The sequence below is a fragment of the Marinitoga okinawensis genome (genome assembly GCF_055387075.1).
In genome coordinates, this window is record NZ_AP042422.1 from 749,730 (window position 1) to 807,400 (window position 57,671).

Below are 57,671 nucleotides of genomic sequence, written 5' to 3' on the forward strand. Positions count from 1 at the left end.
ATGTTATTTACAAAAAATGGAACAGTAAAAAGAACCTCTTTAACAGAGTTTTCTAATATTAGAAAAAATGGATTAAAAGCCATTACTATAAAAGAAGACGATATGGTAGTTGACGCTTTAATTGTTGAAGAAAATGATGAGGTAATAGTAATAAGTAAAAAAGGAATGAGTCTAAAATTCAAGGTTCCAGACGTAAGAGTTATGGGTCGGGCAGCAGCAGGTGTAAGATCAATAAAACTAAGAGAAAATGATAATGTTGTAAATGCAGTAAAAGTTGATAAAGATAAAAGTTTATTATTGATAACGGAATATGGATATGCTAAAAGAGTAAGTTTTAATGATTTTAGATTACAAAATCGTGGTGGTGTAGGTTTAAAATGTGTTAAAGAAACCACTAGGATAGGAGATATTGTAAAAGCTTTAACAGTTGACGAAGATAGTCATATTATAGTTTTTACTAAATTAGGTAAAGCAATTCGTGAAGAAGTTTCTACTATTTCTACATTAAGTAGGTATGCTATAGGGGTAAGAGCAATTAGAGTTGATAAAGACGATACTGTTGCAGATGCTGCGGTGATAATTGATGAGTAAAGAATTAAATCATGTTGCAGATATAATGTTTGAGTTACATGGGAAAGGATTAGATGAAATAATAGAAGATTTATTTGATGCCTTTAATAAGATATTTATTCCAATAGTTGGAGGATTAGAAAAAGAATATGTGTATAATATTAATAAAAAAAATATAGATGATATAATATTTGATATAGGGAATTATTCTTTAAATAAGATATATGAAGGTTTTTTTCCATCAAAAGTTGAAACAAATGAAAACAGTATAAAAATTTCTTTTTCAAAAATTATGAATTTAAAAGGTGAAGAAGATATAAAAGCGGTCGCATATCCGAAAATAATTAATGAAGATAACGAGGTAAAAGTAAGAGTTATATTTGATATCTAGGTGAATATATGAAAAGAATTACAGAAAAACAAAAAAAAATATTAGAGTATATAGAATTTTATGTTAGAATAAAGGGATATCCACCTTCTATGCGTGAGATGAAGGATTATTTTAATTTAAAAAGTACCTCAACTATTTATTCTCATTTAAAATCTCTAGAAAAAAAAGGATATGTAGAATTATCTGGAAAATCAAGAGGTATAAAAGTTTTAAATTCTAATGATTTTGGAATAATTAAAATCGATGGTGAATATACTAATGGTAAAATAAATTTATATGATAATCCATTATACTTAAAGACCATATCAGGAATTAAAATATCCTTAAATAATAAAATCTATAAAAACATAATTTTAAAAGAAGATTTTGATAATTATTCAAAAGGAATGATGTTGATTTTTAACGAGAAATTTAAAGTAATTGGAATAATAAATATAAAAGAGGTGATTCTTAATGAAAATATCGATTGGATCTGATCATGCAGCATATAAGATGAAAGAACATTTAAAAAAATATTTGGAAAATAAGGGTTTTGAAGTAATTGATGAAGGACCATTTTCAGAAGATAGAGTTGATTATCCAGTGTATGCTAAAAAAGTTGGAGAAAGAGTGGCTAATAAAGAAGCAGGCTATGGGATATTAATGTGTGGAACTGGTTTGGGGATGTCAATAGCTGTTAATAAGATTAAAGGTATTAGAGCGGCTTTAGCTTATTATCCTAAGATGGCAGAATTAGCTAGACAACATAATAATGCGAATGTATTAGTATTGGGCGGTAGGACAATGGGATTTGAGCTTGCTGAATGGACAGTTGATACATTTTTGAATACAGAATTTGAAGGAGGTAGACACGAAAGAAGGATAAATCTTATATCCGAAATGGAGGAAAATTTATGAAAGTTGTTTATGATCCTCGACATGTTTTTTATTCGCCAAAAACCGAATTTGATGGATTTAAAATAAAAGAAAACCCAGATAAACCTGGAAGAATTGAGACTATAAAAGAAATATTGCAATTGAAATATGGTGATGTAATAACTGGATCTAAAGATTTTCCAAGATCATATCTATATTTTGTTCATTCATCTGATTATATAAAATGGTTAAAGGAAAAACAATATGAATTAGAAGATAATCAAGAATATTATCCAAAGGTATTTGGATACGATATGTGTTTAGATACACAAACACCAATTAGTAAAAACACATTTGAAATGGCATGGATAAGTGCAAAATGTGCATTAACAGGCGCATCTTTGTTGTTAGAAGGAGAAGAATTAGTTTATTCGTGTTCAAGACCATTAGGACATCATGCAGGAATTTCAAATTGTGGTGGGAAATCGTATTTTAATAATGCAGCTTTAGCTGCAAGATATTTACAGAAAAATGGTGATATTTATATTGCTATTTTAGATTTAGATTTTTATGCTGGGAATGGTACTCAGGAAATTTTTTATGAGGATAATACAGTTTTGACGATTAGTATTCATGGAAATCCTTCTCTTCATTATCCATATATCTCAGGTTATGAATGGGAAATTGGAGAAAATGATGGGAAAGGATATAATATTAATTTTCCATTAAAAGATAACATTAATGGAAGGGTTTATTTGAGAGTTTTAGAAAAAGCTTTATTGGAAATTGAAGACTTTGATCCTGATTTCTTTATAATATCTTTTGGATCCAATACTCATGAAAAAGATTTATCAACAACATTTAATTTAAAAGATGAAGATTATAAGGATATTGGGAATATGTTATCATATTTAAATATACCAAAATTAATAGTTCAAGAAAGTGGATTTAATTCACACGTTAATGAAAAGGTTATTGATAATTTGTTTAATGGTTTAATTATCTGAGGTGAAATTTTGAAACAATTTATTTATGAAGCAAAACAAGGTCAAACTGTAGAAATTAACATAGGTTATGATTATTTTAGAAAAGTTTTTGATATAAAAAAATATAACAATTTTTATTTGTATGATAAAAAAATAAGTTTTTTTAATAAAATAAAATTAAATAATGAAATTCCATTAATAGGAAATGAAAATCTCAAGAGTTTTGATAAATATTTAACTCTTGTTTTAAGATTATCTAATTTTGATATAAATTATGTGAATATTTTTGGTGGATATAGTGTTTTAGAATTATCAGGATATACTTTGGAAAATATTAATATTTCAAATTATTCCTTTTATCCATCTACATTAAATTCAGCCATTATGTTACCCTTAAAAGGTAAATATTATTTAAATTTTAACTGGAAGAAAGATTTTTTGGTTCAAAAAGGATACCCAAAAAAAGTAAATATTGATACAAAGCTTTTTGAAACAATACCTCAAAAAGAAATGAAAAATATGTTTATTATACCTTATCTATTAGGAAAAATATTAGATTCTAAAATATCAGATTTATCGTTAAATTATTCTAAATTGATCTTTTCAGAAATTGATTTACAAGAGTATATATATTTTTCTGTTAAACAATGGATATATTATTTAAAAAGCAAATATAGAAAATTTCCAGGTGAAAATATTATTACATTATTTTATAATAAAAAGAGTGGTTTTAATAAATCATTTCCGCAGGTTTTTGCGATGAGTTTTTTAATAGAATTATATATTTCATGGTATTATGGTTTTTTAGATTTTGAAATGTTTGAGAAAATTGAAAAAGAATTAAAAGAAAATTTTGATATTCCATATAAATTAATAGAAAGTATAGATTTTAATGATTTTTACTGTAAAAAAGAATTTTCTCTGTTTACATCTTCTGGGAAAATTATATCATATAAAATACCGTATGATGAAATTAAAAATATAGTTAAAGAAGTTAAAGAATACTTTAGAGGTGGATTTTTGTGATTAGAAATAAAAAAAATTGGGGATTATTTTTTATAACTCTTTTATTAATAATAGTTCCAGTAATATTAGCGATAACAACATCTTATACTTTATATTTAAAATATAAAATCCGAAATCTTGAAATAAAAATTAATGAGTTAAAAAACGATAAAACACCACCTATAAATTCTAAAATTAATTTACCAGAAGAAATAAAAATTAATTTTGATCAAATAAACAAATTTTTAAACATAAAATCAAAAGGAATAATTGAAAAAGAAAAAGTAGATTTATTTTATTTAATAAAAAAATCAAAAAGTAGTTTTCAAAATGGTGAAAAAGGTGGCTTAATAATATTAAATAAGAAGGATGCATTTTTCCAAAGTGTAAATTTATTAGAGCACAATGAAGAATACTTTATAACTCAAATTGCAACTGATTTATTTTCTTTATATTCAAAAGAAATAAATAATGGAGAACAGAAAGTTTATACAGTTCAATTACGACTTTATTTAACGGAAGAAGATGCATTTTTTACTACATTAACTTTAAGAAATGCGGGGATACCTGTTTTTGTTTATAAAGGAAGATTTCAAAATAGTGGAAAAAATTATTTTGCGATATGTGAAGGCCTTTTTGGAGATATAACTGAAGCAAAAAATTATATGGGAAAAATTGATGAGAAAAAAATATTGCAACTTACAGGTTTAAGTGTAGCAGATAGATTTTTAAAAAGTTTTATTATATTTGGTGATACAGGTGAATAAAAGAAATATTATTATATTTGTAATAATATTATTTAGTATTTTTATTTTTTTCTCTTTTGATTTTATAAAAAATTCAAAAGAAGAAAATACGAAAAATAAATATGATAAAATAGATTTATCAAATTTTACAATAGAAGAGATTATGAAAGTTCCTGGTATCGGTATAAAAAAAGCAACAGATATTAAAAATTATGCACAAAATGTAGGCTTTACATCAATTGAGGATTTAATGAAAATAAAAGGAATAGGAGAAAAAACTTATTTAAAAATTAAAAAATATTTTTATTTATCTAAAAGTATATATACACTCAAAAAAGATGAAAAAATCAATCTTAATACAGCGAAATATGAAACTTTAATTAAATTACCGGGCATAGGTCCAGAAAGTGCAAAGAAGATAATTAATTATAGAAAAATAAAAAAAATAGAAAATTTAGATGAGTTAAAAAGAGTTGGATTAAATATTTTTCAAATAAATAAAATTAAGGGAGTTGTTGAATTTTGAAAGTATTTTTGCATGTTTGTTGTGCTGCTGACTTAATACTGGCTCATAAAAAATTAAAAGAGAAAAATATAGAGTATGTAGCTTATTTCTATAATCCTAACATATATCCAAAAATTGAATATGAAAAAAGATATAATGCATTTTTGAAACTGAAAAAAATGTGGAATTTTGAAGAAATAAAAGAAAAGTATAATCATAACGAGTTTACGGAGATTATGAAAAATATAAATATAAAAGATGAACATATAAGATGCTATAAGTGTATGTATTTTAGAATGGAAAGATCTGTAATTGAAGCTAAAAAAAGGGGATATAATGTATTTACTACAACATTATTGTCCAGCCCAAGAAAGAAACATGAAGATATAAAAAAAATAGCTGAAGAGTTAAGCAATAAATATAATATCACATTTTATTATGATAATTTTAGAGCGAATAATGCAATATCAGAAGGTGCAAAATTTTGTAAAGTAAATAATATATATAGGCAAAATTACTGTGGTTGTGAATATTCACTGATTGAAGCAGAAGAATTAAGGATACGTTCTTTTGAAAAAAGGAAAAAATTTTTATCTAAAATATTGGATTTTGATTTTACCCATTTAATGAATAAAGAATTGTTGAAAATACCAGAAGATTTGTATCCAAGATATTTATATAAATATGGTTTAGAAATAATAAAAAATTTAAAACCTAAAATAATAATAATAAAAAAAGAAATAGCGGATGATTTAAATATTAAAAATGGTAGAAATAAGATTGGAAATTGGAAATCAAAATTTATAGTTGTTTAGGGGGATATTATGGAGACTTTAGAAATTAAAATACTTAGTAAGACTAAGTATATAAAAATTTTAAGAGAAGCTATGAAATATTTCTTGAGATTAAATGATTATAATGATGAAGAACAAATATTTTTTATGGAATTAGCTTTAAATGAAGCTGTTGCAAATGTTATTGAACATACATACAAATTTAACGAAGAAAATGAAATTTTTGTTAAGTTTGAAATTAAAAATAATATTTTTTATTTAAGCATTAGAGATTATGGCGAAAAAGTTGATAAAAATCAAGTTAAATCAAGGGATTTAGATGAAATTAAAGATCATGGTTTAGGAGTTCATATAATAACTCAGGTTTTTGACGATATGATGTGGAAAGATATAAATGAAGAAGGCAATCTCTTAATATTAAAGAAAGATTTGGGGGATTAAAACATGGCAATAACCAAAGTTAAAATCAGTGAAGACAAATTAAAAGCTTATATAACTTTAATATATGATGGTAGAATACCTACAGATGGAGAGTTATTAAGAACCCTTCAAGATGCTGGTATAAGACATGGTATTAAATATGAAGTGTTAAGGCAAATGGCTCTAAATCCAGTTTATAATGAATCTGTAGTTATAGCAGAAGCAACAATGCCTCAAAAAGGGAATCCTGGATATGTGGAATTATATAAAGTTGATGAAGTAAAAAAAGAAATTTCTAATCACGAAAAAATAGATTTTCGTGAATTTGCTAAAAATATAATTACTGTTAATATAGGAGAAAAGATAGGGTTTATTCATCCTCCAACTATAGGTAAGCCTGGTAAAGATGTAATGGGAAATGAAATTCCTGGGTTATCGGGCAATCCTGCAAAAGTATTTTTGGAAAATAATGTTGAAAAAGATGATGAAGGCAATATAGTTGCAATGGCTTCCGGTGAATTAATTATAAAAAAAGATATTGATGAAGTATTGCATATCTCTATAGAAGAAATTTATGAAGTTAGAGGAGATGTTGATTTTAATACAGGAAATATAAGATTTCCAGGAAAGGTTATAATAAGGGGATCAGTAAGACCGGATTTTATAGTAGAAGCTGATGGTGACATCGAGATATATGGCGAAATTGAACAAGCAAAAGTATATTCCAAGAAAAACGTAAAAAGTAATGGTATTAAAGGAGGAAATAAAGGTTTTGTAAAGGCTAAAAATATTTATGCAAAATTTGCGGAAAATGCTACTTTAGAAGCTGAAGAATCTATAATTATTGATAAATCAATAATTAATTGTAAAATAAATTCTGCTCAGGAAGTAATACTTGATGGTTATAACAGTAGAATAGTTGGTGGTTCAATTAAAGCTCTAAGAAAGGTTGAAGCTTATTATATAGGTAGTCCTATGGGAGTGACGACAGAAATTGAAGTAGGGGTGGATCCTAAATTATTTGAAGAATATAAAAATTTGATTGAAATAATAAAAAAAGATACTGTAGAATTAAAAGCTATGACTCCACAAATTAATTCATTACTTAAAAAAGTAAAGCAAATGAAAGTAAAAAATGAATCTATTATATATTTAAAAAAATTAATCAATAGAGCGAATGAAATAAAGAGCAGATTGGAAGAAAATAAAAAGAGAGCAATTGAAATTAAAAGAAAAATAGAAGAGTCAAAATCTTCAGGAGTGGTTGTTGCTCGTAAAATGTTATATCCAGGGGTTAATATAAGAGTTAATAATAAGTATTTTAGTACAGATAAAGGAATAAGTAAAGTTCAATTAATGAATGTAGAAGATGAGATAAAATTATATGCATATAATGAAGGAAAGTAGGGTTACAATGAAGAAAATAGTATTAATTTTTATTTTAACAATAGTTGCTGTGATTATTTTTTCTGATTCAGAAAATGTATATTCTTTTTATGTAAAAACATTTAATAATGATAGTATGATAGAGTCGAATGAGATAGATATTAAAATTTTTGGGTATTTAAAAAAATACTTTGAAACTGGGTATAGTGGCTATTTAAAAGCAGCAAATGAGTTAAGAATAAAATTTGATGATGATTTATCCATAGAAGAAAAGCAAATATTTGATTTGATGGCTTTGCTCAATCCGCAAACAACTATAGAACCTATAAAAAAATTCCAGGAATTAAAAAATAAGTATCCAAATTCGAATTTGATAAAAGTATTATTAATAGAATTTCAATATAAACAATGGTTAATAACTGGAGATCCTAAATTAGTAAAAGAAATATTAGATAAAATTGAAAATAGTATAAATATAATGGGAAATACCCCATTTTTTTTGTATTATAAATCTAATATTTTATTTAGATCTAAAATTTATGGAAATAAAAAAGAATCATATAATCTTATAAAAAAGGCCGCAATAGAGTTTCCTGAAAATAAAAAAATAATAGAAACATATTTATTAATATCTACACAATTAAACAAGGATAAGGAAGATAAAGATTTATTTGAAAAAGTCTCAAAATATTATATTAGAGAGCCTGAAACTAAAGATAATATACTTTTGCTAATAGCAAAACATTTTTTTGAAAATAATAATGAAGATTTAGCGAAGGATATAGTTTTAAATAAAATTATTTCTCAAACCCAAAATACGAAAATATTATTTTTGAGTTATGAATTATTGGGAGATTATGCAGATACCAATATCCAAAGAATGGAATATTATAAGAAATCTTTGAGTTATAATTCTGAAAATGCAAGAGTACTTTCAAAATGGGCTTTAGTTATGTTGAAAGTAGATAAAAATAAATATAAAACACTTGCTAGAATTGCTTTGAATAAAGCCATAACAATAAATCCAAATATATCCGAAGAAGCTAAAAATGCTTTGAAAAAACTAAGAAATGAAATAAAAATAGAAGTTATGATAAATTATTTGCTCCCTATAATTTTATTGGTGGTTGGATCAATTTCTTTTTTAATATATTATGAAAAAAGAAAAGAAAAAAAAGAAAAGATAAAAATGTTTGAAGAAAATGATAATGAAGGTGAAAAAAATGATTGAAAAAAAAGTATTGGATAAGGGATTTGTAAAATTAATAGATATGCTTGGTGATGATAGGGCTGCGGTAAGAGCAGCAAGGGTTTCATATGGAAAAGAATTATCTACAGCAAAAAGGGATAAAAAGCTTATTGATTATTTGATGGAACATAAACATCATAGTCCTTTTGAACATCAAGTATTTACATTTCACATAAAAACACCTATATTTGTTGCCAGACAATGGATGAGGCATAGAATTGGTAGTTATAATGAAATTTCAAGAAGATATACCACAAAATATGCAGAGGAATTTTATATTCCAAATCATATAAGGACTCAAGACACAAAAAATAAACAGGGTTCTGTACCAACTGAAGATAAACATATGGAAAATAAAGCCATTAACGTTATTAAATATACTTATGATTATTTATATGAAACATATAACAAGTTATTAGAAATGGGTGTAGCCAGAGAAATGGCAAGAATGATTTTACCTGTAGGACAATATACACAATTCTACTGGACTGTAAATACCAGATCATTAATGAACTTCTTAAATCTTAGAGGTGATTCACATGCTCAATGGGAAATTCAACAATATGCTTTAGTATTAGCAGAAATCTTTAAAGAAAAATTGCCATGGGCATTTGAAGCGTTTATGAAATTTGAATATAGAGGAGATTTATTATAATGAGATTGTATAAAATTTCTAATAAATTAAATGCCAGAGTGATTCATAAAACTTCTGATTTTAATGAAATAGAAGTTTTATATGCAGGCGCTTCAGATTTAATGAGTGATTTTTTGGCTTTTTCAAAACCAAATATGTTAATAATTACAGGATTAGCAACACCACAAACGCTTACAACAGCTTCTGTTATAGAAGCAAATGCTATTTTATTTGTGAGAGGTAAAACTATTCCGAAAAATTTTTTTAATTTAATTGAAGATTGTGAAATTCCTATTTTGACTACAGATTACTCTATGTATTATACTTGTGCAAAATTGTATAATCTTGGTATAAAGGATGCAATGGAAACAGATAAGGTGTATAAAGATGATAAATAATAATAATTTATTAGAAATTTTATCTCAATTTTTTTCTGAAACAAAAATAGGAGAAATAATGACTTCACCAGCTATAGTTGTGACTCCAAAAACTTCTATAAAACAGGTAAAAAATATAATGAAAGTGAAAAAAATATCAGGATTACCTGTTGTAAAAAAGGGATTAATGTTAGAAGGTATTATAAGTATAGAAGACATTATAAAAGTATTAGAAAACGGGAGTTTAAATGATCCTGTTGAAAAGTGGATGACAGTTAATGTTAAATCATTTTATGAGGATAATACATTGTCGGATTTTATGAATGTATCTCAAGAGTACAAATTTGGGAGATATCCAGTTATAAATAATGAAAATAAAGTAATCGGTATTATTACAAAATACGATGTTATATCATGGTTATTTGAGAAGTTAGGGACAATATATATTCATGATGATAGAAGGAAAAAAATTTTAGATTATGAAGAATATACATCTAAACTTACGGGAGAAATTTTAGATAATAAAAAAATATCTTTTGAATTTAATATAGATTATACAGATATATCAAAAATAGGAATAGGTGCAACAAAATTAAAAAGTTTTCTAAAAAAAATAAGAATTAATGAAAAGTTAGTTAGAAAAATATCTATTGCAACTTATGAAGCTGAAGCAAATGTAATTATCCATTCAGAATCATACGGAAAAATTTTTTGTTGGGATTTTGAAGATAGTATAAGACTATTAATTAAAGATTATGGAAAAGGAATTGAAAATGTTGAAATGGCTATGCAAGAAGGTTTTTCTACAGCAACTGAGGAAGTTAGATCTCAAGGTTTTGGTGCTGGAATGGGATTGCCTAATATGAAGCGTTTTTCTGATAAAATGACTATTATTTCAGAAGTAGGGAAAGGAGTCATAATTGAAATGATTTTTTATAAATAATTTATTTTAGGGGTGAGATTGTGAAATTATCTTCATTAATAAAAGATGATTTTTTGGAGAAGATTTTAGTTTTTGATGATTTCATAGAAATAAAAAATGGATATATTGGAGATCTTCTTAGTGAAATTATGAGAAATGCACAAACAGATTCAATATGGATAACTCATCAAACACATCCTAATATTATTGCTGTAGCTAGTATAGTTGAAATAAATACAATTGTTATTCCAAAAGGATTTGAATTTGAAATAGAAACAATTAAGAAAGCAAAAGAAAATAAAATAAATTTACTAAAGAGCAAATATGATATTTTTAAAACATCGGGATTAATATACATTAAGTTAAGTGAGGAACATAATGGCGGAATTTTACGGTAATTTTCATATTCATACTGTACTGTCACCTTGTGCGGATATCACTATGAGTCCAGATGTTTTTTTGGAACGTATTAATAAATTGGATTGGATAGCAATAACGGACCATAATTCAACATCTAATATCAAAGTTTATTCTAAAATCTTAAAAAATGTTGATATTAATGTTATACCTGGAATAGAAGTGACATCAAAAGAAGAAGTTCATATATTAATATATTTTGAAACGGTAGAAAAAGCTGAAGAATTTGGTGATATCATAGAAAAAAGTCTTATAATTAAAGAATATAATCCAGATAAATTGGGGTATCAAATTATATGTAATATAGATGGTAATTTTGGAAAAATAAAAGAAACACCATATTTAGGAAGTGCATCTTCTTTTTCCATAAATGAAATTTATAATCTTTCAAAAAAATATAATGCTCTTTTTGTTCCTGCACATATTTTTAGATTTAATGGTTTAATTACAAATTTAGGATTTTTACCTGAAAATATATGTATAGATGCTGTTGAAGTGAAAAATAAAAATGAAATAAAAAAATCTCAAGAAATGGGATTCAATAATTTCCTTTTTGGAACAGATGCGCATTTTCCAGAACAATTAGTACCTTCGTGTAAAATAAATGCAAAAACAAAAAGTTTTAAAGAGTTTAAAAGAGCTATTTTTGAAAGAAAGGTGATTCCTATTTGGCAACATTAAGAACTATTAGTGATCATATAATTGATATATGTGAAAATGCTATAAAATCTGGTGGTAATAAAGGTTATTTGGTAATAATAGAAACAATAAATAATTTTAAATTTATAGTTTCTGATAATGGAAGAGGTATGAATAAAGAAAAATTAGAAAAAGCACTAGATCCTTTTTTTACCAGTAAAAAAGAAAGGAGAAAAAAGTTTGGACTTGGACTACCTTTTTTAAAATATTCTGTTGAAAAAACTGGTGGAAAGTTCAAGATTTATTCTTATGAAAATATAGGAACAACAGTTATAGCAGAATTTAATATAAAGAATATTGATTGCCAACCAATAGGTAATATTCCAGAAATGTTATTAAATGTTTTAAATATAAGTGGCGATTTTTTTTGGAAAATCACACGATTTTTTGAAAAGGAAGGATATACCATAGAAACAAATTTTTTAAAGAAAAATTTTGATTTAACAAATGCATTAGATTTAATGTTACTAAAAAAATATATAATAGAATTAGAAAAACAAATTAAGGAGGTTTCAAAATGAAGAAAAAATTTATAGTAATTATTTTGTTGCTTATGTTCATTAATATATTTGCATTAATGAATGTTGAAAAAATATCTTTTGATGGAAATATTTCTTTCATTGAAAACAATTTAAGAGAAATATTATCAAAATACGATATAAAAGATGATTCTATTGTAGGAGAAATAGATATAAAGTTGGCTATAGAAAGTATACAAAAAAAATATCCATATTTTTCTTCAATTTCTTATAAATATTCTGAAGACAAAAAGGAATTAACCTTTATTTTTAAAACAAATCCTGTTATTAAAGATGTAAAAATTAAGGTTATAGGTGATAAGTTATTAGATTTAACACCTATATCTACTGATTTATATACAGAAATTAATAAACCGTTGAATATAAATGAATATAAAGACGGTTTAGAAAAAATAAAAAAATATTTTAATGAAAATGGATATATGTATATAGAAGTTTTAAGTAATATAAAAATGGAATCAGATAAATTATCTCTTGAAGCCACTACGGTTAACAATAAATTATACGATAAAAATACTTTAGTGTATATTGTGAAAGAATATGATTTGTGGGATGTCGAGCTGAAAGATGAATTGAAGAATTTAGATAAAGATGAGATAAAGAAAGTATTTGGATTCAATTTTAGAAAAGATTGGGAGAATAAATTTTTTCTTTTCAGATCAGATGTTAAGGATACATATCCTAAAGTTAAGGATATTCAAAAAATTTTCCAATCGTTACAGCAGCTTCCATATTTTTCAAAAGATACGCAAATTTCTATAAAGCCAATCAATATTGATAAAACTCCTGGAGGAGATCTGGTAATTGTTTTAAGTGGAAAATTGAGGAAAATAATAAATAATCCATCTGTTATAAAAAAGATAGTTATTGAAGGTAATGAAAGTTTAAAGAATTATGAAATAGTAGATAAATTAAAACAATCAAATATTTCTGAAAATTCAACGATAACCAATATTGGAATATTAAATAGTATAAAATTATTAAAAGACTATTATAATAATCTTGGATATCCGTTTGTAGAGATTAATGCTAATTATAATGCAGGTATTTTAACATATAATATTGTAGAGTATAAAGTTGGAGATGTTTCTATTGAAATAAAACCCGAACAAAAAACTAAAGATTATTTAATAAAACCTGGAATAAAGCTTATAGAAGGAAATGTAATAAGAACGAAAGATATTCAGGATACTTATTATGCTTTATCAGGAACAGGCTTTTTTGAAAATGTAAATGTTTATCCCTATAGTCAAAAAGATAATAAATTAGATTTTAAAATTGATATTACAGAAAAAAATAAACCAGGAAAATTTATTGGGGGAATAACTTATACTATACCAGAAAATGCTCCCTGGTATATGGGATTTCTTGGACAACTTGAATTTCAATGGGCAAATCCGTGGGGATACGGGCAGTCTTTTAATTTATTAACTAATATTAACCCGTTATCTAAAACATATATATTTAATGGTGGTTATGGTATAAAAAATATATTAGGGACAAGATTTTCATTAAATACAAAATTTAGTTATGGTTCATATGATAAAAATGTTGGAGTTGCACAGGAAAATATAACTGGAGAAGCAACTGTATCAAATAAAATGTCATTTTCATTATCGCCAAATTATAGTATAAATGATTTTAATAATATAAATATGAATTTTAGCTATTCTGAAACAAAATATAATCCAAATACATATGATGTAAAAAAACAAATAAGTGGCGGTTTAGGATATACTTATTCCAGATTAGATTATCCGTTTAGACCATACAATGGATTTTATAGTACAATTCAGGGATTTGGAGGATTAAATACATTAAAAACTAGTGAATATTATTATGGAGGATATTTGGAAAGTAAAGCATTTTATACATATTATAAATTCACATTTGCAAATAGATTTAAAACAGGTTATGTAATTGATAAAAATGAATTATATGATTTTTATTTAGGGGGAATGTATACTATTAGAGGGTATGATTTTTCTTCTTTAAATGGGAATATGATGATATTAAATAATACAGAAATCCAATATCAAATAAATAAAGAAAATGTTCCTGTAGATCTTTATGCTTTTTTTGATATAGGAAATGCAAATAATACAGATTTGTTGAATGGGTATTTATGGTCATATGGTTTAGGTGTAAAATTAACAGTACCAATGCTTGGACCTATAAGATTTGAAGGGGTTTTTGATCACCAAAACAAATTTAAATGGACATTTGGATTTGGTCCTGTATTTTAAGCTAAGAGGCATGTAATATGCCTCTTTTTTTATTATTTGCATAAAATACTTAAAAAAAATGAAAAAATTTGATATACTATAAATTGACATTGTTAAAAGGAGTGTGAGTTATGGCTAAAAAAGAAAAAAATGAAAAAAGTAGAATAAAAAGATTATTATCTTTATTTTTCTGGTCGATATTTATAACTTTAATAGCATTAGCTTTATTATATGTTAATTTTGAATTTAATAGAATAAAAACTATTAATCTCAGTATTACAGAAGATTGGAAAAGTTTTATTGCCTATATGTTACAAAAAGTGCCTGTTTTAAAAGACAGAGTAAAATATGAATATTTAGATGTAGGAAATGCATATGTTATACAAGAAAAATTAATTGAAGATAGATTAAAGGAATTAGAAGAAAAATCAAAACAAATTCAAAGTCAAATTGAGGAATTAAATAAACTTTCTTCACAATTAAAGACAGAATCAAATAATCTAGAAGCTGAAAAAGCTAAATTAGAAAATGAAAAAAAATCATTTGAAGAGGAAAAGAAAGTATTTGAAGATTACAAATATAGAATAAATAAACTTGCAGAATGGTTTGCCTCCTCAACACCAGCACAAATAGCATTAGCCTTGTCAAGAGATGAAGTAAGTATTGATTTAATTGTGAATGCATTATTAATACTGCCTTCAGATACTGCAGCTGAAATAATTCAAGCAATAGCTCAAATTAATCCAACTAAAGCAGCTAATGTTATATCAAAGATTGGGGAGGTGAAAACTAAATAGGAGGGAAAAAATGCCATCCAATCTTTTGGTATCTAATTTGTTAAAATTACGCAGTGTTAATAAAATTGAAGATAAAAAAAATAATATATATAAAGGTGAAAATTTTTTTGATAAATATTTAAATATATCAACAAAAAAAGGTGATAATCTTTGTGTTGAAAAAAATGTTAAATTTAGGATAAAGAAACTTTCTTTAAAAATTTCCAGTGTAAATATTAAAAAAACTTCTGAAAAAACTTTAAGAGGATCTTCCCTTGGGAAAAATTTAAAACTTTCCAAAATTTTTATTATCAAAGAAAATATTGATTCAAAATTAATAAAAAATAATAATATAGTATCAGTTAAAAATTCTGGAGAAAATTCTCCAGGAGATTTATTTATTGCAAAAAAAGCTAGAAAAATAGTGATTAATGAGAAAATAAATGAAAAGATAAATGAAATAATAAAAGAAGTAATGAATAAAGAAGAATTACCAAAAGAAATAGGAAAAAAAGTAAAAGAATTAAAAGAGATAATGAAAAGTAAAGAAGCAATAAAAGAAGTGGGAAATGTAAAAACAGAAAGCAAAAAAGTAATAAATAAAAAAGAGATAAACAAAGGAATAAATCAAAGATTAGCAAAAGAAGAAATGAGTAATAAGATAAATGAAATAATAAAAGAAGTAATGAATAAAGAAGAATTACCAAAAGAAATAGGAAATAAAGTAAAAGAATTAAAAGAGATAATGAAAGGCAAAGAAGCAATAAAAGGAAGTAAGAAAGAGATAAACAAAGGAATAAGTCAAAAATTAGCAAAAGAAGAAATGAGTAATAAGATAAATGAAATAATAAAAGAAATAATAAATAAAGAAGTGAAATTACCAAAAGAGATAGGAAATAAAGTAAAAGAATTAAAAGAGATAGTGAAAAGAAAAGGAGAAATAAAGGAAGGAAAAAAAGAAGCAGGAAATGAAAAAGTAGAAAGTAAAAAAGTAATAAACAAAGGAATAAAACAAAAATTAGCAAAAGAAGAAATGAGTAATAAGATGAATGAAATAATAAAAGAAGTAATAAATAAAGAAGTAGAATTACCAAAAGAGATAGGAAATAAAGTAAAAGAATTAAAAGAGATAATGAAAGGCAAAGAAGCAATAAAAGAAGTGAAAAAAGAGGCAGGAAATGAAAAAGTAGAAAGCAAAAAATTAATAAATAAAGGAATAAAACAAAAATTAGCAAAAGAAGAAATGAGTAATAAGATAAATGAAATAATAAAAGAAATAATAAATAAAGAAGTGAAATTACCAAAAGAGATAGGAAATAAAGTAAAAGAATTAAAAGAGATAATGAAAAGTAAAGAAGCAATAAAAGAAGTAGGAAATGTAAAAACAGAAAGCAAAAAAGTAATAAATAAAAAAGGGATAAACAAAGGAATAAATCAAAGATTAGCAAAAGAAGAAATAAGCTTGGGAAATAAAAAAGGGAAGACAAACAAAGAAATAAGCAAGAAGATAAATGAAATAATAAAAGAAGTAATAAATAAAGAAGTGGAATTACCAAAAGAGATAGGAAATAAAGTAAAAGAATTAAAAGAGATAATGAAAGGCAAAGAAGCAATAAAAGAAGTGAAAAAAGAAGCAGGAAATGAAAAAGTAAAAAGCAAAAAATTAATAAACAAAGGAATAAATCAAAAATTAGCAAAAGAAGAAATGAGTAATAAGATAAATGAAATAATAAAAGAAGTAATAAATAAAGAAGTGGAATTACCAAAAGAAATAGGAAATAAAGTAAAAGAATTAAAAGAGATAATGAAAGGCAAAGAAGCAATAAAAGGAAGTAAGAAAGAGATAAACAAAGGAATAAAACAAAAATTAGCAAAAGAAGAAATGAGTAATAAGATAAATGAAATAATAAAAGAAGTAATGAATAAAGAAGAAGAATTACCAAAAGAAATAGGAAATAAAGTAAAAGAATTAAAAGAGATAATGAAAGGCAAAGAAGCAATAAAAGAAGTGAAAAAAGAAGCAGGAAATGAAAAAGTAGAAAGCAAAAAATTAATAAATAAAGGAATAAAACAAAAATTAGCAAAAGAAGAAATGAGTAATAAGATAAATGAAATAATAAAAGAAATAATGAATAAAGAAGTGGAATTACCAAAAGAGATAGGAAATAAAGTAAAAGAATTAAAAGAGATAGTGAAAAGCAAAGAAATAAAAAATGAAGGTGAAAAAGAAGTAATAAGCATAGGAAATAAAAAAGGAAAGATAAACAAAGAAATAAGCGAGAAGATAAATGAGATAATAAAAGAAATAATAAAAGAAATAATAAAAGAAATAATGAATAAAGAAGAAGAATTACCAAAAGAGATAGGAAATAAAGTAAAAGAATTAAAAGAGATAATGAAAAGTAAAGAAGCAATAAAAGAAGTAGGAAATGTGAAAACAGAAAGCAAAAAAGTAATAAATAATAAAAAAAGCTTAAATATAAAAGAAGATGGAGATAGGAAAAATATTCTATTAGAGAATATTTTAGCTTCAGGGAAATTAGAAAATAATTCAATTATTTTTATCTTTCCAACAAAAGAAATAATGAATGTTAGAAAAGATGAATTTATAAAATTAAAACTACCTTCAGGAGTAAAAATATATGTCCATGAAAAATTAAAAACTATAAAAATAGCAAAAATAGATTTAGAAATCAAAAAAAGTTTAAAAGATATAAATAATAGTATTTTTATGTCTAAAGAGTTAAATAAAATTATTGAAAAAAAGATAAGTGACTTTGGTAATAATAAAGAACTTGAAAAAACACTATTTTCAAACGAAAAAATACATGTAATAATAACCAGAAAAAATATTAAGAAACTTATGAAGGAAAAAGTAGATGTGTTGTCGAAAAATAAAATTGAAAGTGATTTCAAATTTCAAAATAAAATTATAAGAAAGATAGATGATAACAAAAATATAGTCTTTATTAAAAGAAATAATAAAGTAATAATATCAAATATTATAAAAAAAATAGATGCAATAATGTACAAACTTGAAAAACATGAATATTCTGAGAAAAAGATATATTATCCAAATAAAAATGTTATATCAAAAACAGAAAAATTGAGGCCAGTTAAATTAAATAATATAGAATATTTGCATCCTTTGTATGAAAATAAAACCATGAATTATATAAATAGTTTTGTTGATAGCCCTCAAAACACTCCCAAAACAATCTCTTTAAACGAATTAGTTGGTAACATTAAGAGTTCTATAGATAAAATAAATAATATACCAAAGTATTTTGAAAGAACAGTAGTAAAAATAAATCCGCCAGATTTAGGTAATCTAGAAATCACAATAATAAAATCTCATAAAAATATAAAGATTGAGTTTAATTTAGAAAAACATGAAAATAAAGATGAAATAGAAGAACGAATGAAACCGTTATTATCAGTTTTTAAAGAAAAGTTTGAAAAGGTAGATTTTACAATAAAGAGTGAATTTAATGATAAAAAAGAAAATGATCAAGAGAAAAAAGATAATAATGGAAATAATGAAAACCCAAAAGAAAATGATAGTTCTAATGAAAGGGATAATGAAAAAGATAGAAAAAATAGAAGAGATAAATTTTGGGAATTAATAAGAGGTGAATATTTATGATTAATGGTATAAATACTTTGAATTACATTTCTCCAACGAATAACCCAACAGATTCAGAGCCTAAAAAAGAGTTAGATAAAGATGCGTTTTTAAAAATATTAATGACTCAATTAAAGTATCAAGATCCTACGAATACAATGGATGATAAAGAATTTATCTCTCAAATGTCCCAACTGTCATCTACTGAGCAAATAATGAATATGAGCAAATCTTTTCAAAATATGGTTTCATCTCAAATGAATTTATTTAAAGTTCAAGCATCCAATTTAATAGGGAAAAATGTTGTAGTTGAAACAAATAAAATAAATTTATCTGGAGGATTTTCAGATGCTATTGTTTATAATCTTGAAGAACCAACTAAAGTTTATGTAGATATATATGATAATAAAGATAATTTAGTTTATACAAAAGATCTTGGTATTCAGGATGAAGGTATGAAGACTTTTAATTGGGATGGGATTGGAACTAATGGGGTTAAATTGCCAGATGGTGAATATAAATATGATGTATATACATACAAAGATGGGAAAAAAGTAAAAATTGGAGGGTTAGATGGTGGAAAAGTAGATGCTGTTCAGTTTGAGGATAATCAGTTTTATGTATTGGTAAATGGTCAAAAATATAGTACAGATAAAATAATTGAAATATCAGAAATATAAAATTATATAAATTAGGAGGAGATTATTATGTTGAGAGCTATGTTTAGTGGTCAAACAGGTTTAAAAAATTTTCAAACTCAACTAGATGTAATAGGTAACAATATTTCAAATGTAAATACTGTTGGATATAAAACATCCAGAGTTACTTTTCAAAATACATTATCACAAACAATAGCAGAATCAAGAAGCGCTAGTGGGCAATTTGGAGGAACAAATCCTATACAAGTTGGATTAGGTTCAAAGATAGCTTCGATAGATAAAATGATGACACAAGGTTCGCTTCAAAATACAGGGAATAAAACAGATATGGCAATAAAAGGAGACGGTTTTTTTGTTTTATCTGATGGTTTATCAAAATATTTTTCAAGAGCAGGAAATTTTACATTAGATTCTGATGGACATTTTGTTAATCCATCCAGTGGGATGAAATTACAAGGATGGAATTCTAAAATTACTGATTCAGGTAAAAGATATATCGACTCTAATGAACCTATCCAGGATATAACTATTTCTCCTAATTTGGTTATGGAAGCAAGAGAAACAACTTTTTTGAATTTATCAGATAATTTAAACTCCGATGTTGGTATAAAAGAAACAACATTAACGATAAAATCTAGTTCAGGTGATGTTGTTCCAGTAAAATTTTCCTTTGAAAGGATAATGTCAGATCAGTATAAAGATAGAATAGTTTATAGATGGCATGCTGAACCAGTTGATCCTGATAAAAATTATGAATTACTTGGTGGAAGTAACTATGGTGAAGTTGAATTAGATGAAGTTGGGAATGTATTAAGATGGTCAAATTATCCTGGACATATTGTAAGAGCTAATGCTTCAAGTGATTTCAATTCATCATTTCCAGCTGGATCTAGAATTGATTTAGGAAAAAATGGAATAGATTGGCCCTTAAGAGCATATGGAGATGTCTCAGTTTCAGATAATAATGGTAATCCCATTACATTATCATCACAAGACAATACAGTTGATAATAGACCTGATGTTTTAATATATAGAGATGCAACAAATCCTAATCAAGTGACTATTCAAGTAGCTGATAGTGCAGGTACTACATATACAGGAACAATTACAACAGATGGTACATTTTATGATTTGAATAGATTGTTTGCACAAGGAGTTACTTTAGATGATGGGAATGGAAACAAAATAACATTAAAAAATTTGATTTTGGATTCAGGTATTTCAGAATCCGTAGCTTTGTTGCCGGTAGGACAGGATAATGCATTATCTATAGAGCTTTATCAATCAGGTTCAGATGAAAAAAGTGAATGGGGTTTAGATGGGATTTATATGACAGATACCAAAGGTGAATTAATACCAAAATATCAAGATGAAGACAATAGACTACAATTAACAGATGGTACAAATCAACGAAGTGTAAAATTTTTAGGTGGGATTTCTTTAAAGGACAGTCAAAATAATGAAGTGTTCTATGATCCAAGAGATATATCTTTTAGTGTAGATGATACTGGAAATGTTTCTATTACTTTAAAAGTGAAGGAAAGTGGCACATTAAAGACTGTAACTTTTTCTGATGCTGATGATGATGATACATCTGCAGATACAGTTGAAGAATTTAATACAAAAATGGAAAGTGGATGGAAATCTGCAGATGGAAAATATACAATTTCTGGTCTCTCAGTTATTGAAGCAAATGCAACTGATACCTTTGTATCTACAGCTTCTAATAATAGCGGTGAAAGTAGTGAAGCAGGTACTGTAAGATATGTTGCTGCAAAAAAAGTAATACAAACCCCTGTTTCTGGGGAATTGAGACTTATAGATACAGAAAACTCTCAAAATTATAAAGTTGCAGAATATGAAAATCCAAATGTTGTAATTTCCACAAAAGTATACGATTCTTTAGGAAATGATTATGATATTAATATAAAATATTCAAAAATATCTGATAATACCTGGTATTGGAAAGCAGAGACTGTTGAGGGACAGCCATTGTATAAAATAACAGAGGATGGAACAACAACATCCGATCCAGCAGAAGGTGTGGTTGCTTTTGATGGAAAAGGACAATATTTAACTTCAAGATGGAATTTAGATTCTGTTGGATATGTTGATTATGATACATCTGATTCTGATAATGGTGCAATAGGTTTTTGGTTCGATCCAGCAAAAACAGGAGCTTCACCAAATGAAAGGGTAGCGCCAGCATCAGTAGCAGCTGCTGGACCAGTTAAAGTTAATTTAAATATGTATGATCTTACTCAATTTGCAGCACCAAATTCAGTAAATATAGAAGATCAAGATGGAAATGCAAAAGGAGTGTTACAAAATTTCACAATAAATGATCTGGGAGAAGTAATGGGGTTATTTTCTAATGGTAAATCAGATTTAATTGCACAAGTAGCTGTAGCAAAATTTACAAATCCTGGTGGTTTAGTTGATATGGGTAATTCAATGTTTGCACAAAGTGAAAATAGTGGATTAGCGAAAATCGGATCATTTGGTGAGGAAGGTGCTGGAACATTAGTATCAGGTGCTTTAGAAATGTCTAATGTTGATTTATCTGAAGAATTTACAAAAATGATCACAGCACAAAGAGGTTTTCAGGCTGCTGCAAGGGTAATTACCACTTCTGATCAGATACTTACAGAGCTTGTAAACCTCAAGAGATAGTGAGGTGATTAAATGATTAAAGTAACAAATCTAGGGGGTAAAGAGTTTTTTATAAATCCAGATATGATAGAAAAAATAGAATCTCGTCCAGATACAACAATAATACTAAATAATGGACATATTTATATAGTTCAAGAAGGAGTGGAAGATATAATCAATAAAATAATTGAATTTAAAAGTAAAATATTTTCTCTTGGATTTAAAAGAGGTGATTAGATGGATATTTCGAGTTTAGCTGGTTTAGGTTTAGCTATGGCAGCTATAGTATTAGGAGCAGGTTCTGGAATGGGAGCATTAATTGATATGCCTTCATTTTTTATTACTGTTGTTGGATCTATTGGTGGTATGATGATTGCAGCTCCTAAAGATGTTTCTTTTAAGTTTTTTCAAGCCATCATGATGGGTATAAAAGAACCTAAAATAGATGCTGTTGAAATATTAAAAACACTATATTCTTTTGCGGAAAAAGCACGTAGAGAAGGATTAATATCATTAGAAGCAGATTTGGAAGAACTAGATAATGATTTTATGAAAGATGGGCTCCGTGCAGCAGTAGATGGAACTGATCCCGAAGAAATAAGAAAAATACTTGAAATAAAAATGGATTTATTTGAAGCAGAACAAGGTAAATGGTCAGGAGTATTAAATACTTGGGGATCATTAGCCCCAGCATTCGGGATGATTGGTACTTTAATTGGTTTGGTTTTGATGTTAGGTACTTTGAATGATCCTACAACTATTGGTCCTAAAATGGCTATAGCTCTTATCACAACATTATACGGAGCTTTAGTTGCAAATATATTTACTCTACCAATTGCAGAAAAAATAAATAGAAGGACTGCATTGCAAGTTAACCTTTTAAGAATGATAACAGAAGGAATATTATCTATAGTATCAGGTGAAAACCCAAGATTAATGGAAGAAAAACTAAAAGCATTCTTGAGTCCAGATGATAAAAAGAAATATGAATCAGAAAAAGAAGGGTGATTTAAATGGCTGATAAATGTAAAAAAGATGATGGGCCACCACCACCAGCTGGATGGCTGGCAACATTTAGTGATTTAAACTCATTATTAATGACTTTCTTTGTTATGCTATTCTCTATGTCATCAATATCGCCTGGAAAGTTTCAACAAGCCGCTGTAAGTTTTAGAAGTCCTTTTAGTGGAACACCACCTAGTGTTTTAACTGGTGGAAGGAGTTTATCTGAAGAAAGTCTTATAACTTCGAATCCAGGTATAAGAGTTGAACTTTTTAGACTTCAGGATAATCCAAAATATAAAGGTAGAATTTCTATTGAGGAAAATGATAAAGGAACTATAATTAAAATGCAGGATATGGCTTTTTTTGAACCGGGGAGTGCTCGTTTAACCGCTGACGCAAAAGAATTGTTATATAAATTAGGTATAATACTTATCGAGCATTCGAATAACGCTATAGAAATTTATGGTTTTACCGATGATAGGCCACCTTCGGATACTTCAGTATATCCATCTAATTGGCATCTAGGAGCAGCAAGAGCTGCAAGTGTAGCAAAATTTTATGCTGATGAAATGAAACAAAAAAGAACATTGGAAAGATTAGCAGAGGTAAAGGAAGGAAAATTTGATCCTAATTATTATTATGATCCAGAAAGGTTTTATCCTATTGCAGTTGGAGATAAAGATATTAAAATGGATATACAAAAATTAAAATCTAATATTGAAGCTAAAAAGTTAAAATTAAAAGAGGATTTTGAGCAAGGACGAATATCCATTGCTGATATGAAAAAAAAGGAAAAAGAATTAGAAAACGAATATAAAAAAGATTTAGAAACATTAAGAAAAAAATATCGAAGAATAGATTTATTAATTTTAAGGCAACGATTGCGTTAGTGAGGTGAAAAAATGGCTGATGAAGAAATTCAGGAAGAAGAGCAAGAGGGTAAAAAAAAGCCTAATATAATGATGCTATTAATAATTGCTATCTTAGTATCGGTTATTTTATCAGTGGGAGGAGCATATTTCCTTATAAATATGCTAGGAAAAAATATAATTCAACAAGCTCAACAACAAGCTCAACAACAAGCTCAAGGTGTTCAAAAAACTCCACAAATAGGAATAGCAGAAGTTATTAGAGAAGGTCATCAAAGACAATTTATGCTCAAAGGTGGGAATGAAATAGCTATTGTTAATGCTCTTCAATTGAAAGTTGGAAGTGATGAATGTAGAGCTGCAGTAGCTCAATATAATGTGGAAATTCTTGAAGCAATAGGATTAATTTTTATAACAAAAACTCGTGAAGATTTGACTTCTGTTGAAGGAAGAGAAATATTAAAAAATCAAATAAAAAATGCTGTAAATGAAATTACAGGATTTGTTGGAGAAAAAGAAAAATTTGGGGTAATACAAGTTATAATAGATATTGTTGTAATCACATCAGCGTATTAAAAAAGGTGGTGAAATTATGCCTCCAGATAATGAAACATTATCTCAAGAAGAAATAGATGCATTATTGCATGCTATGGAGGCCGGATCGTTAAATGTTTCTAATGTAAATGAAGAAGAAGATATAATGGCAAATGTTCGGGAATATAATTTCCGAAGGCCAATGAAGTTCTCAAAAGAGCAATTGAGAACACTTCAGCTTATTCATGAAAATTATGCAAGAGATGTATCAACATATTTATCTTCTAGAGCTCGAACATATGTAAATGTAACTTTTGCAAGTGTAGATCAAATAACATTTAGTGAATTTCAACAATCATTAACTAGTCCAACATTTATCTCGGTTTTTTCTACAGATATATTGCCAGGTAGTGCAGTATTTCAAATGGGATTAGATATAGGATATGTTTTGGTCGATAAATTATTGGGAGGTCCAGGCATTCCATTAGAAACATTAAGGACTCCAACAGAGCTGGAATTATCTATATTAAGAAAAGAAGGATTATCAATGATAAAAGCTCTAAGTAAAGCTTGGACAACAATTGTTCCTTTTGATACAATATTAGAAAAAACGGAATTTAACCCGCAATTTGTTCAAATAGCGGCTCCAAATGAAATGACAGTTTTAATTACACTATCGATTAATTTTAGGGATATACAAGGTTTTATTAATGTTTGTTGGCCATCATCACTTTTAGAACCGATTAATGAAAAATTAACCACAAGATTATGGTCACCAGATAGGAAAACCACGCAAAAGCAAATTGAAAAATTGAAAAATTCTGTATTAATGACAAAAGCTGATGTGAAAGCTGTATTGGGAGAAACTACAATACAATTACAAGATTTTTTAAATATTGATGTAGGTGATGTTATTAGACTTAACTCATTTAATGATGAACCTATAAATGTTACAATCCAGGATACACCTGTTTTTAAAGGAATGCCTGGGATTTATAAAGGATATTATGCAGTAAATATTGAAAAAGAAGATCCTGATCTATTAGAAAAAGTTATGGTTGAAAGATACTTAGAAGGGCTTCAATAGTGGAGGTGTAATCTATGTCAGATGAATTTTTATCTCAAGAAGAATTAGATGCCTTATTGCAAGGTTTAAATAAAGAGGAAGGAAATAAACCTAATGAAAATAATATAAATACATCAGATGGGCAGAAGAGTATTGACCCTGTTATTTTAGATTTAGTGGGTGAAGTTGGAAACATAGCAATGGGAGCAGGTGCTACCACCTTATCAACATTATTGAAAAGAAAAGTAGACATATCAAGTCCAACTCCAATAACCCTATTGAAGTCCGAAATAAAAAACCAATTTTCAGGAAAATATTTAATAATTTCTATTGATTATAAAGATGGGTTAAAAGGTACAAATTTCTTTTTATTCCCTGCTAATATATCATCAGTTATAGCTGATTTAATGATGGGTGGAACAGGAGAAAATGTTCCAGAAACATTTGATGAAATATCAATAAGTGCATTAGCTGAAGCAATAAATCAAATGATGGGAGCAGCATCTACATCTTTATCTGAATTTTTAAATACAAAAGTAGATATAACTCCTCCTCAAGTAGAAGTAATAGATTTTGATGACCCGAATATATCTTTTCCTCCTGAATTAGAGAATGCGTCTGATACAATAATAGGAATTAAATTTAAATTATTGATACAAGGTTTAGAAGAAGGAGAAATGTGGCAATTTGTACCTATAGATATAGCTAACAACATTAAAGATAAAGTATTAGCAGCTCAAAAAGTTGATTTAGAGAAAAAAGAAGAAGCAAATGTGCCACAGCAGCCACAACAGATGCCAATGCAACAACCGATGCAACAACCAATGGGATACCCACAACAAATGCCGATGCAACAACCGATGCAACAGCCAATGCAGCAACCGATGGGATATCCACAACAGATGCCGATGCAACAGCCAATGCAGCAACCAATGGGGTATCCACAACAGATGCCGATGCAACAGCCAATGCAGCAACCAATGGGATATCCACAACAGGTGCCGATGCAACAGCCAATGCAACAACCGATGGGATATATCCCTCCAGAACAACAAGTTAATGTTCAACCTAAAAATTTTGGGCAAATATCAGGAAAAATCGTAGAACCTACTGAAGATGTTGATTTTGAAAAATTACAGTTATTATTTGATGTTCCATTAAATGTTTCTGTTGAGTTGGGTAGAAGAAAATATTCATTAAGAGATATTTTGAATTTTCACCAAGGTTCTATGATACAACTTGATAAGTTAGCTGGAGAACCAGTTGATATTTATGTAAATGGTAGATTGATTGCCAGAGGAGAGGTAGTTGTTATAGATGAGAACTTTGGTGTTAGAATAACAGAAATAGTATCTTTAGAAGAAAGGTTGAGAGCATTAAAATGAAAAAAATAATAGTTGTTTTTACTATATTATTTTCAGTCATTATTTTTTCTAATGATTTAGATGATGCTATATCAAGATATTCTCATATGAAAGAATTTAAAATAGAAATAAAAATAAATTTTGAGGTGGATTCTTCTCCCACCTCAGTTTTTATGGATATTTATGTGGATAATTATAAATATTTTTATTTTAGAATATACGAACCTAAGATTTTATCAGGAATTGATTATTATTATGATTTACATACAGACGAATTTTATACTAATTTAAAAAATGATGTTGATAAATATAATGGTATAAAAAGTAATCTTAAAATTTTTAAAGATTTTATAAAAATACTATCATTAACTTATTCTAAAGATAAATTTTTCATTAAAGAAATAAAAAAAGAACCATATAAAATTTATTATTTTTATCCTAAATCAAAAACAGCTTTAAGACTTTTAAGAGTAGATTATACTCAAATGAAAATATACATGTATGAAAAATTTGATAATTATTTTATTGATAAAATAGAATTTTTTAACTCAAATAATAAGAAAAAAGTTGAAGTAATATTTAAAATAACTCCATATAACACAGATTTTATAAGAAAGAATTTATTAAAAATTCAAAAGTAATTCCGGATATTTATATGTTTTAAAAGAACCTAACAATTTTTCTTTTCCTTCATTTTTAAAAGTTTTTAAATAATTTAATTGTGTTTTAAATAATTCAGTGGATCCAGGTTTTCCATGACCTGGAATTATTTTTTTTATATCTTGTTTTGATAATTCTTCTAAAATTTTTATCCAATTATCAATATTAGCCTCGTTTAATTCAGAATGAACTCCTGAAACAACAATATCACCAGAAATTATTATGTTTTCTGGGTATATTTTATATATAGTGGAGTCTTCAGTATGACCACCCAATGAAATAGCACTAATTATAGTTTTGGAAGAAGTGATAATATTTTCATTCCTAAATACATTAAAGTTGCATTTTGATAATCTTTTTTGTAAATCTAAAAAGTTATAATCGGATTCGTCCGATATTTTTTGTAAAGTCTTGTCACTATAATCAAATAATTTTATTAGAGTTTTTTCTGATAAAATAATTTCTAATTCACCATAAAATATTGCGCCAAAAGAATGATCTGGATGATAATGAGTTAAGAAAATCTTTTTAACAGGTTTTTTTGTTCGTAGTTGAACTAAATCAATAATTTTTTTAAGTTTTTCAGGGTATAATGAGGAATCTATTAATATAACTTCATCAGATAGCTCTATTGCTGTGACATTACTTGCAAAATTTTCGAACCAAAAAACTAAAATCTTATTTTCAATAACTTCTAACATAGAATTTCCTCCTTAAAAGTATTTCATTTAATAATTCTTTGTATATTGATTTTTTTCCTTAAAAATGCTAAAATTGTTAGTAAGGCAAACGAAATGGGGGTGTTAATATAATAAAGGAATTTATTAAAAAAAATTGGTGGAGATATCTGATAGGTATAATTTTTTTATTAGGTATAGATTATATGCAAATTTTTATACCTAAACAAATAGGTACAATTATGGATGACTTAAAAATATTTAAAAATTATGATGTTATAAAGACATCTATAGTTTCTATTTTGATTATAGCTTTTTCTATAATGATAGGTAGATTTATATGGAGGTTTTTTATTTTTGGAACTTCAAGATTATTTGAATTTAAAACGGCGAATAAAATATTTTCTCATATTTTAAATCAATCATATGATTTTTATGATAAATGGAGAACTGGCGATTTAATGACTAGATTTACAGAAGATTTGAATGCTGTTAGAATGGCTATGGGGCCTGCTATAGTTATGATTATAGATACATTATTTATGTCAACAATTACTATTATAGCTATGATAAAATTTGTTAATCCTAAGCTTACTATTTATTCTCTAATACCGTTGCCAATAATAGGATTAATTACATTATCATTTGGTAAATTAATCAGAAAATTATTCAAAAATTTACAAAAGACAATATCAGATTTATCTGATCATACAGAAGAAAGTTATGCTGGTATTCATGTAGTAAAAGTATTTTCATTAGAAAATACTATGAAAAAAAGATTTAATGAAAGATCTCAAAAATACTATAATGCTCAAATGAAATTAATAAAAACCTGGGGACTAATGCATCCTTTAATACAATTTTTTGCTTCATTATCAGGTGTGTTAGCTGTATATTTTGGAGGAAAAATGGTTATAAACGAAGAAATAACTTTTGGACAATTGGTGATGTTTTATTCTTATATAGGAATGTTAGTATGGCCTATGATGGCAGTTGGATGGGTTGTTAATGTTATACAAAGAGGAAAGGCATCTTATCAAAGGTTAATGGAAATAATGAATTCTATTTCTAGCGTAAAAGAGCCCAAAGAAGTAGATACAAAATATAATTTTAAAGGAAATATTGAAATTAACAATTTGAATTTTAAATATCCAAATACAGAAAAATATGCTTTGAAAAACATTAATATGAAAATACATTCAGGAGAAATGGTGGCTTTTGTAGGTAAAATAGGTTCTGGAAAATCAACATTACCAAAATTATTATTAAAATTTTATCCTGTAGAAAATAATACTATTTTTATTGATGGAATTGACATAAATAAATTACACTCTAAAATAATACGAGAAAATATTGCATATGTTCCTCAGGAATCGTTTTTGTTTTCTATGGCAATAGAAGATAATATAAGCTTTGCTCATCCTGAAGAAGTAGAAAAAGCTCCAGAATTTGCAAAAATTGCTAATGTTCATGAAGATATATTAGAATTGCCAGAAAAATATAAAACATTAGTTGGAGAACGCGGTGTAACCTTATCTGGAGGTCAAAAACAAAGGGTTTCAATAGCACGAGCTTTAGCTAAAAATGCACCTTTTATAATACTTGATGATTGTTTATCAGCTGTTGACACCGAGACGGAAGAAGCTATTATAAACAATTTAAGAAATAATGTTATTAATAAAACTATGATAGTTATTTCTCATAGATTAAAAGCAGTAAGAAATGCAGATAAAATATATGTATTTGATGATGGAAAAATAATAGAAAGTGGGACTCACAAAGAATTATTAGCATTAGAAGGTGTATACTATGGAATGTATATGAAACAGCTAATTGAAGAAAAGCTTGAGGAGGAGTAATATGAGAACTGCACATACAGATATACTAAAAGAAGAAAATCAAAGAAGCGTATCTAATATAAAAATATTTTCTATGTTGTGGAATTATATAAAAAAATATTATATAATTTTAATTCTTTCTTTTGCTTTTTTATTTTCATCAACAGTTGTAGATTTAACAATACCTTCAGTTATGAGATATGTTATAGATAATGTAATAAATTCAACATATAAATTCGAGCTAAAAGATAATCAATTTGTTCCGTCGCCAGAAGGTGAATATGTTTTAAAAAATATAAATGATCAATATTATATGACAAAAGGTACTGAAAAAATATCAGTAAAAAAAGAATTTGTAGAAAAAATAAAAACAAAAGCTCTTAAAGATATATATAAATATTCTCTAATAATAATTTCGTTGTTTATGGGACAGTTTTTGTTTAATTATGGTCAAGTTATTTTTTCAAATTTATTAGGTCAAAAAGTAATATATGATATAAGAGATGAATTATATTCACATTTATTGAGTGTTCCATTGGATTTTTTTACAAAAAATCCAACAGGGAAAATTACTACAAGAACGGTAAACGATACTCAAAATTTATCTCAGTTTTTTACTGATGTTTTAACAAGTTTAACAAAAGATATAGCGATAATTATAGGTGTAATAATTGTAATGTTTAAAATGAATATCAGACTATCTTTTTATGTAATTATGATGTTTCCCTTAATTGCCATTTCAACATGGATATTTGGGAAAATAGACAAAAAAATATATTCAAGGACAAGAACACGTATTTCTGCAACAAATTCCTTTTTAGCTGAAAATATAGCTGGAGCTAATGTTACTAAGGCATTTAATCAGGAGCAAAGAAAAAGAAATGAATTTTATGATTTAAGTCATAAATTGTATAAGTCCAGAATGCAACAAATTATATTAAATGGGTTATTTAGACCGCTAATGAATGTTATGTATTATATAACAATTTCTATACTTTTTTGGTTTGGGGCGAAATTATTTAATCAAAATATAGTGTCTTTTGGAATATTAGTAGCTTTTACATCATATATAGATATGTTTTTTAGACCATTATTTGATATAGCAGAAAAATACGATATATTACAAAATGCATTTGCATCTGCTGAGAAGATATTTAGATTAAAAAATATCGAGCAGGAAGATTTTGGGAAAGGAATATATAAAGAAATAAATGAGGGTAGTATAGAATTTAAAAATGTAACATTTGCATATGAAAAAGATAATTATATTTTGAAAAATGTGTCTTTTAAAATAGATGGAAAAGAAAATATAGCGATAGTGGGAGAAACTGGTTCTGGAAAGACAACTATTATTAAATTAATAAATGGACTATATCGTCCTCAACAAGGGGAGATATTAATAGATGGCAAAGATTTAAATGATTATGATTTACATTTGTTAAGAAGGCAAATTGCTGTTGTACCTCAAGATGTTTTTCTGTTTACAGGTACAATTTTAGATAACATCAGAATATTTGATAAAAATATTTCTGAAGAGGAAGTTATTCAGGCGGCAAAACAAGTTTATGCACATGAAATGATAGAAAAATTTCCTGATAGATATTATACAAAAATATTAGAAAGAGGAAGTACATTATCTGCTGGTGAAAGGCAACTAATTGCTTTAGCAAGGGCAGTAATATTTAAATCTAAAATAATAATATTGGATGAAGCTACAGCAAATATTGATGTTGAAACAGAATATTTAATACAAAAAGCAATGGAAAATTTAATTGGAAAAGTTACAATATTGTCTATAGCTCATAGATTATCTACAATAAAAACAGCAAATAGAATATTAGTGGTTCATAAAGGAAGAGTAGTAGAAGAAGGTACTCATAATGATTTAATGCAAAAAAAAGGAATATATTATGATTTATACAAATTACAATACGAAACTCAATAGCTATTAAGCTATTGAGTTTTTTTAGTCTTTGAGACTTCCTTGGGTTAATCCGGCAATAATATATTTTTGCGCTGCGGCAAAAACAATAATAGTTGGTAGTAAAGCCACAACAATTCCTGCAGCTAAAACATTCCATTGAACTCCTGCTTTTGAAACAATAGAATACAATCCAACAGGAACAGTGTATTTGTTAGAGGTATTTAAAAACATTACAGCTGTAAATAATTCATTCCAATTATTTACAAAAGAAAAACTAAGAATAGCTGAAAGTCCAGGTAGCATTAATGGAATGGTAATTTTAAATAACGATTGTATTTCATTACAACCATCAATTAAAGCAGCTTCTTCTATACTTTTTGGGATTCTATCAAAAAAACCTCTTGCCATTATAGTACTAAATGCTGCACCAAAGCCACTATAAACAATAACTATACTTATTAATTTATTTATAAGATGAAAATTAGAAAACATAACATATTGTGGAACCATTATTAGATAAGAAGGAATCATTTGAGAAAAAAATAAGAATAAAATAATAACATACCTTCCTTTAAATTCTTTTCGTGAAAGGATATAACCACTTAACATAGCGAAAATTGTTGATATAAATGAAGCTAAAAAAGAAACAAAAATACTATTAGAAAAATATTGTTTAAAATTTACAAATTCAAATAATTTCTTATAACCATAAAAAGTAGGATTAATGGTCCAATATTTTATTGGAAAAGTATATAATTCATATGTTGGTTTTAAGGAAGTTAATATAATCCAATATAAAGGAAATAATGCAAATATTAGAAAAAAAGTAAGTAAAATAATTCTTATAATTTTAGGGATTGTTTTTTTCTTCATATAGAGAACTCCTTTTTAGAAGTTAATTTTAAATACATTAATGTATAAATTAAAAGTATTAAAACTATGATAACTCCGTGCGCTGCAGCCTTACTATAATTGGATTCATAAAAAACAGTGTTTATCATTTTTACGGATAATATTTCAGTACTTCCCGCAGGTCCTCCTCTAGTCATACCATAAATAATATCTGGAAAATTCATAACCCATATAATTCTTAATAAAATAGTATTTATTAAAGTAGGTTTAATATATGGAATAGTAATTTTAAAAAGTTTGGTAAAATATCCAGCTCCATCAATTTCTGCAGCTTCATATAAAGAAGTTGGAATTGACTGTAAAGCTGCTAAAATCATAATAGCAAAAAATGGAATTCCATACCATACATTTACAAGAATAACAGAAAACATAGCCAATGATGGATCGGATAAAAAATTAATTCCTTCATTAATAATGCCTATCTTCATTAATATATCATTTATAACTCCAAATTGTCCATTTAAAAGCCATGACCAAATTAAACCAATTGCAAAACCAGATATAGCCCATGGATAAAATACCAATCCTGCATATATTCCTCTTCCTTTAAAAGGCTCTTTCATTAATAAAGCTAAAATAAAGCCAAAAATTAATTGAAAAAGAACCGAGAAAAAAATCCACTTAATGGTATTCCACACAACATCCATATAAAAAAAATCCTCAAATATTTCTTTAAAGTTTTCAAAACCAACCCATTGAATATTATTAAAATTAAAAACAGAGTAATTTTTAAAAGAGAGCAATACCCCACTAATAGTGGGGTATAATATAATAAAAGAAATTAATAATAATGTAGGTAACAACATAAATAAAATAAATCTATTTTGCTTCATCTAATCACCTATTTAATTCCAGCTTTTTTCCAGAAGTCTGTCCATTCTTTTAAACATCTTACAACAGATAATTTTCCAAGTAATACTTGCTGCATAGTTTTTTCCTGAAATTCATTCCATTTTCCCCAATTTTTATTATCTAAAGGATATTGGGTAAATTGATAATGTGTTTTATCTTCAAACATTTTAGTCCATCCTTCAAAAATATAAGAGCTAAAATATGAATCATATTTATAAACAGATTTTAAAATTGGTAAAGCACCATATGCTTTACTCCAATAACCATTTATCTCGGCAGAACTTACAAATTTTATAAATTTCCAGGCTAAATCTTTATGTTTAGAATAAGTTGGAATTCCCCAACCAACAAAACCAAATGAAGGATAAGCTTTTCCGCTTACACCAACAGGTAATGGAGCAGTTTTATATTGACCTGGTTTTAACATTTCATTTAGCATACCTGTGGTATCTGGATCCTGGAAAAGAAGAGGAGTTATTCCAGAAACAAATGCATTAACTTGCTCATCCCAACCCCAGTTAATAGAATCTTTAGGTGATGTATCTTTATATAAATTCACATAAAAGGTTAATGCTTCCACAGCTCTTGGATCTTCAAAAATAATCTTACCAGATTTTGTTAAATACATATTATTAGGATCAATATCATCAAAGAAAGAAGTTACAACTGCATCTATAAATGATGTTGGATAACCTTTTCCTCTAAAAGCAAAGCCATATTGATTTTTTCCTGATTCTGTTAATTTTTTACCCATATCATATAATTCTTTCATGGTTTTAGGATATTCGTTAAATCCATATTTTTTTAACACATCAGGTCTATAAAATAAAGCTTTTGCAAATAAACCATGAGGTAATAAGTAAGGTGTGTCATGATAAATACTTGCAGCTTCTAAAATTCCATCAATTAAATCTTCTTTTTCTGGCCAGGAATTAATATAAGGAGTTAAATCTTCTAATTTTCCCATAGCTGCTAATGTGCTTAAATTCCAATCACCTATTTCTACAATATCAAGAGGTTGTTCTGTACTAACCATTAAATTAATTTTTTGATAAGCTGTTTCATATGGTGGAGAAATAACATTAATTTTGACACCAGGATTTAATGTTTCAAACATTTCAATAATTTTATTCAATGTTGGAGTTCTCCACGGACTTGAAAATGCTTCAACAAGATTTAAAGTGACAACATCATCTGAAAAAATCATTAACGAACTCAAAACCAATACCAATAATAAAATAAACTTTTTCATAAACTTCCCCCCTTAAAATTATATTAGATACAAAAATATTATATCATATTTTGCATAGAAATTAATAGTATATTAAAAAGAACGAATTTCATGATTGTCCAAAAAGTAAAAAAAGAAACGAAGACTCGAAGATTGCCTTTAAAAATTATGAATGAAAGCCGTCAAAAAAACAGGATGTTTTTTTGAGTGAAGCTTTTGCATGGAAGCAAAATCTGAACGACGGCTGAGAATGAATAATTTTTAAAGATATGCAATCAAGCTGTCTGAGTGATTTTGTCTTTTTGGACTATCTAAATAAATTTCTTTGGACAACTTAATTATAATTATAAATTTACATATAGTAAAAACAATTGTGATATACTTAAACATAAAATAATAGTTTGTTTGGGAGGAAATTTAATGAATATAGGTAAATGGTTATTTTCAAGTGGAGTATTGCATAGAGTCAGAAAACCAGCAAGATATATTGGTGGAGAATATAATGATATAATAAAAAAACCAAAAAATAAAATAAGAATTGGATTAATGTTTCCTGATTTATATGAAGTAGGTATGTCCCACACAGGATTTCAAATATTATTTCACGCATTTAATTTAAAGGAAAATGTTTTTGCAGAAAGAATATTTTTACCCTGGAAAGATATGATAACAGAAATGAAAAATGCAAATATACCATTATACACATTAGAAACATATACACCAATAAATGAATTAGATTTAATTGGAATAACTCTTCAATATGAATTATCATATACAAACATTATTCATGCACTTAAATTAGCTAAAATACCAATATATTCAAAAGATAGATCTGAAAATAATCCGATAATCATAGCAGGTGGTCCAAGTGCATCAAATCCAGAACCAATAGCAGATTTTATTGATGCTTTTTATAATGGTGATGGTGAAGTTGTTATAGATGATATAATTAAAATATTATCTTCGGATAAAACTAGAGAAGAAAAGATAAAAGATTTACATAATACAGAAGGTTTTTATGTACCTAAATATTATGAATTAAAAGAAAATGGAGCGGGTTTTGTAGTTCCTAATTATGAAAAACGCATAAAGATTAGAAAAATAAAAGATTTAAATAATGCAGAATTTCCAATAAATCAAATTGTGCCAAAAATAAGAACTATACATAATAGAGCTATTGTAGAAATAATGAGAGGTTGTAATAGAGGGTGTAGATTTTGTCATGCTGGTTTTTACTATCGTCCTGTTCGTGAAAGAACGGCTAATGAAATAATTAAACTATCTTTAGAAACTCTTGAAAAAACAGGATACAATGAATTATCATTATTATCATTAAGTACATTAGATTACAGTGATTTAGAGACAGTTTTAAATAAATTAGAGCCATTTTTAAAAGAAAACAGAATATCAATATCTTTACCTTCTAGCCGAGTTGATAAATTTGGGTTAGAAATAGGAAGCAAAATATCTGGTGCAAGGAAAACAGGATTAACCTTTGCTCCGGAGGCTGGTTCCCAGAGATTAAGAGACGTAATTAATAAAAATATTACTGAAAAAGAGATACTCGATGTGGCTGAATATGCGAAAAAATCTGGTTGGAGAAGAATAAAATTATATTTTATGATAGGTCTTCCAAATGAGACAGAAGAAGACGTTAAGGCAATAGTAGAATTAACAAAAAAAATTAAGCAAAAAACGAAAATAAAAGATATAACAGTAAATGTTTCTATATTTATACCAAAACCACATACTCCTTTTGAAAAAGAACGATTTTATCAACCTAAAGAAATAAAAGAAAAGATAAAAATATTAAATGAGGTAAGAAAAATTGCTAAATTAAAAGTTCATGACCCATATGTAAGTTTAATTGAAGCTTTGCTTTCCAGAGGCGATAGAAAAATATCAGAATTGATATATAAAGTTGCATTAGAAGAAAATGCAATATTTGACGAATGGGATGAAGAATTTGATTTTAGAAAATGGGCTAGAAAAATAAATGAATTGGAAATAGATACACAGAAATATCTTGGGAAATTAGAAACAAATGATTTACCATGGAAGATAATTGATATTTTGATTAAGGATGAATTTATTAATAATGAAATAGAAAATTCAAAGATTGAAAAAACAATAGATGATTGTAGATGGAGTGTTTGTACATTATGTGGAGTTTGTATAAAAACAGGATTAAATAATGTTATAGCAAAGCAGGTGAAAAAATGAGTGAATTTGACTATTTAAAAGAAAAAGTTATAGAAGTAGGTAAAAATCTTTTAGAATGGCGAAAAAAAGAATTTACCATTTCTAGTAAATCATCCAAACATGATTTAGTTACATCCTTGGATTTAAGAGTTCAAGAATTTTTATACAATTCATTATCACAAAAATTTCCTGAAATAGGTTTTTTAGGTGAAGAAAGTGGTATGGATAAAAAACCTTCTACAAAAGGATATTGGGTAATTGATCCAATAGATGGAACAGTGAATTTTTCTAAAATGCTACCGATGTTTTGTATATCTGCAGCATATGTAGAAAATGATGAGCCAAAATATGGTATAATATATGCCCCAGTAATGAATCAAATTATAACAGCGGAAAAAGATAAAGGAGTATTATTGAATGAAGAAAAAGTAGTGCCAAAATGGGCTAAAAATATTGATGATGCTATGATTTCTATGGGGAATATAAGAGGTAAAACATATAAATATTTTGAAGCTTTAGAAACGAAAGTGATGAGATTAAGATTATTAGGGACAGCAGCTTTACAAATAGCTTATGTAGGAACAGGATATTTTGATGCATTTATTTCAGTAAAAGGTAATTCATGGGATGTTGCTGCAGGATATATTATAGTAAAAGAAGCTGGTGGAATAATAACAGATTATAATGGTAATCCATCAAACATATTTAACAAAAAGAATATATATTCTAATCCATACATACATGAAGAATTAATAAAAATAATAAAATCTATTTAATTTAAGAATATTTATTTTAACGGGGGTGAAGTTGTGAAAGCTTTAATATTATGTGCTGGTAAAGGTACAAGATTAAGACCATTAACATTTACTAATGCAAAGCCATTAATTCCTATAGCTAATAAACCAACTATTGTATACAGTTTGGAAATGATTAAAGAAGCAGGAATTAATGAAGTTGGAATAGTGGTTAATCCAGATAACAAAAGAGATTTTGAACAAACACTAGGTAATGGATCTCAATTGGGATTAGAAATTACTTATATCGTTCAGGAAGAACCAAAAGGATTAGCTCATGCAGTGTCTATTTCTGAAGAATTTCTAAAAAATGATGAATTTTTAATGTATTTAGGAGATAATTTAGTTACTGTAGATTTAGGAAAGTTTATAAAAGATTTTAATAATAAAGATATGGATTCATTTATTTTATTAACACCAGTAGAAGATCCATCAAGATTTGGTATAGCTATAATAGAGGATGGCCAGGTAAAAAAAGTTGTGGAAAAGCCAAAAGAACCACCATCGAATTTAGCTATAATAGGTGTATATATTTTCAAACCAATAATTTTTGAAGCTATTAAAAATATAAAACCATCATGGAGAGGCGAATTAGAAATCACAGATGCTATTCAATGGTTACTTGAAAATGATAAAAACGTTGGAGCACATATAGTATATGGCTGGTGGAAAGATACAGGAAAGCCAGAAGATTTAATAGAAGCAAATAGAAAAATATTAGAACAATTAAAAGAAAGTAAGAATGAAGGAATAGTTTATGAGAATTCTACCATCCATGGAAATGTAATAATAGGCAAAGGATCTAGAATACTTAATAGCGTTATTAGAGGTCCTATAATAATAGGAGAAAATGTTTTAATTTCTGATGCATATATAGGTCCTTATACAAGTATAGGTTCTAATGTTACAATTGAAAATGCAGAAATAGAAAATTCAATAATATTAGATAGTGCAACTATTGCTCATCTTGACACAAGGTTAGATTCAAGTGTTATTGGAGCAAATGCAACGGTTGTTCATTCTGACAGAAAACCTAAAACAATAAAATTAGTAGTAGGAGATTATTCAAAAATAGAAATTCCTAAATAGGGGATGAGTTAATTGTTAGAAAAATTAAAAGAACTATGGAATGAAGTATATTCAGATGCAAATGAAGATAAATTAGAAGAACTAATTGATTATATTAAAAAGGAAAAAGAAATTTTTAGTGAAGAGAAAATAGATAAAAATTGGTATAAGAAAGCTGTAATATATTCACTATATGTGGATTTATATGCGGGTAATTTTAAAAAGTTAACCTCAAAAATTCAATATCTAGCGGAACTTGGAATAAATACCATCTGGCTTTTGCCGGTATTAGATTCCCCCTTAATGGACCAAGGTTTTGATATTAGTGATTATTATAAAATAAGAGAAGATTTAGGTACAAATGAAGAATTTAAAAATTTTTTAGATATAGCTCATAAAAATGGTATTAAAGTAATATTTGATATTGCAATAAACCATACATCCAATGAACATCCTTGGTTTAAATCAGCTAAAAGCTCAAAAGATTCTCCATATAGAGATTATTATATTTGGAGCGAAGATACAAATAAATATAAAGAAGCAAGATTATTATTTAAAGGAATGGTAAATAGTAATTGGGAATATAATGAAGAAACTGAAGATTATTATTTTCATAGATTTTATCCGTTTCAACCAGATTTAAATTATAAGAATCCAGAAGTATTAATAGAAATGATAAAGGTTCTAATATTTTGGAAAAAAATGGGTGTAGATGGTTTTAGAATGGATGCTGCTCCGTTTTTATGGAAAGAAGAAGGTACAAATTGCGAAAACTTACCTCAAACTCATAAAATACTAAAAATATTTAGATTAGTATTAGATTATATTCAAGAAGGAAGTATTTTGGTTGCAGAGGCTAATTTAAGGCCCAATGATGTAGTTGAATATTTTGGTGCTGGAGACGAATGTCATGCAGGATATCATTTCCCATTAATGCCAAAGTTTTTTTTAACAGTGGCAGAAAAAGATTATTCTCATATTTTAGAAACTTTGAAAGTAGAAAATACCCCAGAAATACCCGAAAGTTGTAGATGGTTTACTTTCTTAAAGATGTCATGATGAATTGACTTTGGAGTTTGTAAGTGAAGAAGAAAGAAAGAAAATGAATCAATACTATTTAAAAGATCCACTATGGACATTTAGAAAAGGTGAAGGAATATCAGGAAGATTATATGAATTAATGGATAGGGATATTAGAAAGTTATTATTATCTTTCTCAATGTTATTTACAACGGAGGGGTCTCCTATAATCTATTACGGAGATGAATTAGCTCTTGAAAATGATTATGATTTCTATAATAAAATGGTTGAAAAAACAGGATTTAAAGATTCAAGATTCTTAAATAGGGGGCCTATAAATTGGGATTATGTAGAAAGTAAATTAAAAGATGAAAGTTCAAAAGAATATGTAGTATACAATGAAATAAAAAAGATGTTGAAGATCAGAAATAAATATATAGAATTTTTTGAACAAAAAGGAGAAGTTATACCTGTAAAAGATAAATCACTATATGTAGTTAAAAAGAGATTAAAAGATAAAATGTTATGGGCATTTCATAATTTGACTAATCAAAATAAAGAGGTAAATTTAAAAAAAGATGGATTGGAATTATTTGAAGATAGTAAAATCCAAAAATTAAAATTAAAACCATATGAATACAAATGGGTATTATTTACAATCTGAGTCTGTATAAAATACACACTCAGATTTTGGACAAATTTTATATTAAAATACAAAGTATTTTCAAAATTTAATATATCTGCTTTCATCCATATTTTTTGTGAAATTTCAAAAATTCTCTCGTATCATTTATATATGTTTTATTTTGTCAACAGTTTGAAGTCTGCGTTAATACGCAGACTTTTTTAATTATAGTGTATGAAAGTTTTTAATAAAAAATGTTATAATTAAAATATCAATAATATGAGTAATCCTGGAGGCTGAATTAAAGGTGGACATAAAGCTAGTTGCAAGAAAAAATAATGAAAACACAATAATAGACTTAAAAAATACAAAAATAGGAGAAGGATTTTTTACAATAATTGCTGGACCATGTTCTGTTGAAAATAAAGAAGTAATAAATGAAATAGCACATTTTCTTTCTGAGTTAGGAATAAAAATAATGCGTGGAGGGGTTTTTAAACCACGAACATCGCCATATTCTTTCCAAGGTTTGGGGAAAAAGGGGTTGGAATATTTAAAGTTAGCTGCTGAAAAGTATAATTTAAAGATAATTACAGAAGCATTAGATGAGGATAGTTTAAGGTTGGTGAATGAATGCGCAGATATTATTCAAATAGGTTCGAGAAATGCACAGAATTATGGATTGCTGCGTAAAGTTGGAAAACTAAATAAACCTGTTCTATTAAAAAGAGGTTTTATGATGACGATAGAAGAATTCTTATATTCGGCAGAATATATAGCTTATGAGGGTAATAAAAACATTATATTATGTGAACGGGGTATAAGAACATTTGAAACAAAAACCAGGAATACACTTGATATTTCAGCAATTCCAATATTAAAAAAAGAAACGCACTTACCGATAATTATAGATCCAAGTCATGCTGCTGGGAGAAGAGATATTATACCATATTTAATAAAAGCCTCATTAGCAGTTGGATCCCACGGCGTTATGGTTGAAATACATCCTCAACCAGAAAAAGCATTATCTGATGGAAAACAAAGCATGAAGTTCAAAGAATTTGAAAAAACAATAAAAGAGATAAGGGAATTAGCGGATGTATTGGAGGTTAAAATAAAATAAATTTTCAGGGAGGGATAGTATGGGGACAATAAAAAAAATTAGTTTTGAATTAAAACAGTATGATTATCACAAACCATTTCATATTACAGGTAATATATCCACCAAAGCAACAAATATAGAAATATGTATAGAACTCGATAATGGAATAAAAGGTTATGGTGAAGCATCCCCTTCATTTAGAGTTAATGGAGAAAAAATAGAATCTTTGATGATGCTTCAAAATTCAGTAAATGAAATGTTAAAAGGATTAGATGTAAAGAATTATAGAAAAATTTTTGATGTTATGGATAAATTTTTTACATCACCCAGTGTAAAAGCAGGTGTTCAATATGCAGCTTTAGATGCTCTTTCTGAAGAAATAAATGTTCCAGTATATCAAATTTTAGGTGGTTCTAAAAAAGAAATTAAAATAGATAGAACAATTGGTATAGATGAGGTTGATATAATGCAAATGGAAGCTCGTGATTTAATCTTAAAAGGATATGAGGTTATAAAAATAAAAGCAGGAGAAGATCTGAAAAAGGATATAGAAGTAATGGAAAAAATTTATGAAGTTACAAAAGGGGCTAAATATATAGTTGACGTAAATACAGGGTATACACCAAAAGAAGCTATTGAATTTACTAAGGTTTTGTATTCAAAAGGAATAGATTTAGCTTTATTAGAACAACCAGTTCATATGAAGGATTTTGAAGGATTAAAGTATGTTAGATTTAATTCTCCATTTCCAGTAGGAGCAGATGAAGCTATAAAAACTAAATATGATGCTCTTAGGTTAATTAAAGAAGAAGCAGTTGATTTTATAAATATTAAATTAATGAAATCAGGAATATCTGATGCTTTAGCTATTGTTGAAATGGTAAAAGCTGCAAATTTAAAATTAATGATAGGATGTATGGCTGAATCGTCGGTAGGAATAAATCAAAGTGTACATTTATCTCTTGGAACGGGTGCTTTTGAATATCATGATCTCGATTCGCATTTATTAATAAAAGAAGATACATTTAGAGGAAAATTCAAACAAAAAGAAAATAGAATATATATTGATTAATAATGACTCCGGCTCTAAAGTCGGAGTCATTTTATATATTTATTTTATCTATGATTTCTCCATTTTTTATTATAAATAGTTGATTATTTTCAAAAGGGGAAAAGGTTTCATCTATTTTTTCAGAAGTGACTATAACTCCTTTCTCCTCTTCTTTATACCATAAAGTAAAATATTCTTTGTTTTCTTTGTATTTGCATAAAGCATATAAATAGTCATCTTTCATCATCAAAAAGTTGATGCCAGAATATTCATTTTTTTCAGAAAAATTATTTATTTTTTCTTTTAAATCTTCAATATTTTCAAGCGGATATATATAACTAAAATATTCAAAACTATCAGTTCCAAAAATATTTTTAGGATCAATAGATCTTATAGTTCCATTATGACAGAAAAAAGTATCGTCTATTAAATAAGGATGTAATTGAAAAATGTTTTTTCCAAGATGATCAGAAGCTTTTCTTGAATGCATTATCCCCATGTATCCTTTAAAATTATAGTTATTTTCATTAAAAACAGGAGTAATAGATTTATGAAAAAAAACTTCTTTTTTAGAAATTTTTGTAGCAATTCCCCATCCATGATTGTGAGGTGATTTTAGACCGTTTTTTGACATTGTTTTTAGGTGTTCAAAAAGAAAATCTACATTTTTAACCTTTTTTTCTTTGAACGAATATCCAATCATTCTACACATAATTCCCCCCCTGAAATATTCAAATTAAAAAAATATATAAAATTATATCATATTATAAAGAAAAATTAAAACAAAGAAATAGTTGACAATAAAATAAAAAATATGTAAAATATTTATAAGCTTGAAATTAATAAAAATAGTATTATTTTAATTAAAAATAATGAATAAGTTAAAATTAATAAAAAAGATACTTTAAATTATTTTAGAGGTGTATATAATGTTTTTTTTAAAAAAAGAAATAGAAAAATTTGATGGATACAATGGTATTATAATAAAAGATTTTAATAGTGGTAAAGTTATATATGAATACAATAGAGCAAAAAAGTTTATACCTGCATCAGTAACAAAACTTTATACCACATTTTTGGTTTTAGAAATTTTTGGAATAGACTATGAAATAAAAATACCATTATATATTAATAAATCCAAACCATTACATGAAATAATTGAGTATATGATGAAAGTTAGCGATAACGAGATAGCAGAAACATTATTTAGATTATCAGGTGTGAAAAAATACGGAAAAGGTAGTACAGAAAATGCAATTTCAGCATTAAGCTATTATATGTATAAATATTTTGATTTATTAATTGAAAATGATTACATCATAACCGATGGTGCTGGGATATCGAGATATAATCTTGTATCTCCAGAAATTACCGTAAAACTATTAGAATATATGTATAATAAATATAATAAAAAGTTCCTAAATATTCTTGCAAATCCATATACTTATGGAACTCTTGAAGGAAGATTTAATTTTAATGTTTGGGCTAAAACTGGGACGCTTTCTGGAGTATCGTCTCTAGCTGGATTTCTTGAAACTAAAAATAATAACTTTATAGTTTTTTCTCTTTTTGAAAATAATTACGTATATGAAAAAGGATATGGCAAATCTTTTGAAGATAGGGTAATAAATTATATATATAAAAATTTCTAATAAGGTGGAGGTGTTTAATGAAAGATATATTAGAAAAAATAAGAGAAAAATATGGAACACCAACGTATGTATATTTTGAAAAAGAAATAAAAAAAAGAATAGAAATAGTAAAAAATGTTTATAATGGATTAAATATAAAACCGACATTTGCTTTAAAAGCAAATAATAATCCTGTGTTATTAAAAATAATGAAAGGAAACGGTTTTGGAGCTGATATAGTAACATATGGAGAATATAAAGCAGCGGAAATGGCAGGTATTCAAAATGAAAACATAGTATGGAATGGCAATGGGAAAAGTATAGAAGAAATAAATATATTAAAAGATAAAGTAAAATATGTAAATATAGATTCATTTGAAGAGATGCATATATGGAGCAAAATAAAAAGTGAAAATATCGAATTTTTTCTAAGGGTTAATCCTGATATTGATGCTAAAACCCATCCGCATATATCAACGGGATTGAAAAAAAGTAAATTTGGAATTCCACTAGATAAATTAGATGAGTTTATGAAGCGTTTTCCAGATAAAAGAATAAAAGGACTCCATTTTCATATAGGTTCTCAATTGACCGATGTTAATCCATATATTGAAACATATAAAATTGGAAAAGAAATATCAGAGAAATACGGATTTAAAAAAATAAATTTAGGTGGAGGTTGGGGCATAAATTATGATGGTAAGGAATTAGATACAGAAGAATACAAAGAAAAAATTATACCTCTAATAAAAGGTTATGATGAAATATTAGTAGAATTAGGAAGATATATTATGGCTCCTTCGGGAATATTACTATTAACAATTGTAAGGGTTAAAAAAACGGAATTAAAAACATTTGTTGTTACAGATGGTGGAATGAATAACCTGCTGAGACCAGTTTTATATAATGCATATCATGAACCAGTATTCTTAGAATTAACAGATGATGAAGATACAATAGATATTGTAGGACCATTATGTGAAAGTGGAGATAAATTAGTTTGGGATATGAAATCAAAAATTCCTAAAGAAGGATCAATGGTTTATTTGAAGAATTCTGGTGCATATGGATTTTCAATGTCTAATAATTATAATTCTACTTTAAAACCAGCAGAAGTGTTAATTACAGAAAATGGTGACACAAAATTAATAAGGAAAAGGGAAACATATGGGGATCTATATAAAAATATTATTTTGGAATAAAATTTTGGAGGGAAAATAATGAATGAATATTTTTATGATATTATAAATTCATATAGATTAAAAAAAAGTTATAATAAATTTGAGGTTTATGAACCATTTTATAGAGAATTAAAAATAGGAGATAAAGGAATAGATGTATGGCGTTTAAAATATTTATATTCTAGATATCTATATTATCATTATCAAGGGACAGACTACATTATAAATGAAGAATTTGATGAACCATTTTATAATAGTATAAATAGATTTAAAAAAGAATATAATATAAATGAATCCAATATTGGCATAGAAACCATGAAATTAATATTGGAGAAAACACATGAAAATTTTTATTTTTTTGTCGAGGTAGAATTGCCTGATAATAGAAGTAAGTTAGGAAAATTCAAATTATATAATAACAATGGAGATTTGGAATTTTCATGTGATGCAAGAGGAAATGGGCAGCATGATGTAGAAACCATTAAGAGCCAAGCAATGGAAAATGGAGATACACCAATAGGCATATATATAGCTTCATACGAATCAGGAATATTAAAAAATAACATTAGAGATTATGGACCAGCAGGTGTTTTTAGATTATGGTATCCTTTGTATGGTTACGCAACTAAAATATATAAAGTAAATAGAGATGGGATATTAATTCATGGCGGTACTGAAGATGAAAATTTAAGGCGTTCTCATGGCTGTGTGGTAATGCATAATGATAATATATCCAAAGTTCAAAAAATTATGATAGATAAAATAAAACATCCATATCATATGCCAACCAAATATGTAGAACATTATACAGGAGTAGTATTTATAAAAAGATTAATCAATGAATAGCATCATAAACTAAAGGGGGGATAGTATGAAAAAGATTTTGGTAGCCTTATTTACGGTTCTTTTATTAGTATCGGCATTTTCAACGGTTAAAAATCCAGACACACTAGTTAGTCTTGTAGTTGGAGAACCTAACACATTAGACCCGCATAGAGCTTATGATTTATCAAGCGCTGCAGTTATTTATAATGTATATGATACATTACTAGACTACAAAGGTTCAAGTTTAAGTGAATTTGTTCCAAGAATTGCTGAAGAAGTTCCAACTGTTGAAAATGGATTAATTACCGATGGTGGTAAAACTTATAAATTTAAAATCAGAAAAGGGGTTAAATTTCATAGTGGTAATGAATTAACTCCATATGATGTTAAATATTCCTTTATAAGAGGATTAATAGGAAATCCTGGTGGAGGACCTATTTGGATGTATTATGAAGTATTATTTGGCGATTACTTTAGTTTAAAATCAGCAGTTAAAGGATTAACTGGTCATGAATGGTCAGAATTAGTGGATCCAGCAACAAAAGAACCAGTTAACGAAGAAGCAAAACAAATATTAATAGATTTCTTTAAGAAATATATTGATACTAAAATAGAAGTAGATGGAGATTATGTAATATTCCATTTGGCACAACCTAAAGGATATTTCTTAAATGTAATATCTGGTGTATCTTGGGGAGCTATTTTAGATAGTAAAATGGCTAAGGAAATAGGGTTATGGGATGGAAAAGTTGATGGATGGTGGAAATTCCATGACTGGAAAAAAGAAGATTCTCCATTGCATACAAGAGAAATTGGTTCTGGACCATATTATTTGGAAAATTGGGATAAAGCCTCACAAAAGGTAACTTTAAGGGCATTTGATAATTATTGGGCAGGGCCAGCTAAATTAAAGAAAGTAGTTATATGGACAGTAACTGAATGGTCAACAAGAAAAATGATGTTAGAAAGAGGAGATGCAGATGTAATTGTAGCTCCACCAGATATATTACCTCAATTAAAACAAAATAAAGATATTCAAGTAATAGAAGGTATTCCAAGAGCTACAGTAAATCTATATGTATTCAATTGGAGCTTAGATAGTGATTCGCCATATATAGGTAGTGGAAAATTAGATGAAAAGGGTATTCCATTAAATTTCTTTGCAGATAAGAATGTAAGATTGGGATTTATTAGAGCAACAGACTTTAACACTTTGATTAAGGATATAGTTAATGGATATGGTATAGTAGTTCCTGCTATTTTGCCTAAAGGATTTTTAGGATATGATGATTCATTACCAAAACCAAAATTTGATTTAGCAGAGGCAACAAAATACTTTAAGAGGGCATTTAGGGGACAATTGTGGAGAAAAGGATTTAAAATGACATTGATATATAATAATGGAAATCAAACAAGACAAAAAACTTCTGAAATGTTGGCTCAAACCTTAAAACAAATAAATCCTAAATTTAATGTTGATACAAGAGGTGTTCAATGGCCATCTTTCTTAGATGCAAGAAAAAATGGTAAGATGCCTATAATTATGACAGGATGGGTAGCAGATTATCCTGATCCTAATAATTTCATTTATACGTTCTATGATAGTAATGGAAATTATGGAAGATATCAAGGTAAGAAATTTGCTGAATTTGCAAGCAGGCCGCAAGCATTTTTTGGAGGTAAATCATTAAATGAAATGATAGAAGAAGCAACAAAAGAAACCGATCCTAAAAAAAGACAAGAAATATATGTAAAAGTTCAACAATTTGCTATAAGAGAAGGATTAGGAACACCATTATTCCAAACAATAGGATATAGAATTCAAAGAAGTTGGGTAAAAGGTTGGGTGCCAAATCCTATAAGACCAGGTGATAATTATTATGTAATGTGGAAATCAGATGAATAATTAACATTTTGGAAGGCTTTTTGCCTTCCGTTTTTTATTATCAGTTATTGTAAAAGTTTTAGATATGCAAATTAACTACATTATATACTAGAAAAATTGAATTAGAATATATTTTTGTTACAAAAGAATTAATGAGGAAAATTGAATAAAAAAGAGAATATGAAAGAATTTTCATAATAATAGAAAATTTTAAAATATTTAGATTTATTACAATGAAATATTAAAGATAACAATGTAGTTGCCGCTTAATCTATTAGAAACTTTGATAAAGTATTTGTAATTTTAAAATTTTTGTGGTAAAATATATCCGGAATAAATTTTATACAAGGAGGGGACTGTATGAAGAAACTTTTAGTAGTATTTTTATTAGTATTTGCTATTTTTGCATTTGCAGAAGTTAAAAACCCCGATACTATTGTTGATTTAACAATTGGGGAACCAGACACATTAGATCCACATCAAGCATATGATACAGCTAGTGGAGAGGTTATATTTAACGTATATGATAACCTTCTCGAATACAAAGGTTCAAGTTTAAGTGAATTTTTGCCAAGATTAGCTGAAGAAGTTCCAACAGCTGATAATGGATTAATCACAGACAACGGAAAAACATTCAAATTCAAAATTAGAAAAGGCGTTAAATTCCACAGTGGAAATGAATTAACTCCATATGATGTAGAATACACATTCGAAAGAGCATTAATAGGAAATCCTGGTGGAGGACCTATCTGGATGTTATATGAAGTATTCTTTGGAGATTACTTCAGCTTAAAATCAGCAGTTAAGGGATTAACAGGTCATTCATGGTCAGAATTAGTAGACCCTGAAACAAAAGAACCAGTAAATGATCAAGCAAAACAAATTTTATTAGACTTCTATAAAAAATATATTGATTCAAAAGTTGAAGTTGATGGCGATTATGTAGTATTCCATTTAGCAGCTCCAAAACCATATTTCTTAAATATTATTGCACAAGGTTCATCATGGGGAGCAATTTTAGATAGTAAAGCAGCTATGGGATTAGGATTATGGGATGGAAAAGCAGACGGATGGTGGAAATTCCATGACTGGAAAAAAGAAGATTCACCATTATACGCAAAAGAAATCGGTTCAGGTCCATATGAATTAGTAACTTGGGATAGAACACAACAAAAAGTTACATTAAAAGCATTTGATGGATACTGGAGAGGTCCAGCTAAAATAAAGAATGTTGTAATTTGGGGAGTAGATGAATGGTCAACAAGAAAAGCAATGTTAGAGAAAGGTGAAGCTGACATAGCTTACGTTCCTGTTCAATACTTAGACCAAGTTGAAGGAAATCCTGATTTAGAAATAATAAAAGGATTACCATCAGTATCAATAACAGCAATGAACTTTAACTGGCAAGTAAAACCAGATTCACCATATATCGGAAGCGGAAAATTAGATGGAAATGGTGTTCCTGTAGACTTCTTTGCTGACAAAAATGTAAGATTAGGATTCATTTATTCATTTGATTATAAAAAGATGATTAATGAAGTATTAAATGGATTTGGTGAATTAGTACCTACAGCATTACCAAAAGGTTTCTTAGGTTATGATGATAACTTACCAAAACCAAAATTTGATTTAGCAGAAGCAACAAAATATTTCAAGAGAGCATATAGAGGACAGTTATGGAGAAAAGGTTTCAAGATGATTATTCTTTACAACACAGGTAACTCATCAAGACAAAAATCAGCAGAATTATTAGCTGACTCATTGAAAAAGATCAATCCTAAATTTAACGTTGAAGCAAGAGGAGTTCAATGGCCAACATTTTTAGACGCAAGAAAGAATGGAAAAATGCCTCTTTACATCATTGGATGGTTAGCAGATTATCCAGATCCAAACAACTTCATTTATACATATTACCATTCAGATGGAGATTATGGACACTATTATGGAGAAAAATATGCTAAATTTGCAAATGCACCACAAGCATTCTTCGGTGGAAAATCATTAAATCAAATGATTTTAGATGCATCATCAGAATTAAATCCTGAAGTTAGACAAGAAATGTACGTAAAGATTCAAGAATTCGTTATCAGAGAAGGAATTGGTGTTCCATTATTCCAACCAGTTGGTGTAAGGGTACATAGAAAATGGTTAAAAGGTTGGTATCCAAACTCAATCAGACCTGGTGACGATTATTATAAATATTCAAAATCAGAATAATTAAGAAATTTTGAAAAAAATAACTTTAATTCTATTTTAAGGGGAGGGGTAATACCTCCCCTTTATTTTTTTGTTTTTTGAATGTTATGTTTCTATGATATAATATATTGGTTTTTTAAAATTAAAAATGGAGGTGCTTGTATGACGGCGTATATTATTAGGAGGTTACTATTATTACCTCTAATAATTTTTGGGGTTACGCTAATAGTTTTCTCCATGATGCAATTGCTTGGAGAAGATCAACTATTAGCAGCATATGTAGATCCAAATACATTAGATAAAATGTCAGAAGCTGATTTGGAAGCTATTAAAGAAAAATATGGGCTTAATGAAGATCCATTTACGAGATATGTTAGATGGATTGAATCAGTGGCTCATGGGGATTTAGGATGGTCAATTGTAGGTAAAGAACCAGTTAAAGATGCAATAATTCATAGATTGCCATCCACAGTAGAACTTACATTATATGCTATTATTCCTATTATTGGGGTAGGAATATGGTTAGGTGTTCAAGCGGCATTACATCACAATAAGTGGCAAGATCATCTGATACGAATATTCTCTATAGTAGGATGGTCATTCCCAGATTTTGTATTTGGTTTAATTATAATCATGGTCTTTTATAGTTGGCTCGGTTGGTTCCCCCCTGGAAGAATTAGTCTGTGGGCAGAAAGTGCAATACATTCCCCGGACTTTCATCAATATACTAAACTTGTCACTATAGATGCATTGTTAAATGGAAGACTTGATATTTTCTGGGATGGGTTAAGACATTTAATTGGACCTATTTTAACATTATCTTATTTATGGTGGGCATATCTAATTAGAATTACAAGATCATCAATGATGGAAGTATTGAGAAAAGATTATGTAAGAACTGCAAGAGCAAAAGGATTACCTGAACACGTAGTTATTAATAAACATGCTAAAAGAAATGCATTAATACCTGTAGCAACTGTTGCAGGTTCAATGATTATAGGGTTAATAATGGGTGTTATTATTGTAGAAACTATATTCATAAGACCTGGTATAGGTAGTTTTGCAGCAAAAGCTGCAGGACAATTAGACTATGCCTCAATAATGGGTATGCTCTTGTTTTCATCTTTAATATTAATTCTTGGTAATTTGATAATTGACGTATCCTATGCATTAATCGATCCAAGAATTAGATACGAGTGAGGTGATAGAAATGAATGAAGAAATTAAGAGATCATTGAAAAAATTCTATAATAACCCATCAGCGATGCTTGGACTAATATTATTAATATTTTTTATATTAATAGCGTCATTTGCACCGTTATTAGCTCCGCCACAAATTCCAATAGATCCTGAAATAGATAATATGGAGAAAATGATTAATAATTTAAATGAAAGTAAAGATCCTGCAATAATAACGCAGTTAACAGATTCTTTCAAAGACTATTATGATTTCACATATGGATTCTATATTGATTATATAAATGACATAAAAAAATTAGGTCAAGCATTAAATAATTATATGTCTAATAGGAGTGACGAAAATTACAACAAATTAATAGAAATACTTCAACCGTTGACAGATGATTATATTTTAGATACATCATACATTGAAAATTTAGAAAATAATAAAGATCAGTCTTCAAATGAAAAGAAAACAAAGTTTGAAAATGCATTAAAGGATTTACAAAATGGTATAAAAGGTTTTGAAAAGAAATATAAATCAGCTATAAAAATAAAAGGAGAACTTGATGATATTCTATCAAAGGATACATCTGTAAAAGTATTTTTACCAGCAGCTAAAAAATACTTTAAAGACTTAAAAAAAGATTATATAAAAAGCATCAATTATAATCCTTATTTAATGCCTATAGTAACATATGAAAATACTCCTATTCCACCATCAAAAGAACATCCTTTTGGTATAAGTAATGGTAGAGACATATATTATGGTGTTATTTGGGGTACTAGAACAGGATTTAAAATTGGGTTAACTGTTGTTTCTATTGCTACAATAATAGGGTTATTTATTGGATCTATTTCAGCTTATTTTGGTGGCTGGGTAGATGAAATATTGATGAGAATTACTGATATATTCATGTCAGTTCCGTTTATGCTTTCTGCAATGGTATTAACTACAATATTGGGAACAGGTTTGGATAAAGTTATGATTGCGATGATTGTTTTTGGTTGGATGGGCTCTGCAAGGTTAATAAGAGGTAATATATTGCAAGCTAAAAATGATCAATATGTATTGGCTGCAAAGGCCTTAGGTGTATCAGATGCAAAAATAATTGTTAAACATATTTTACCAAATACAATTTTCCCTGTTGTAATTCAAGCATCGATGAGAATAGGTTCTATGGTTATTACTGCAGCTGTATTAAGTTTCTTAGGTGTTGGAGCACCCCAAGGATATGCGGATTGGGGATCAATATTAAACTATGCTAGAAACTGGATGCTTGGCGGGACAGAAGGGGCATTCCAATATTGGTATACAATAGTATACCCTGGTACAGCAATGGTATTATTTGTATTAGCTTGGAATTTAGTAGGAGATGCATTAAGAGATATCTTTGATCCGAAACTACGTGGTTAGTTGAAAGGAGGCAAATAATGAAAGAGCCAATATTAAAGGTAAATAATTTACATACATATTTCGATACAGAAGACGGAGAAGTACGAGCTGTAAGAGGTGTCTCCTTTGATGTTCATGAAGGAGAAACACTTGCTATAGTTGGAGAATCTGGATCTGGAAAATCTGTAACATCTTTAAGCATTATGAGATTGTTAGATGAAAATGGAAGAATTGCAGAAGGAGAAATAATATATAAAGGTCAGGATATATCAAAAATTCCTGATGAAGATATGAGACATATAAGAGGAAAAGAAATTGCAATGATTTTCCAAGAACCAATGACTGCATTAAATCCCGTATTTACAGTAGGGGATCAAATAATAGAAATGATAATGCTTCATATGGGAATGGATGAAAAAGCAGCAAGGCAAAGAGCAATAGATTTATTAAGAAAAGTAGGTATTCCAGAACCAGAAAAACGTGTTGATCAATATCCACACGAATTATCTGGTGGAATGAGACAAAGAGCCATGATTGCTATGGCATTGTCTTGTAATCCAAAAGTATTAATTGCAGATGAGCCCACAACAGCGCTTGATGTTACAATACAAGCACAAATATTAGAATTAATGAAAGAATTGCAAAAAGAATATGGAATGGCTATCATATTTATTACTCATGACTTGGGTGTAGTTGCTGAAATGTCTGATAAGGCAGCAGTTATGTATGCTGGAAAAATAGTTGAATATGGAGATATAGTATCCATATTTAAAAGACCAAAAAATCCATATACGTGGGGACTAATGCAATCTATTCCAAAATTAAATGAAGAAGTAGATAGATTAATGTCAATTCCAGGGACAGTACCTAATCCTAGAAAATTTCCTAAAGGATGTGGATTTTCCAATAGATGTTTCTTGGCAAAAGAAAAATGTAAAAATGAAATGCCAGAATTAGTTGAAGTTGAACCTGGGCATTACTCAAGATGTTTCTATATAGATGAATTAATAGAGCAAATTGAAAAGTCAAGGGCGGGTGAAAAATAATGTCTCAAGATAAAAAAATCCTATTACAAGTTGATAATTTAAAAAAATATTTTCCTGTAAGAGCTGGAGTTTTTAAAAGGGTTGTTGCACATGTTCAGGCAGTTGATGATATATCTTTTAAAGTATTTGAAGGGGAAACAATAGGTTTAGTTGGAGAATCTGGTTGTGGTAAAAGTACAACTGGAATGACTATATTGAGATTATTAAATCCAACAGCTGGAAGAGTAGTTGTTGATGGTTTAGATACAACGCCCTTATTTTTTCCTAAATCAAAAGCACATAAATATATACATGAAACATATGTAAAAAAGTTTAACGAATTAAAAAATAAATATAATTCAGAAGATGAAGTAATAAAAAATCTCAAAGAAGAAATAGATAAAAAATATGCAAAAGTATATTTTGAAAAAGGGATGCATGGTCTTAATGAAGAAATGCTTTCCAATATAAATGAAAAAAGAAAATGGTTTAGAAGAAATATGCAAATTATTTTCCAAGATCCATATTCATCATTAAATCCAAGAATGAGAATTAGAAGTATTATCGCTGAAGGGTTACAAACTCATGGATTGGTAAAAAATAGTGCAGAAGCAACAGAAAAAGTAAAAGATTTATTAGAAAAAGTTGGATTATCATCAGAATATATTTACAGATTCCCACATGAATTTTCTGGCGGTCAAAGGCAAAGAATTGGTATTGCAAGGGCTTTAGCCTTAAATCCTAAATTAATTGTTGCTGATGAAGCTGTTTCTGCATTAGATGTATCTATTCAATCGCAGGTAATAAACTTATTAGAAGATTTACAAAAAGAATTTAAATTAACATATGTATTTATTGCTCACGATTTAGCTGTTGTTAAACATATTTCAGACAGAGTTGCAGTTATGTATCTTGGTAAAATAGTAGAATTAGCAGACAAGAAAGCATTATTTGATAATCCATTACATCCATATACAGTATCATTAATGTCTGCTATACCAATACCAGATCCTGAATACAAGAAAAAGAGAATTATTTTGCAAGGAGATGTTCCAAGTCCTATTAATCCTCCAAGCGGTTGTAGATTCCATACAAGATGTCCAATAGCAAAAGATATTTGTTCTAAAAAAGAACCACCACTAGTGGATATGGGTGATGGACATATGGTGGCTTGTCACTTTGCAGGACAATTTAAAGGATAATAATATAAATATGAAAATAAAGTGTCGATCCAGTTTTTGGATTGGCACTTTGTTTTTATAGATATAATCTAATTAATAAATAATAAAAAATAATCATTACAGTTAAGAAATATCTAAGAAATAAAAATGAAATAATATTCAATCTTCTAAAACGCTCATAAATAAAGAAAAATAATTAACTTAGGTTCGGAAGTAGTTCATAAAAATGAAATAAAATCTAAAATATGCTTGACAAAAGGAATTTAGAGAGTTATAATAATGAAAAGTTTTCCGGACCTATGCTAAAAAATTAGAAATTTATAAAATATGCGTGAATAGCGGAAAGTTTAAAAATAGGTTCGACTATTGATAAAAAGCGGATTTTAGAAGAAAAATTAGAAAAAATAGCAAAAATCTCAAAATAAAAAAATAGGTACGGAAAAATGGCTTCTGAAATAGTTATTAAAAAAAGGTTCTAGAAGCCAAGTCTTGGAAAGAAACCACTCTCTGAAAGAGATAGAAACATATCTTCAATAATTGGTGTTGCTAATTGGTAGCTAAGTGTCTTGGAAAGGAACTACTCTCTGGAAGAGATAATTTTATTTGAAATACAATTTGAAAATATAGATGAAAATTGTAAGAAAATTAGAAGAGATTATAGGTAGAATATAGGAATAAGAAGCAATTGGAGATATGAAACTGTTAATTTTAGAAAATCTTAATTTATATTTTCTAAATGCGGAAGCATTCGCTATTCAAAAAACTAAATATTGAAATTGATGCAGAAGATGGAAAAAGACAATTGAAAGAATATTTGTATGCATTAATTGTGAAATATTTCATTTTAATGGTAGTGGAAAAATTAGATAAAGAAAATATTTACAATTTACTAAATGAAGATAATTTAAATAAAAAATAAGGCGGAGGAATCCGCCTTATTTTAATAACTTTTTGAACTATTAGACATTCTAAAAGTTTCCGTTCTATCATTATCATTCACTATATGCAGATATCTGTCTTTTGCTTCTTTTGCTTTTTTTCTTATTATTGAAGGTAGGTCAGATGTTTCAAATTCTTCTTTTAATATTTCCATTAAAGGATCTTCAAAATAATAACCTTCTTCAGTTTCTTCATCGAAGACAATATAATTTAAATGTTCATCTGTAATTTTCTCTGGAAAAGCTTTTTTTAAGAAGTTTAAAGTATATTTGGCAAATGTGTCTACAACATCTTGTGGTCTTTTTGCATGATTTAACATGTCATGATATTCTTTTTTTGTTTCTTCGTAAAATTTTACATAAGATTTCATCATGCTTTCCCCTCCCTGTTTAGTCTATTAGTTTTGACTTTAAAAAAAGGGAAAAGTTCTTAATATAATCTATTATAATAGTAATTTAAAATACTTATTGTATATATTCCAGCTGTTTCAAATCTCATAATAGTATTTCCTAAATTTGTTCTAAATATATTATCAGGTAGATTTTCTAATTCTTCTTTAGAAAAACCCATGTCAGGGCCTAAAATTATAGAAATTTTATCTGGTTTATGGAGCTTTTCTAATGTATTTTTTAATGTTATGTTTACTGTTAAATCTAAGAGAATAGGGTTTTCTATAGAGTTAAAATCTTCAAATTTGAAAAATTTTATTTTAGGGAAAACAGGATTTTCTGATTGCTTTGAGCTTTCAATGATTGTTTTTTGGAATTTTTCTAATGATTTGATTTTTAATTGTGATTTTTGGCCATGAAATATATATATATTATTTACTCTTAATTCTACTAATTTTTCTATTAATATCTTCATCCTATCAAATTTACTTGCACCAATATAAAAATCAATCTGTGGTTTATATATTTTTGTATATTCATCTTTTTTGATAATTTGACATATCGTTTCATTTTTTTTAATTTTTTCTATTTTACATAGAAATATATTTCCTTTACCAT

55 protein-coding genes and 1 pseudogene (2 of these 56 cut by a window edge) are annotated in these 57,671 nt (G+C 27.3%); 49 read left to right on the forward strand and 7 right to left on the reverse strand.

The genetic code is table 11. The features are described 5' to 3' along the window. The 30 genes from gyrA to ACZ5CK_RS03865 all read left to right on the forward strand — a co-directional run. Window positions 1–591, forward strand: the end of a protein-coding gene (gene gyrA, locus ACZ5CK_RS03720) for a DNA gyrase subunit A (RefSeq protein WP_464582555.1). 1,836 nt of this gene lie to the left of the window's left edge; 591 of the gene's 2,427 nt are visible here — the last part of the coding sequence; the start codon falls outside the window, past its left edge; its stop codon occupies window positions 589–591. Then, window positions 584–961: an archease gene (locus tag ACZ5CK_RS03725; protein WP_464582556.1), complete on the forward strand. Its 378-nt coding sequence runs from the start codon at window positions 584–586 to the stop codon at window positions 959–961. The genes gyrA and ACZ5CK_RS03725 overlap by 8 nt, the downstream gene beginning before the upstream one ends. Before the next feature lie 8 nt (window positions 962–969). Further along, a complete protein-coding gene (locus tag ACZ5CK_RS03730; protein WP_464582557.1) occupies window positions 970–1,437 on the forward strand; it encodes a LexA family protein in 468 nt (155 codons plus the stop codon). Next, window positions 1,415–1,858: a ribose 5-phosphate isomerase B gene (gene rpiB / locus ACZ5CK_RS03735; RefSeq protein WP_464582558.1), complete on the forward strand. Its 444-nt coding sequence runs from the start codon at window positions 1,415–1,417 to the stop codon at window positions 1,856–1,858. The genes ACZ5CK_RS03730 and rpiB overlap by 23 nt, the downstream gene beginning before the upstream one ends. Continuing rightward, window positions 1,855–2,823 (forward strand): histone deacetylase family protein, encoded by a 969-nt coding sequence (locus ACZ5CK_RS03740; RefSeq protein WP_464582559.1) that lies wholly within the window; start codon window positions 1,855–1,857, stop codon window positions 2,821–2,823. The genes rpiB and ACZ5CK_RS03740 overlap by 4 nt, the downstream gene beginning before the upstream one ends. Before the next feature lie 9 nt (window positions 2,824–2,832). Continuing rightward, window positions 2,833–3,828: a hypothetical protein gene (locus tag ACZ5CK_RS03745; RefSeq protein ID WP_464582560.1), complete on the forward strand. Its 996-nt coding sequence runs from the start codon at window positions 2,833–2,835 to the stop codon at window positions 3,826–3,828. Next, the gene (locus ACZ5CK_RS03750) at window positions 3,825–4,574 is read left to right on the forward strand and encodes a hypothetical protein (protein ID WP_464582561.1); all 750 of its coding nucleotides are present in this window, start codon (window positions 3,825–3,827) and stop codon (window positions 4,572–4,574) included. Before ACZ5CK_RS03745 ends, ACZ5CK_RS03750 begins: the two co-directional genes overlap by 4 nt. Further along, window positions 4,567–5,079: a ComEA family DNA-binding protein gene (locus ACZ5CK_RS03755; RefSeq protein ID WP_464582562.1), complete on the forward strand. Its 513-nt coding sequence runs from the start codon at window positions 4,567–4,569 to the stop codon at window positions 5,077–5,079. Before ACZ5CK_RS03750 ends, ACZ5CK_RS03755 begins: the two co-directional genes overlap by 8 nt. Then, window positions 5,076–5,873 carry an epoxyqueuosine reductase QueH gene (locus ACZ5CK_RS03760; protein ID WP_464582563.1) on the forward strand — a complete coding sequence of 266 codons (798 nt, stop codon included), beginning with the start codon at window positions 5,076–5,078 and terminating at the stop codon, window positions 5,871–5,873. The genes ACZ5CK_RS03755 and ACZ5CK_RS03760 overlap by 4 nt, the downstream gene beginning before the upstream one ends. A 9-nt stretch (window positions 5,874–5,882) precedes the next feature. Further along, window positions 5,883–6,293: an ATP-binding protein gene (locus tag ACZ5CK_RS03765; protein WP_464582564.1), complete on the forward strand. Its 411-nt coding sequence runs from the start codon at window positions 5,883–5,885 to the stop codon at window positions 6,291–6,293. A 3-nt stretch (window positions 6,294–6,296) separates the two neighbouring features. Beyond that, window positions 6,297–7,679, forward strand: coding sequence for a DUF342 domain-containing protein (locus ACZ5CK_RS03770; protein ID WP_464582565.1), 1,383 nt, complete (start codon window positions 6,297–6,299; stop codon window positions 7,677–7,679). A 7-nt stretch (window positions 7,680–7,686) separates the two neighbouring features. Further along, complete coding sequence (locus ACZ5CK_RS03775) at window positions 7,687–8,889, forward strand: tetratricopeptide repeat protein (protein WP_464582566.1); 1,203 nt, start codon at window positions 7,687–7,689, stop codon at window positions 8,887–8,889. After that, entirely contained in the window at window positions 8,882–9,562 is a 681-nt protein-coding gene (gene thyX, locus ACZ5CK_RS03780; RefSeq protein ID WP_464582567.1) for an FAD-dependent thymidylate synthase, read from the forward strand. Before ACZ5CK_RS03775 ends, thyX begins: the two co-directional genes overlap by 8 nt. Further along, window positions 9,562–9,939 carry a DRTGG domain-containing protein gene (locus ACZ5CK_RS03785; protein ID WP_464582568.1) on the forward strand — a complete coding sequence of 126 codons (378 nt, stop codon included), beginning with the start codon at window positions 9,562–9,564 and terminating at the stop codon, window positions 9,937–9,939. Before thyX ends, ACZ5CK_RS03785 begins: the two co-directional genes overlap by 1 nt. Next, on the forward strand, window positions 9,929–10,861 hold the full coding sequence (locus ACZ5CK_RS03790) for a CBS domain-containing protein (RefSeq protein ID WP_464582569.1): 933 nt from the start codon (window positions 9,929–9,931) through the stop codon (window positions 10,859–10,861). The genes ACZ5CK_RS03785 and ACZ5CK_RS03790 overlap by 11 nt, the downstream gene beginning before the upstream one ends. A gap of 20 nt (window positions 10,862–10,881) precedes the next feature. Further along, the gene (locus ACZ5CK_RS03795) at window positions 10,882–11,238 is read left to right on the forward strand and encodes an iron-sulfur binding hydrogenase (RefSeq protein WP_464582570.1); all 357 of its coding nucleotides are present in this window, start codon (window positions 10,882–10,884) and stop codon (window positions 11,236–11,238) included. Between the two features lie 43 nt (window positions 11,239–11,281). Then, a complete protein-coding gene (locus ACZ5CK_RS03800) occupies window positions 11,282–11,938 on the forward strand; it encodes a PHP domain-containing protein (protein WP_464582571.1) in 657 nt (218 codons plus the stop codon). Further along, window positions 11,926–12,477: an ATP-binding protein gene (locus ACZ5CK_RS03805; RefSeq protein WP_464582572.1), complete on the forward strand. Its 552-nt coding sequence runs from the start codon at window positions 11,926–11,928 to the stop codon at window positions 12,475–12,477. Before ACZ5CK_RS03800 ends, ACZ5CK_RS03805 begins: the two co-directional genes overlap by 13 nt. Next, window positions 12,474–14,741 carry a POTRA domain-containing protein gene (locus ACZ5CK_RS03810; RefSeq protein WP_464582573.1) on the forward strand — a complete coding sequence of 756 codons (2,268 nt, stop codon included), beginning with the start codon at window positions 12,474–12,476 and terminating at the stop codon, window positions 14,739–14,741. Before ACZ5CK_RS03805 ends, ACZ5CK_RS03810 begins: the two co-directional genes overlap by 4 nt. 110 nt (window positions 14,742–14,851) lie before the next feature. Next, on the forward strand, window positions 14,852–15,517 hold the full coding sequence (locus tag ACZ5CK_RS03815; RefSeq protein WP_464582574.1) for a hypothetical protein: 666 nt from the start codon (window positions 14,852–14,854) through the stop codon (window positions 15,515–15,517). Between the two features lie 10 nt (window positions 15,518–15,527). Continuing rightward, window positions 15,528–19,142, forward strand: coding sequence for a hypothetical protein (locus ACZ5CK_RS03820; protein ID WP_464582575.1), 3,615 nt, complete (start codon window positions 15,528–15,530; stop codon window positions 19,140–19,142). After that, on the forward strand, window positions 19,139–19,801 hold the full coding sequence (locus tag ACZ5CK_RS03825; RefSeq protein WP_464582576.1) for a flagellar hook assembly protein FlgD: 663 nt from the start codon (window positions 19,139–19,141) through the stop codon (window positions 19,799–19,801). The genes ACZ5CK_RS03820 and ACZ5CK_RS03825 overlap by 4 nt, the downstream gene beginning before the upstream one ends. 27 nt (window positions 19,802–19,828) lie before the next feature. After that, window positions 19,829–22,453 carry a flagellar hook-basal body complex protein gene (locus ACZ5CK_RS03830; RefSeq protein ID WP_464582577.1) on the forward strand — a complete coding sequence of 875 codons (2,625 nt, stop codon included), beginning with the start codon at window positions 19,829–19,831 and terminating at the stop codon, window positions 22,451–22,453. A 12-nt stretch (window positions 22,454–22,465) separates the two neighbouring features. Beyond that, window positions 22,466–22,669, forward strand: a complete 204-nt coding sequence (locus tag ACZ5CK_RS03835; RefSeq protein ID WP_464582578.1) for a flagellar FlbD family protein — start codon at window positions 22,466–22,468, stop codon at window positions 22,667–22,669. Beyond that, window positions 22,670–23,440 carry a motility protein A gene (locus ACZ5CK_RS03840; RefSeq protein WP_464582579.1) on the forward strand — a complete coding sequence of 257 codons (771 nt, stop codon included), beginning with the start codon at window positions 22,670–22,672 and terminating at the stop codon, window positions 23,438–23,440. A gap of 5 nt (window positions 23,441–23,445) precedes the next feature. After that, window positions 23,446–24,327, forward strand: coding sequence for an OmpA/MotB family protein (locus ACZ5CK_RS03845; RefSeq protein ID WP_464582580.1), 882 nt, complete (start codon window positions 23,446–23,448; stop codon window positions 24,325–24,327). A gap of 12 nt (window positions 24,328–24,339) precedes the next feature. After that, window positions 24,340–24,882 (forward strand): flagellar basal body-associated FliL family protein, encoded by a 543-nt coding sequence (locus tag ACZ5CK_RS03850; protein ID WP_464582581.1) that lies wholly within the window; start codon window positions 24,340–24,342, stop codon window positions 24,880–24,882. A gap of 16 nt (window positions 24,883–24,898) precedes the next feature. Next, window positions 24,899–25,927 (forward strand): flagellar motor switch protein FliM, encoded by a 1,029-nt coding sequence (gene fliM / locus ACZ5CK_RS03855; protein WP_464582582.1) that lies wholly within the window; start codon window positions 24,899–24,901, stop codon window positions 25,925–25,927. Between the two features lie 14 nt (window positions 25,928–25,941). Next, window positions 25,942–27,291 (forward strand): flagellar motor switch phosphatase FliY, encoded by a 1,350-nt coding sequence (fliY, locus tag ACZ5CK_RS03860; RefSeq protein ID WP_464582583.1) that lies wholly within the window; start codon window positions 25,942–25,944, stop codon window positions 27,289–27,291. After that, a complete protein-coding gene (locus ACZ5CK_RS03865) occupies window positions 27,288–27,911 on the forward strand; it encodes a hypothetical protein (protein WP_464582584.1) in 624 nt (207 codons plus the stop codon). The genes fliY and ACZ5CK_RS03865 overlap by 4 nt, the downstream gene beginning before the upstream one ends. On the opposite strand, the gene ACZ5CK_RS03870 is transcribed toward ACZ5CK_RS03865, so the two are convergent. Then, window positions 27,894–28,631 carry an MBL fold metallo-hydrolase gene (locus tag ACZ5CK_RS03870; protein WP_464582585.1) on the reverse strand — a complete coding sequence of 246 codons (738 nt, stop codon included), beginning with the start codon at window positions 28,629–28,631 and terminating at the stop codon, window positions 27,894–27,896. The genes ACZ5CK_RS03865 and ACZ5CK_RS03870 overlap by 18 nt on opposite strands. Window positions 28,632–28,789: 158 nt before the next feature. Here ACZ5CK_RS03870 and ACZ5CK_RS03875 point away from each other — a divergent pair, with 158 nt between their 5' ends. After that, complete coding sequence (locus ACZ5CK_RS03875; RefSeq protein WP_464582949.1) at window positions 28,790–30,466, forward strand: ABC transporter ATP-binding protein; 1,677 nt, start codon at window positions 28,790–28,792, stop codon at window positions 30,464–30,466. Window position 30,467: 1 nt separating this feature from the next. Next, entirely contained in the window at window positions 30,468–32,390 is a 1,923-nt protein-coding gene (locus tag ACZ5CK_RS03880) for an ABC transporter ATP-binding protein (protein ID WP_464582586.1), read from the forward strand. A gap of 21 nt (window positions 32,391–32,411) precedes the next feature. Here the strand turns inward: ACZ5CK_RS03880 and ACZ5CK_RS03885 are convergent, their stop codons facing one another. From ACZ5CK_RS03885 to ACZ5CK_RS03895, 3 genes are read right to left on the reverse strand one after another with little or no spacing between them, the layout of a single operon-like run. Then, a complete protein-coding gene (locus ACZ5CK_RS03885; protein ID WP_464582587.1) occupies window positions 32,412–33,242 on the reverse strand; it encodes a carbohydrate ABC transporter permease in 831 nt (276 codons plus the stop codon). Next, the gene (locus ACZ5CK_RS03890) at window positions 33,239–34,114 is read right to left on the reverse strand and encodes a carbohydrate ABC transporter permease (protein ID WP_464582588.1); all 876 of its coding nucleotides are present in this window, start codon (window positions 34,112–34,114) and stop codon (window positions 33,239–33,241) included. Before ACZ5CK_RS03890 ends, ACZ5CK_RS03885 begins: the two co-directional genes overlap by 4 nt. Window positions 34,115–34,122: 8 nt before the next feature. After that, window positions 34,123–35,385: an ABC transporter substrate-binding protein gene (locus ACZ5CK_RS03895; protein WP_464582589.1), complete on the reverse strand. Its 1,263-nt coding sequence runs from the start codon at window positions 35,383–35,385 to the stop codon at window positions 34,123–34,125. A gap of 399 nt (window positions 35,386–35,784) precedes the next feature. On the opposite strand from ACZ5CK_RS03895, the gene ACZ5CK_RS03900 reads away from it, so the two are divergent. The 7 genes from ACZ5CK_RS03900 to ACZ5CK_RS03930 all read left to right on the forward strand — a co-directional run bounded on the left by ACZ5CK_RS03900 (window position 35,785) and on the right by ACZ5CK_RS03930 (window position 43,247). Next, the gene (locus ACZ5CK_RS03900) at window positions 35,785–37,587 is read left to right on the forward strand and encodes a TIGR03960 family B12-binding radical SAM protein (RefSeq protein ID WP_464582590.1); all 1,803 of its coding nucleotides are present in this window, start codon (window positions 35,785–35,787) and stop codon (window positions 37,585–37,587) included. Then, window positions 37,584–38,342: an inositol monophosphatase family protein gene (locus tag ACZ5CK_RS03905; RefSeq protein ID WP_464582591.1), complete on the forward strand. Its 759-nt coding sequence runs from the start codon at window positions 37,584–37,586 to the stop codon at window positions 38,340–38,342. The genes ACZ5CK_RS03900 and ACZ5CK_RS03905 overlap by 4 nt, the downstream gene beginning before the upstream one ends. 33 nt (window positions 38,343–38,375) lie before the next feature. Continuing rightward, complete coding sequence (locus ACZ5CK_RS03910) at window positions 38,376–39,449, forward strand: glucose-1-phosphate thymidylyltransferase (protein WP_464582592.1); 1,074 nt, start codon at window positions 38,376–38,378, stop codon at window positions 39,447–39,449. 12 nt (window positions 39,450–39,461) lie between these two features. Continuing rightward, complete coding sequence (locus ACZ5CK_RS03915; protein WP_464582593.1) at window positions 39,462–40,487, forward strand: alpha-amylase family glycosyl hydrolase; 1,026 nt, start codon at window positions 39,462–39,464, stop codon at window positions 40,485–40,487. Between the two features lie 10 nt (window positions 40,488–40,497). After that, the gene (locus ACZ5CK_RS03920) at window positions 40,498–41,112 is read left to right on the forward strand and encodes a hypothetical protein (RefSeq protein WP_464582594.1); all 615 of its coding nucleotides are present in this window, start codon (window positions 40,498–40,500) and stop codon (window positions 41,110–41,112) included. 268 nt (window positions 41,113–41,380) lie between these two features. Beyond that, window positions 41,381–42,196, forward strand: coding sequence for a 3-deoxy-7-phosphoheptulonate synthase (gene aroF / locus ACZ5CK_RS03925; RefSeq protein WP_464582595.1), 816 nt, complete (start codon window positions 41,381–41,383; stop codon window positions 42,194–42,196). 19 nt (window positions 42,197–42,215) lie between these two features. Continuing rightward, the gene (locus tag ACZ5CK_RS03930) at window positions 42,216–43,247 is read left to right on the forward strand and encodes an L-Ala-D/L-Glu epimerase (protein ID WP_464582596.1); all 1,032 of its coding nucleotides are present in this window, start codon (window positions 42,216–42,218) and stop codon (window positions 43,245–43,247) included. Between the two features lie 31 nt (window positions 43,248–43,278). Here the strand turns inward: ACZ5CK_RS03930 and ACZ5CK_RS03935 are convergent, their stop codons facing one another. Next, window positions 43,279–43,938 (reverse strand): class II glutamine amidotransferase, encoded by a 660-nt coding sequence (locus tag ACZ5CK_RS03935; RefSeq protein ID WP_464582597.1) that lies wholly within the window; start codon window positions 43,936–43,938, stop codon window positions 43,279–43,281. Between the two features lie 217 nt (window positions 43,939–44,155). Between ACZ5CK_RS03935 and ACZ5CK_RS03940 the strand changes: the two genes are divergently transcribed. From ACZ5CK_RS03940 to ACZ5CK_RS03985, 10 genes and pseudogenes are all read left to right on the forward strand, one after another. Beyond that, window positions 44,156–44,878 carry a D-alanyl-D-alanine carboxypeptidase gene (locus ACZ5CK_RS03940; protein ID WP_464582598.1) on the forward strand — a complete coding sequence of 241 codons (723 nt, stop codon included), beginning with the start codon at window positions 44,156–44,158 and terminating at the stop codon, window positions 44,876–44,878. A gap of 17 nt (window positions 44,879–44,895) precedes the next feature. Beyond that, the gene (gene lysA / locus ACZ5CK_RS03945) at window positions 44,896–46,059 is read left to right on the forward strand and encodes a diaminopimelate decarboxylase (protein WP_464582599.1); all 1,164 of its coding nucleotides are present in this window, start codon (window positions 44,896–44,898) and stop codon (window positions 46,057–46,059) included. A gap of 18 nt (window positions 46,060–46,077) precedes the next feature. Further along, window positions 46,078–46,884, forward strand: coding sequence for a L,D-transpeptidase (locus tag ACZ5CK_RS03950; protein WP_464582600.1), 807 nt, complete (start codon window positions 46,078–46,080; stop codon window positions 46,882–46,884). Between the two features lie 25 nt (window positions 46,885–46,909). After that, a complete protein-coding gene (locus ACZ5CK_RS03955; protein WP_464582601.1) occupies window positions 46,910–48,769 on the forward strand; it encodes an ABC transporter substrate-binding protein in 1,860 nt (619 codons plus the stop codon). Between the two features lie 339 nt (window positions 48,770–49,108). Next, window positions 49,109–50,965, forward strand: a complete 1,857-nt coding sequence (locus ACZ5CK_RS03960) for an ABC transporter substrate-binding protein (RefSeq protein WP_464582602.1) — start codon at window positions 49,109–49,111, stop codon at window positions 50,963–50,965. Between the two features lie 141 nt (window positions 50,966–51,106). Then, window positions 51,107–52,144 (forward strand): ABC transporter permease, encoded by a 1,038-nt coding sequence (locus tag ACZ5CK_RS03965; RefSeq protein ID WP_464582603.1) that lies wholly within the window; start codon window positions 51,107–51,109, stop codon window positions 52,142–52,144. Window positions 52,145–52,799: 655 nt separating this feature from the next. Continuing rightward, window positions 52,800–53,540, forward strand: a pseudogene (locus tag ACZ5CK_RS03970) (ABC transporter permease); the annotation flags it as partial. Window positions 53,541–53,557: 17 nt separating this feature from the next. Beyond that, on the forward strand, window positions 53,558–54,565 hold the full coding sequence (locus ACZ5CK_RS03975) for an ABC transporter ATP-binding protein (protein WP_464582604.1): 1,008 nt from the start codon (window positions 53,558–53,560) through the stop codon (window positions 54,563–54,565). After that, on the forward strand, window positions 54,565–55,746 hold the full coding sequence (locus ACZ5CK_RS03980) for an ABC transporter ATP-binding protein (RefSeq protein ID WP_464582605.1): 1,182 nt from the start codon (window positions 54,565–54,567) through the stop codon (window positions 55,744–55,746). Before ACZ5CK_RS03975 ends, ACZ5CK_RS03980 begins: the two co-directional genes overlap by 1 nt. A 715-nt stretch (window positions 55,747–56,461) precedes the next feature. Further along, window positions 56,462–56,644, forward strand: a complete 183-nt coding sequence (locus ACZ5CK_RS03985) for a hypothetical protein (RefSeq protein ID WP_464582606.1) — start codon at window positions 56,462–56,464, stop codon at window positions 56,642–56,644. Between the two features lie 21 nt (window positions 56,645–56,665). Here ACZ5CK_RS03985 and ACZ5CK_RS03990 read toward each other — a convergent pair whose 3' ends face one another. Beyond that, window positions 56,666–57,037, reverse strand: coding sequence for a hypothetical protein (locus ACZ5CK_RS03990; RefSeq protein ID WP_464582607.1), 372 nt, complete (start codon window positions 57,035–57,037; stop codon window positions 56,666–56,668). A 56-nt stretch (window positions 57,038–57,093) separates the two neighbouring features. Continuing rightward, window positions 57,094–57,671, reverse strand: partial view of a 16S rRNA (uracil(1498)-N(3))-methyltransferase gene (locus tag ACZ5CK_RS03995; RefSeq protein WP_464582608.1) — the 3' portion only. 115 nt of this gene lie beyond the right edge of the window; 578 of the gene's 693 nt are visible here — the last part of the coding sequence; its start codon lies beyond the right edge, outside the window — the gene reads right to left on this strand; it ends in the stop codon at window positions 57,094–57,096.

Coding starts and splice junctions, on each gene's coding strand:
- ACZ5CK_RS03725 (WP_464582556.1), top strand. CDS start 584: ATGAGTAAAGAATTAAATCATGTTGCAGATATAATGTTTGAGTTACAT.
- ACZ5CK_RS03730 (WP_464582557.1), top strand. CDS start 970: ATGAAAAGAATTACAGAAAAACAAAAAAAAATATTAGAGTATATAGAA.
- rpiB (WP_464582558.1), top strand. CDS start 1,415: ATGAAAATATCGATTGGATCTGATCATGCAGCATATAAGATGAAAGAA.
- ACZ5CK_RS03740 (WP_464582559.1), top strand. CDS start 1,855: ATGAAAGTTGTTTATGATCCTCGACATGTTTTTTATTCGCCAAAAACC.
- ACZ5CK_RS03765 (WP_464582564.1), top strand. CDS start 5,883: ATGGAGACTTTAGAAATTAAAATACTTAGTAAGACTAAGTATATAAAA.
- ACZ5CK_RS03770 (WP_464582565.1), top strand. CDS start 6,297: ATGGCAATAACCAAAGTTAAAATCAGTGAAGACAAATTAAAAGCTTAT.
- ACZ5CK_RS03775 (WP_464582566.1), top strand. CDS start 7,687: ATGAAGAAAATAGTATTAATTTTTATTTTAACAATAGTTGCTGTGATT.
- thyX (WP_464582567.1), top strand. CDS start 8,882: ATGATTGAAAAAAAAGTATTGGATAAGGGATTTGTAAAATTAATAGAT.
- ACZ5CK_RS03785 (WP_464582568.1), top strand. CDS start 9,562: ATGAGATTGTATAAAATTTCTAATAAATTAAATGCCAGAGTGATTCAT.
- ACZ5CK_RS03790 (WP_464582569.1), top strand. CDS start 9,929: ATGATAAATAATAATAATTTATTAGAAATTTTATCTCAATTTTTTTCT.
- ACZ5CK_RS03800 (WP_464582571.1), top strand. CDS start 11,282: ATGAGTCCAGATGTTTTTTTGGAACGTATTAATAAATTGGATTGGATA.
- ACZ5CK_RS03810 (WP_464582573.1), top strand. CDS start 12,474: ATGAAGAAAAAATTTATAGTAATTATTTTGTTGCTTATGTTCATTAAT.
- ACZ5CK_RS03815 (WP_464582574.1), top strand. CDS start 14,852: ATGGCTAAAAAAGAAAAAAATGAAAAAAGTAGAATAAAAAGATTATTA.
- ACZ5CK_RS03820 (WP_464582575.1), top strand. CDS start 15,528: ATGCCATCCAATCTTTTGGTATCTAATTTGTTAAAATTACGCAGTGTT.
- ACZ5CK_RS03825 (WP_464582576.1), top strand. CDS start 19,139: ATGATTAATGGTATAAATACTTTGAATTACATTTCTCCAACGAATAAC.
- ACZ5CK_RS03830 (WP_464582577.1), top strand. CDS start 19,829: ATGTTGAGAGCTATGTTTAGTGGTCAAACAGGTTTAAAAAATTTTCAA.
- ACZ5CK_RS03835 (WP_464582578.1), top strand. CDS start 22,466: ATGATTAAAGTAACAAATCTAGGGGGTAAAGAGTTTTTTATAAATCCA.
- ACZ5CK_RS03840 (WP_464582579.1), top strand. CDS start 22,670: ATGGATATTTCGAGTTTAGCTGGTTTAGGTTTAGCTATGGCAGCTATA.
- ACZ5CK_RS03845 (WP_464582580.1), top strand. CDS start 23,446: ATGGCTGATAAATGTAAAAAAGATGATGGGCCACCACCACCAGCTGGA.
- ACZ5CK_RS03850 (WP_464582581.1), top strand. CDS start 24,340: ATGGCTGATGAAGAAATTCAGGAAGAAGAGCAAGAGGGTAAAAAAAAG.
- fliM (WP_464582582.1), top strand. CDS start 24,899: ATGCCTCCAGATAATGAAACATTATCTCAAGAAGAAATAGATGCATTA.
- fliY (WP_464582583.1), top strand. CDS start 25,942: ATGTCAGATGAATTTTTATCTCAAGAAGAATTAGATGCCTTATTGCAA.
- ACZ5CK_RS03865 (WP_464582584.1), top strand. CDS start 27,288: ATGAAAAAAATAATAGTTGTTTTTACTATATTATTTTCAGTCATTATT.
- ACZ5CK_RS03870 (WP_464582585.1), bottom strand. CDS start 28,631: ATGTTAGAAGTTATTGAAAATAAGATTTTAGTTTTTTGGTTCGAAAAT.
- ACZ5CK_RS03880 (WP_464582586.1), top strand. CDS start 30,468: ATGAGAACTGCACATACAGATATACTAAAAGAAGAAAATCAAAGAAGC.
- ACZ5CK_RS03885 (WP_464582587.1), bottom strand. CDS start 33,242: ATGAAGAAAAAAACAATCCCTAAAATTATAAGAATTATTTTACTTACT.
- ACZ5CK_RS03890 (WP_464582588.1), bottom strand. CDS start 34,114: ATGAAGCAAAATAGATTTATTTTATTTATGTTGTTACCTACATTATTA.
- ACZ5CK_RS03895 (WP_464582589.1), bottom strand. CDS start 35,385: ATGAAAAAGTTTATTTTATTATTGGTATTGGTTTTGAGTTCGTTAATG.
- ACZ5CK_RS03900 (WP_464582590.1), top strand. CDS start 35,785: ATGAATATAGGTAAATGGTTATTTTCAAGTGGAGTATTGCATAGAGTC.
- ACZ5CK_RS03905 (WP_464582591.1), top strand. CDS start 37,584: ATGAGTGAATTTGACTATTTAAAAGAAAAAGTTATAGAAGTAGGTAAA.
- ACZ5CK_RS03930 (WP_464582596.1), top strand. CDS start 42,216: ATGGGGACAATAAAAAAAATTAGTTTTGAATTAAAACAGTATGATTAT.
- ACZ5CK_RS03935 (WP_464582597.1), bottom strand. CDS start 43,938: ATGTGTAGAATGATTGGATATTCGTTCAAAGAAAAAAAGGTTAAAAAT.
- ACZ5CK_RS03940 (WP_464582598.1), top strand. CDS start 44,156: ATGTTTTTTTTAAAAAAAGAAATAGAAAAATTTGATGGATACAATGGT.
- lysA (WP_464582599.1), top strand. CDS start 44,896: ATGAAAGATATATTAGAAAAAATAAGAGAAAAATATGGAACACCAACG.
- ACZ5CK_RS03950 (WP_464582600.1), top strand. CDS start 46,078: ATGAATGAATATTTTTATGATATTATAAATTCATATAGATTAAAAAAA.
- ACZ5CK_RS03955 (WP_464582601.1), top strand. CDS start 46,910: ATGAAAAAGATTTTGGTAGCCTTATTTACGGTTCTTTTATTAGTATCG.
- ACZ5CK_RS03960 (WP_464582602.1), top strand. CDS start 49,109: ATGAAGAAACTTTTAGTAGTATTTTTATTAGTATTTGCTATTTTTGCA.
- ACZ5CK_RS03965 (WP_464582603.1), top strand. CDS start 51,107: ATGACGGCGTATATTATTAGGAGGTTACTATTATTACCTCTAATAATT.
- ACZ5CK_RS03975 (WP_464582604.1), top strand. CDS start 53,558: ATGAAAGAGCCAATATTAAAGGTAAATAATTTACATACATATTTCGAT.
- ACZ5CK_RS03980 (WP_464582605.1), top strand. CDS start 54,565: ATGTCTCAAGATAAAAAAATCCTATTACAAGTTGATAATTTAAAAAAA.
- ACZ5CK_RS03985 (WP_464582606.1), top strand. CDS start 56,462: ATGCGGAAGCATTCGCTATTCAAAAAACTAAATATTGAAATTGATGCA.
- ACZ5CK_RS03990 (WP_464582607.1), bottom strand. CDS start 57,037: ATGATGAAATCTTATGTAAAATTTTACGAAGAAACAAAAAAAGAATAT.